This window comes from Streptomyces sp. NRRL F-5755 (assembly GCF_001279365.1).
Classification (GTDB): Bacteria; Actinomycetota; Actinomycetes; order Streptomycetales; family Streptomycetaceae; genus Streptomyces; species Streptomyces rimosus.
The window spans coordinates 1-57671 of the sequence record NZ_LGCW01000265.1; the positions used below are offsets into that span (position 1 = coordinate 1).

Annotated in this window: 44 protein-coding genes, 1 tRNA gene and 1 pseudogene (1 of these 46 running past the window's edge); 19 read left to right on the forward strand and 27 right to left on the reverse strand. The window is 71.7% G+C overall.

Annotation, left to right across the window (positions count from 1 at the left end; translation table 11 throughout):
• Positions 1–192: 192 nt before the first annotated feature.
• From fbaA to ADK86_RS23215, 7 genes are all read right to left on the reverse strand, one after another.
• Positions 193–1215, reverse strand: coding sequence for a class II fructose-bisphosphate aldolase (fbaA, locus tag ADK86_RS23185; protein WP_030590189.1), 1023 nt, complete (start codon positions 1213–1215; stop codon positions 193–195).
• 205 nt (positions 1216–1420) lie between these two features.
• Positions 1421–1963, reverse strand: a complete 543-nt coding sequence (pyrE, locus tag ADK86_RS23190; protein ID WP_053698323.1) for an orotate phosphoribosyltransferase — start codon at positions 1961–1963, stop codon at positions 1421–1423.
• 68 nt (positions 1964–2031) lie between these two features.
• Complete coding sequence (locus tag ADK86_RS23195) at positions 2032–2880, reverse strand: aldose epimerase (protein WP_053698324.1); 849 nt, start codon at positions 2878–2880, stop codon at positions 2032–2034.
• Between the two features lie 85 nt (positions 2881–2965).
• Positions 2966–3730 (reverse strand): SRPBCC domain-containing protein, encoded by a 765-nt coding sequence (locus ADK86_RS23200; RefSeq protein WP_053698325.1) that lies wholly within the window; start codon positions 3728–3730, stop codon positions 2966–2968.
• Positions 3731–3839: 109 nt separating this feature from the next.
• On the reverse strand, positions 3840–5600 hold the full coding sequence (locus ADK86_RS23205; protein ID WP_053698326.1) for a spermidine synthase: 1761 nt from the start codon (positions 5598–5600) through the stop codon (positions 3840–3842).
• Positions 5601–5742: 142 nt separating this feature from the next.
• Positions 5743–6261 carry a DUF2617 family protein gene (locus ADK86_RS23210; protein WP_053698327.1) on the reverse strand — a complete coding sequence of 173 codons (519 nt, stop codon included), beginning with the start codon at positions 6259–6261 and terminating at the stop codon, positions 5743–5745.
• Between the two features lie 301 nt (positions 6262–6562).
• On the reverse strand, positions 6563–6847 hold the full coding sequence (locus ADK86_RS23215) for a hypothetical protein (protein ID WP_053698328.1): 285 nt from the start codon (positions 6845–6847) through the stop codon (positions 6563–6565).
• Between the two features lie 250 nt (positions 6848–7097).
• Between ADK86_RS23215 and ADK86_RS23220 the strand changes: the two genes are divergently transcribed.
• The 3 genes from ADK86_RS23220 to ADK86_RS23230 all read left to right on the forward strand — a co-directional run bounded on the left by ADK86_RS23220 (position 7098) and on the right by ADK86_RS23230 (position 10028).
• Positions 7098–8276 carry a pyridoxal phosphate-dependent aminotransferase gene (locus tag ADK86_RS23220; protein ID WP_053698377.1) on the forward strand — a complete coding sequence of 393 codons (1179 nt, stop codon included), beginning with the start codon at positions 7098–7100 and terminating at the stop codon, positions 8274–8276.
• Positions 8277–8411: 135 nt separating this feature from the next.
• Positions 8412–9623, forward strand: coding sequence for a hypothetical protein (locus ADK86_RS23225; protein WP_199834455.1), 1212 nt, complete (start codon positions 8412–8414; stop codon positions 9621–9623).
• A gap of 129 nt (positions 9624–9752) precedes the next feature.
• On the forward strand, positions 9753–10028 hold the full coding sequence (locus tag ADK86_RS23230; protein ID WP_053698329.1) for a hypothetical protein: 276 nt from the start codon (positions 9753–9755) through the stop codon (positions 10026–10028).
• A gap of 72 nt (positions 10029–10100) precedes the next feature.
• On the opposite strand, the gene ADK86_RS23235 is transcribed toward ADK86_RS23230, so the two are convergent.
• Positions 10101–10637, reverse strand: a complete 537-nt coding sequence (locus ADK86_RS23235) for a YbjN domain-containing protein (RefSeq protein ID WP_003979928.1) — start codon at positions 10635–10637, stop codon at positions 10101–10103.
• A gap of 144 nt (positions 10638–10781) precedes the next feature.
• Positions 10782–13421 carry an ATP-dependent chaperone ClpB gene (gene clpB / locus ADK86_RS23240; protein WP_053698330.1) on the reverse strand — a complete coding sequence of 880 codons (2640 nt, stop codon included), beginning with the start codon at positions 13419–13421 and terminating at the stop codon, positions 10782–10784.
• Positions 13422–13858: 437 nt separating this feature from the next.
• On the opposite strand from clpB, the gene ADK86_RS23245 reads away from it, so the two are divergent.
• Positions 13859–14263: a pyridoxamine 5'-phosphate oxidase family protein gene (locus tag ADK86_RS23245; protein WP_053698331.1), complete on the forward strand. Its 405-nt coding sequence runs from the start codon at positions 13859–13861 to the stop codon at positions 14261–14263.
• 154 nt (positions 14264–14417) lie between these two features.
• Here ADK86_RS23245 and ADK86_RS45245 read toward each other — a convergent pair whose 3' ends face one another.
• A complete protein-coding gene (locus tag ADK86_RS45245; protein WP_267888806.1) occupies positions 14418–14549 on the reverse strand; it encodes a hypothetical protein in 132 nt (43 codons plus the stop codon).
• 98 nt (positions 14550–14647) lie between these two features.
• Here ADK86_RS45245 and ADK86_RS23250 point away from each other — a divergent pair, with 98 nt between their 5' ends.
• Positions 14648–15052 carry a hypothetical protein gene (locus ADK86_RS23250; RefSeq protein ID WP_030180652.1) on the forward strand — a complete coding sequence of 135 codons (405 nt, stop codon included), beginning with the start codon at positions 14648–14650 and terminating at the stop codon, positions 15050–15052.
• A gap of 80 nt (positions 15053–15132) precedes the next feature.
• On the opposite strand, the gene ADK86_RS23255 is transcribed toward ADK86_RS23250, so the two are convergent.
• From ADK86_RS23255 to ADK86_RS23270, 4 genes and pseudogenes are all read right to left on the reverse strand, one after another.
• A complete protein-coding gene (locus ADK86_RS23255; protein ID WP_030590153.1) occupies positions 15133–15588 on the reverse strand; it encodes a heat shock protein transcriptional repressor HspR in 456 nt (151 codons plus the stop codon).
• A 5-nt stretch (positions 15589–15593) separates the two neighbouring features.
• Positions 15594–16769, reverse strand: a complete 1176-nt coding sequence (gene dnaJ, locus ADK86_RS23260) for a molecular chaperone DnaJ (protein WP_053698332.1) — start codon at positions 16767–16769, stop codon at positions 15594–15596.
• Between the two features lie 42 nt (positions 16770–16811).
• On the reverse strand, positions 16812–17471 hold the full coding sequence (gene grpE, locus ADK86_RS23265) for a nucleotide exchange factor GrpE (protein ID WP_003979934.1): 660 nt from the start codon (positions 17469–17471) through the stop codon (positions 16812–16814).
• Between the two features lie 206 nt (positions 17472–17677).
• Positions 17678–19259: pseudogene (locus ADK86_RS23270) on the reverse strand (Hsp70 family protein); the annotation flags it as partial.
• Between the two features lie 352 nt (positions 19260–19611).
• Here ADK86_RS23270 and ADK86_RS23275 point away from each other — a divergent pair.
• From ADK86_RS23275 to ADK86_RS23290, 5 genes are all read left to right on the forward strand, one after another.
• A complete protein-coding gene (locus ADK86_RS23275) occupies positions 19612–21876 on the forward strand; it encodes a (Fe-S)-binding protein (protein ID WP_053698333.1) in 2265 nt (754 codons plus the stop codon).
• A gap of 375 nt (positions 21877–22251) precedes the next feature.
• A complete protein-coding gene (locus tag ADK86_RS23280; RefSeq protein ID WP_234345976.1) occupies positions 22252–23118 on the forward strand; it encodes a trypsin-like serine peptidase in 867 nt (288 codons plus the stop codon).
• Positions 23119–23194: 76 nt separating this feature from the next.
• Positions 23195–23332, forward strand: a complete 138-nt coding sequence (locus ADK86_RS42475; protein WP_199834456.1) for a hypothetical protein — start codon at positions 23195–23197, stop codon at positions 23330–23332.
• Between the two features lie 147 nt (positions 23333–23479).
• Entirely contained in the window at positions 23480–24481 is a 1002-nt protein-coding gene (locus tag ADK86_RS23285; RefSeq protein ID WP_234345977.1) for an AraC family transcriptional regulator, read from the forward strand.
• Between the two features lie 455 nt (positions 24482–24936).
• On the forward strand, positions 24937–25914 hold the full coding sequence (locus tag ADK86_RS23290; RefSeq protein WP_078952206.1) for a Yip1 family protein: 978 nt from the start codon (positions 24937–24939) through the stop codon (positions 25912–25914).
• Between the two features lie 100 nt (positions 25915–26014).
• Here the strand turns inward: ADK86_RS23290 and ADK86_RS23295 are convergent, their stop codons facing one another.
• From ADK86_RS23295 to ADK86_RS43880, 4 genes are all read right to left on the reverse strand, one after another.
• The gene (locus ADK86_RS23295) at positions 26015–27505 is read right to left on the reverse strand and encodes a ricin-type beta-trefoil lectin domain protein (RefSeq protein ID WP_053698379.1); all 1491 of its coding nucleotides are present in this window, start codon (positions 27503–27505) and stop codon (positions 26015–26017) included.
• Between the two features lie 207 nt (positions 27506–27712).
• Positions 27713–28210: a phosphoribosyltransferase gene (locus tag ADK86_RS23300; protein WP_030180867.1), complete on the reverse strand. Its 498-nt coding sequence runs from the start codon at positions 28208–28210 to the stop codon at positions 27713–27715.
• 16 nt (positions 28211–28226) lie between these two features.
• Positions 28227–28802, reverse strand: a complete 576-nt coding sequence (gene dcd / locus ADK86_RS23305; RefSeq protein ID WP_030590135.1) for a dCTP deaminase — start codon at positions 28800–28802, stop codon at positions 28227–28229.
• Between the two features lie 208 nt (positions 28803–29010).
• Positions 29011–29169, reverse strand: a complete 159-nt coding sequence (locus ADK86_RS43880; protein WP_003979945.1) for a hypothetical protein — start codon at positions 29167–29169, stop codon at positions 29011–29013.
• A 224-nt stretch (positions 29170–29393) separates the two neighbouring features.
• Between ADK86_RS43880 and ADK86_RS23310 the strand changes: the two genes are divergently transcribed.
• The 5 genes from ADK86_RS23310 to ADK86_RS23330 all read left to right on the forward strand — a co-directional run bounded on the left by ADK86_RS23310 (position 29394) and on the right by ADK86_RS23330 (position 32996).
• Positions 29394–29467 (forward strand) — tRNA-Gly (locus tag ADK86_RS23310).
• 234 nt (positions 29468–29701) lie between these two features.
• Entirely contained in the window at positions 29702–30430 is a 729-nt protein-coding gene (locus tag ADK86_RS23315) for a TetR/AcrR family transcriptional regulator (protein WP_078952207.1), read from the forward strand.
• A 40-nt stretch (positions 30431–30470) separates the two neighbouring features.
• The gene (locus ADK86_RS23320; RefSeq protein ID WP_053698337.1) at positions 30471–31625 is read left to right on the forward strand and encodes an MAB_1171c family putative transporter; all 1155 of its coding nucleotides are present in this window, start codon (positions 30471–30473) and stop codon (positions 31623–31625) included.
• Between the two features lie 347 nt (positions 31626–31972).
• Positions 31973–32413 (forward strand): helix-turn-helix domain-containing protein, encoded by a 441-nt coding sequence (locus ADK86_RS23325; RefSeq protein WP_003979959.1) that lies wholly within the window; start codon positions 31973–31975, stop codon positions 32411–32413.
• Positions 32414–32426: 13 nt separating this feature from the next.
• A complete protein-coding gene (locus tag ADK86_RS23330) occupies positions 32427–32996 on the forward strand; it encodes a toxin (RefSeq protein ID WP_053698338.1) in 570 nt (189 codons plus the stop codon).
• 10 nt (positions 32997–33006) lie between these two features.
• On the opposite strand, the gene ADK86_RS23335 is transcribed toward ADK86_RS23330, so the two are convergent.
• The 3 genes from ADK86_RS23335 to ADK86_RS23345 form a co-directional block, all read right to left on the reverse strand.
• Complete coding sequence (locus tag ADK86_RS23335) at positions 33007–36471, reverse strand: aminotransferase class I/II-fold pyridoxal phosphate-dependent enzyme (protein ID WP_053698339.1); 3465 nt, start codon at positions 36469–36471, stop codon at positions 33007–33009.
• Positions 36472–36479: 8 nt separating this feature from the next.
• On the reverse strand, positions 36480–37421 hold the full coding sequence (locus ADK86_RS23340; RefSeq protein ID WP_053698340.1) for an NAD-dependent epimerase/dehydratase family protein: 942 nt from the start codon (positions 37419–37421) through the stop codon (positions 36480–36482).
• Between the two features lie 146 nt (positions 37422–37567).
• Positions 37568–38047, reverse strand: a complete 480-nt coding sequence (locus tag ADK86_RS23345) for a MerR family transcriptional regulator (protein WP_053698341.1) — start codon at positions 38045–38047, stop codon at positions 37568–37570.
• A gap of 75 nt (positions 38048–38122) precedes the next feature.
• On the opposite strand from ADK86_RS23345, the gene ADK86_RS23350 reads away from it, so the two are divergent.
• Complete coding sequence (locus tag ADK86_RS23350; protein ID WP_078952208.1) at positions 38123–39367, forward strand: MFS transporter; 1245 nt, start codon at positions 38123–38125, stop codon at positions 39365–39367.
• 68 nt (positions 39368–39435) lie between these two features.
• Here ADK86_RS23350 and ADK86_RS23355 read toward each other — a convergent pair whose 3' ends face one another.
• Positions 39436–40392, reverse strand: coding sequence for a D-alanyl-D-alanine carboxypeptidase family protein (locus tag ADK86_RS23355; protein ID WP_053698343.1), 957 nt, complete (start codon positions 40390–40392; stop codon positions 39436–39438).
• Between the two features lie 226 nt (positions 40393–40618).
• Here ADK86_RS23355 and ADK86_RS23360 point away from each other — a divergent pair, with 226 nt between their 5' ends.
• The 3 genes from ADK86_RS23360 to ADK86_RS23370 all read left to right on the forward strand — a co-directional run bounded on the left by ADK86_RS23360 (position 40619) and on the right by ADK86_RS23370 (position 44298).
• Positions 40619–41926, forward strand: coding sequence for an ATP-binding protein (locus ADK86_RS23360; protein ID WP_053698344.1), 1308 nt, complete (start codon positions 40619–40621; stop codon positions 41924–41926).
• The gene (locus tag ADK86_RS23365; protein WP_053698345.1) at positions 41926–42990 is read left to right on the forward strand and encodes a tetratricopeptide repeat protein; all 1065 of its coding nucleotides are present in this window, start codon (positions 41926–41928) and stop codon (positions 42988–42990) included. Before ADK86_RS23360 ends, ADK86_RS23365 begins: the two co-directional genes overlap by 1 nt.
• Positions 42991–43551: 561 nt before the next feature.
• A complete protein-coding gene (locus tag ADK86_RS23370) occupies positions 43552–44298 on the forward strand; it encodes an AfsR/SARP family transcriptional regulator (protein WP_078952209.1) in 747 nt (248 codons plus the stop codon).
• A gap of 107 nt (positions 44299–44405) precedes the next feature.
• Here the strand turns inward: ADK86_RS23370 and ADK86_RS23375 are convergent, their stop codons facing one another.
• The 5 genes in view from ADK86_RS23375 to ADK86_RS23395 are tightly spaced (at most 43 nt apart) and all read right to left on the reverse strand, a layout consistent with a single transcriptional unit that may run on beyond the window.
• The gene (locus ADK86_RS23375) at positions 44406–45224 is read right to left on the reverse strand and encodes an ABC transporter permease (RefSeq protein ID WP_053698346.1); all 819 of its coding nucleotides are present in this window, start codon (positions 45222–45224) and stop codon (positions 44406–44408) included.
• Entirely contained in the window at positions 45217–46182 is a 966-nt protein-coding gene (locus ADK86_RS23380; protein WP_053698347.1) for an ATP-binding cassette domain-containing protein, read from the reverse strand. The genes ADK86_RS23375 and ADK86_RS23380 overlap by 8 nt, the downstream gene beginning before the upstream one ends.
• A gap of 5 nt (positions 46183–46187) precedes the next feature.
• On the reverse strand, positions 46188–46400 hold the full coding sequence (locus ADK86_RS23385) for an MbtH family protein (RefSeq protein ID WP_003979971.1): 213 nt from the start codon (positions 46398–46400) through the stop codon (positions 46188–46190).
• A 43-nt stretch (positions 46401–46443) separates the two neighbouring features.
• A complete protein-coding gene (locus ADK86_RS23390) occupies positions 46444–53616 on the reverse strand; it encodes an amino acid adenylation domain-containing protein (protein WP_063789068.1) in 7173 nt (2390 codons plus the stop codon).
• A gap of 29 nt (positions 53617–53645) precedes the next feature.
• On the reverse strand, positions 53646–57671 hold the 3' portion of the coding sequence (locus ADK86_RS23395; RefSeq protein ID WP_053698348.1) for a non-ribosomal peptide synthetase. Its footprint extends 3897 nt past the window's final position; only the last 4026 of its 7923 coding nucleotides appear in the window; its start codon lies off the right edge, out of view; it ends in the stop codon at positions 53646–53648.

The window sequence follows — 57671 nt, forward strand, 5'->3', positions numbered from 1 at the left end:
GCAGGCGACCGAAGCCCCGGTCGCGTCCATACATTTCGGCCGCTCCAGGCAACGAGGAGAGACCCCTGCGGGGCCCCGAGCCCCCACCCACCGAACCCCAGGCGCAAACCCGCACCCCCACCGGGGCCAACCGCGCCAAACGCACGGCGGCCCCGCGCTCACCTGAACGCGGGGCCACAACACACGCGGAAACTACTTGATCTTGGTGCCCGTCGAGCGCAGGTTCGCGCACGCTTCGGTGACGCGCTTCGCCATGCCGGCCTCGGCCAGCTTGCCCCAGCTGCGCGGGTCGTAGGTCTTCTTGTTGCCGACGTCGCCGTCGACCTTCAGCACGCCGTCGTAGTTGCGGAACATGTGGTCCGCGATCGGCCGCGTGAACGCGTACTGCGTGTCCGTGTCCAGGTTCATCTTCACGACGCCGTTCTCCAGCGCCGTCGCGATCTCCTCGGCCGTCGAGCCGGAACCGCCGTGGAAGACGAAGTCGAACGGCGCGGACTTGCCGTACTTCGAGCCGACGCCCTCCTGGAGGTCCTTCAGCAGCTCGGGGCGCAGCACGACGTTGCCCGGCTTGTAGACGCCGTGCACGTTGCCGAACGACGCGGCGAGCAGGTAGCGGCCCTTCTCGCCCAGGCCCAGCGCCTCAGCGGTCCGCACCGCGTCGTCGACGGTGGTGTACAGCTCGTCGTTGATCTCGTGGGTGACGCCGTCCTCCTCGCCACCGGTCGGGGTGATCTCGACCTCAAGGATGATCTTCGCGGCGGCGGCCTGGGCCAGCAGCTCCTGGGCGATGGACAGGTTGTCGGCCAGGGTCTCGGCGGAGCCGTCCCACATGTGGGACTGGAACAGCGGGTTCTGGCCCTTGGCCACCCGCTGCTCGGAGACGGCCAGCAGCGGACGGACGTAGCCGTCCAGCTTGTCCTTGGGGCAGTGGTCGGTGTGCAGCGCGACGTTGATGTCGTACTTCTCGGCGACGATGTGCGCGAACTCCGCCAGCGCGACCGCGCCGGTCACCATGTCCTTGTTGTGCTGGCCGCCCAGGAACTCCGCACCACCGGTGGAAATCTGGACGATGCCGTCGCTCTCGGCCTCGGCGAAACCACGCAGCGCTGCGTGCAGAGTCTGCGTCGAGGTCACATTGATGGCCGGGTAGGCGAACTTGCCTGCCTTCGCCCGGTCCAGCATCTCGTTGTAGACCTCGGGAGTTGCGATGGGCATCTGTCCGCTCCTTGTGATGTGCGGGTGTGCGTTCTTGGCCCTGACCAGGGGGCGACGACATCGCCGTAGCTCATCTTCCCAGACTTGGCGGTTTGCTCCACATCCCGTACACGCCAGCCGCACGCAAAGGGGTGGCCGGTTTCACGTGAAACCAACCACCCGTTTGCGATAAGCGCAGGTCAGCGCCGGACAGGCCGTACGGGGCTCAGGCGAGGCCGAGGTCCCCGAGCCGGTAGCCGGTGATGTACGACAGCCCCGCACCGGCGATGGCCGACTCCGCCCCGCGGTCCACGATCGTGGCGACCGCGACCACCTCCGCGCCCGCCTCGCGCGCCGCCTCGACGGCGGTCAGCGGCGAGCCGCCGGTGGTGGAGGTGTCCTCGACCACCAGGACCCGGCGGCCCTTGATGTCCGGGCCCTCGATGCGCCGCTGCATGCCGTGGGTCTTCTGCGCCTTGCGCACGACGAACGCGTCCAGCCGGCGGCCGCGCGCCGCGGCGGCGTGCAGCATCGAGGCCGCGACCGGGTCGGCGCCCAGCGTGAGGCCGCCGACCGCGTCGTAGTCCAGGTCGGCGGTGATGTCCAGCATCAGCTGCCCGACGAGGGGCGCGGCCGCGCCGTCGAGGGTGATCCGGCGCAGGTCGATGTAGTAGTCGGCCTCCTTGCCGGAGGAGAGCGTCACCTTGCCGTGCACCACGGCCTTGTCCTTGATCTGCTGCAGCAGATCGCCGCGTACGTCGTCAGTCATGTGCATGAGCTTAGAAGGTGGCCAGGGGCCCGGCCCGACGCCGGGGCCGGTGGCCGGGCCCCGGCCGGTCACGCCAGTGTGCGCCAGGTCCAGGTCGTGGAGATCTCCAGCGGATCGATGGGGGTGACCAGGCGCGGCATCGTGTTGAGCCCGTTCGGCGGGCCGGACTGCGGCTCCACGCAGACCGCCGCCTCCTGCTCGTCGTAGACCACCACCCATTCGGCGCGGCTGGTGACCTTCAGCTCCAGCCGGTCCGGCCAGGTGAGGGTCACGTCCACGCCGTCCGGCATGCCGAAGCAGTCGTCCCAGGGGCCGGGCCGGGGGTCGATCCGGCGCCCGGTGGGCAGGTGGTCCTCGCCGCGCTCCTCCTGCCAGGCGGCCGAGAAGTCGATCCGTACGTCCTCGCTCCGCTCCCCCTCCTCGCCGAGCCGGCGCAGGAACCAGGGGTGCCAGCCGGCCTGGGCCGGGAAGGAGTCGCCGCTCGCCTCGACGCCCATGGTCAGGGTGAGCGATCCGCCGTCCTCCGCCAGCTCGACCAGCTGGGTGACGCGCCCCGGGTACGGCCAGGGGGCGGCGTCCGGGTCGAGGAGCTCGTAGGTGAACGCGGCGCTGGTGGCGTCCGCGCGCGCCGTCTTCCAGGCGACGTTGCGGCCGGTGCCGTGGATCGCGTGCGGCGGCGAGTTCACCGGCATCTGGTGGAGCTCACCGCCGTTGCGGAACCGTCCGCCGTCGATCCGGCCGCACCACGGCACCATCGGGAAGGAGCCGTACTTGGCGCCCTGCCGCAGCACTTCCGTACCGCCGATGCGCAGGCTCGCGAGCCGGCAGCCGTTGGCCGGGTCGACGGTCACCTCGGTGTCGCCGGCGGCCAGCCGCACCTGCCCCGGCGCGGCGTTTCGCGTGTCGTTGTCACTCACGGTCCGACCCTAACGGGGAGGTCGTACGGGACGGCGGTGCGCCGGGCGCGGGTCGGAGGTTCGCGTCGGCTGCGCGGACCGGCGCTCAGCGCCGCCGCCGCAGCACCCTTCCCACCACGACCGCCGACGCCAGCGCCAGCGCCGCGGCCGGTGCCGCCCAGCGCAGGGTGGCGGAGGTGGTCGCCGACTGCGGCGCGGGGACCGGCGCGTACCGGCCGCGCGGCGGCGCGTGGTCGACCTCCTCGGCGCTGCGCCCGATCATCGTGCGGCGGGCGTGCGCGGCCTCGGCCGGCACGGCGTCGTCCTGGTCGTCGTCGGTGAGCGGGTCGAGCGACGGGGGCGGGATCTCGGCGTCGAAGACGCCCTGCGCGGCGGGCGGCGCTTCGGCGTCGGGCTCGTCGGCCGGGTGGTCCGTGAGGTCCGCCGCGAGGTTGGCGGCGAAGCGGTCCAGGACGCGGCGGCCGGCGGACTCGGCCGCCTGGTCGGTGGCCTCCGCGAGGCGGCCGGTGCTGGTGACCGTACCGGTGCAGCTCAGGACCGTGGCGCCGGTGTCGTCGGGCGCGGTGGCGAGCCGTATGGTCAGGGACAGCTCGGCGGAGCCGTCGCCGCGGGACTCGATGCCGCTCGCCTCGACGGTGACCGTGTCGGTGCCGCGGGCGGCGACGGTCAGGGTGCCGCGGTAGGTGATGGTGGAACTGCCGATGCGCAGGCGCAGCCGCCCGCCGGGGGTGCCGGGATCCGCGTCGGCGTCGAGTTGGCATCCGGGGATGCAGCGCGCCACGCGCTCCGGCTCGGTCAGTGCCTGCCGTACGGCCTCGACGGGAAACGGAACGTACACCTCGTGCTCCATGGCTATGGAGCCTACCCAGCCCTCCCGGCACACGTGCCCGGTCCGGCACCATTTTTCTCCCGCCCCTGTGCTGCCCTGCCTGCTCCGCCGCCCCCACCCCAGCCCCGCATCAGTCCAGATGCCGCGGATGCATCAACGTGGACGGCGGCAGACCGGCAATCCGGTCGCGGCCGGCGGCGCGACCGGCGGCCCGCAACCCGTCGCGGGTCAGCGAGTGCAGTGCGGGCGTGTCCGGGGCCAGGTCCAGGCGTGGTGTGCGGTGCGCGGCGAGGACGAAGCCCCAGCCGCAGGCGGCCCGGGTGGTGCCGGGTGGAGCTGGTGCGCAGGAGCGTTCCGCCGCGTCGTTACGCCCGGTGGGGCGTCCCGGGAGGCGGTACGGGGCGGTCCGCAGGCCCGCTGCCCGTACGGTCGCGTCCACCGTCCAGTACGAGCGTGGGCGGTTCAGGGGCTCCCCGGCGTGCACCACCAGCCGGCCGTCCCTGGCCAGCGCGCGGGCCGCCAGGCCGTAGAACTCCTGGGAGTAGAGCTTGGTGCTGGCCTGGCTGCCCGGGTCGGGCAGGTCGGCGACGATGACGTCGTACGGGCCGCCGTCGCGCGCCGCGCCGCCCCGCCGCAGCCACTCGAACACGTCGCCCGGGACGACCCGTACCCGCGGATCGTCCAGCGCGTGCCGGTTGAGCGCGGAGAGCCCCGGGTCCGTACGGGCCAGGCGGGTCATGCCGGGGTCCGGTTCGACGACCGTCACGGACACCACGCCGGCACAGCGCAGCACTTCGCGTGCGGCGAGCCCGTCACCGCCGCCCAGCACCAGCACCCGGCGGTGCGGGCCGCCGGACATGGCCGGGTGCACCAGCCCTTCGTGGTACGGGAATCCGTCGCCCGCGCTGGCCCGCAGCCGCCCGTCCAGGTAGAGCCCGAGCGGCCCTCCTTTGCCCGCCGTGCCGTCGGCCCCGGCTCCCTGCCGTTCCGGCTCGGCCGCGCCACGGCCCGAACTGCCCCGGTAGTCGGCCGCGTCGGTGCGCCCCGTGGCAGCCGGTCCCGTACCGCCCGTGATCACGACTTCCTGCACGCCGGTACGGACCGCGACCCGCGCCGCGGAGCCGTACACCGCGTCCCGCGCGGCCCGTTCGAACGGGGCGACCAGCAGCGTCCCGGCGGCGAGCAGCGCCAGTACCAGCACGTTGGCGAGGACCAGCCCCCAGCGGGCCCGTGTGGACAGGTCGCTGCGGAACAGCCACAGCACCAGCCCGCCTCCGGCCACCGCGTTGACCGAACCGGTGAGCAGGGCGCCGGAGACCTGGCCCAGCAGGGGCAGCAGCAGGAAGGGGAAGGCCAGGCCGCCGACGAGCGCGCCGACGTAGTCCGCTGCGAAGAGGTCGGCGACCGCGCCGCCCGCGTCCTGGCGGCGGACCCGCTGGATCAGCGTCATCAGCAGCGGCACCTCGGCGCCGATGAGCGCGCCGATGGCCAGGGAGAAGGCGACCAGGGCGGAGCGGGACTGGCCGAACCAGGCGTAGCAGGCGTAGAGCGCCATCGCGGAGAAGCCGCCGACCAGCGCGAGGCCCGCCTCCAGCGCGCCGAAGCCGACGGCGGCCCGGCAGCGCAGCCGCTTGGCGAGCAGGGATCCGATGCCCATCGCGAAGACCATGACGGACAGCACGACGGATGCCTGGGTGACCGAGTCCCCGGTCAGGTAGGAGGAGAGGGCGACCAGTTCGAGTTCGTAGACGATGCCGCAGGCGGCGCAGGCGAAGACGGTGGCCAGGACGAGCAGCCGGCCGATCCCGGCCGGTACGGGCAGTCGCGCCGGACCTGTGGCCTCCGGCGGGTCGGACGCACCGCGGCGGACGGGATCAGGCGGGTCGATCATGCCGTGAACGCTACGTGACACCTGGATGGCCCTATGTCACCCACACGAGCGTAGTGGGCCTTCTACACGGGCGACTTGGCGCACTCCGGACACCGGAACCGGCTCGCGCACCGGCCGGCGGCCCGGTCCGCGAGCCGGGCCGTCACAGCGCCGCCGTCATCCGCACACCCACCCGCGTACGCGTCGCGACCAGGCGGCCCTCCTGCGGATAGGCGTGCCACGTACGCCAGCGCACCTGCCCGTCCTCGCGCTGCGCCAGCATCGCGGTGAAGGCGTGCGGCGAGCCCGGGAACGTTCCGGCAAGGCCGTGTGGGTGTTCGGCGACGAGGGCGAGCAACTCCTGTGCGCGCCCGGCGAAGGAGCCGTGCGAGAGCGTCTCGACGTGCGCCGCGAACTCGTACTCCCAGTCGCCGATGCGTTTCGCCACACCCAGCGGAAGCGGGGTGCTGCTGCCGGGTATACAGGCCACCGTTTCGGAGCACGTGCCGCGCTCCTCCTCCAGCAGCACTTGGTGGGAGGCCCCGAGCAGCCTCAACTGTACGTGTGCCGCGGCGAGTTCCAGGTCGAGCACGGCAAGGGCCGGCAGCGGCTCCCTGCCCAGCGCCCAGGCCAGGTCACAGGCGCGGGTATCGGTGTAGGCCGTTTTGAGGATCGTGAGCATGGGTCGGCTCCGCAAGCACGCAGTGGATGGTGGGCCGGCCTGCCCCGGAGACGGGATCAGGTGGTGACTGTCTGCCGGCTCGTGCCCACGTGGGGGTCCGAGAACTGGGATTCTCTAGGGAGAGGGAATCATGAAAAGAGCGGGGCCCACAGCGTTTTTACCCATCTTCGTAGGGTTTCCATCCCTCAGAGGGCCACTCAGTTCAGTTGTTCAACAGCCCACCGCCCAGAGGGCGTTGACCTCACCCGGCGCATATGCGGACCTGCATGGGCCCCGTGCATGTGGACGGGGCAACAGCACGTCAGGAACTGCCGCAGCCCCCGCCGCCACCGCAGGACGAGGAGGAGTGTCCGCCGCCCCCGCCGGAGGAGTGGCCGCCGCTCCCGCAGGAGGAGAGCCCGCCGCAGGAGTGGCCGTGATGGTGGTGCCCGCCGCTCAGTCCCGGATCACCGGCCACCCACCAGCCGGTGCCGTCGTGCCGCCGCCTGCCGAGGCTGCGGCGCCCGCCGTCGCGGCTCTGCGCCGCCGTGGCCACCAGCGCCGCGACCACCCCACAGATCACCAGGAAGACCACGAAGCCCATCATCGCCCCACACTCCTTTCCGTCCCCCGAAGCGAGGCACCCGCCCCGCGCCGCCGGCTGCCCGGCCGGGCGCGGAGCCCTGTCGTACGTGTCCTGATCCCTCTCCGATCCGCGCTGATCCACTCCGGTGCGCCCGGTCCGTCTTCCGGACGCCTCGCACCGCGCCGTGTCCGTCGGCGGGGCTCATGCCCCGGCGCCGCCGCGCCCAAAGCACAGTTGAGGAAGTCCAGAGGTTCGGCGGAGGATGGCGGACATGTCACGACCGCTGCTCAACCGCCGCCTCGCGGAGTTCGGTACGACGATCTTCGCCGAGATGTCCGCGCTCGCCGTACGCACCGGATCGATCAATCTGGGACAGGGCTTTCCCGACACCGACGGGCCGCAGGAGGTCAGGGAGGCGGCGGTCCGCGCACTGCGCGACGGCCGCGGCAACCAGTACCCGCCCGGCCCCGGCGTCCCCGAACTGCGCGCCGCCGTCGCCGCCCACCAGCAGCGCTTCTACGGCCACCTCGGCGTCGCGTACGACCCCGACACCGAGGTGCTGGTCACCGCGGGCGCCACCGAGGCCATCGCCGCCTCGCTGCTCGCCCTCCTGGAGCCCGGCGACGAAGTGATCGCGCTGGAGCCGTACTACGACTCCTACGCGGCGTGCATCGCGATGGCGGGCGGCACCCGCGTCCCGGTGACGCTGCGCCCGTCCGCCGAGGACGGTACGTACGCCCTTGATCTCGACGAGCTGCGCGACGCCATCACCGACCGCACCCGCCTCATCCTCCTCAACACGCCCCACAACCCCACCGGCACCGTCCTCGACCGCGCCGAACTCACCGAGATCGCCCGCCTCGCCTGCGAGCGCGACCTCCTCGTGATCACCGACGAGGTCTACGAACACCTCGTCTACGAGGGCGAGCACATTCCGCTGGCGTCCCTGCCCGGCATGCGCGAGCGCACCGTCACCATCGGCTCGGCCGGCAAGACCTTCTCCTTCACCGGCTGGAAGGTCGGCTGGGTCACCGCGAGCCCGGAGCTGGTCGGCGCCGTCCGCTCGGCCAAGCAGTTCCTCACGTACGTCTCCGCGGGCCCGTTCCAGTACGCGGTCGCCGAGGCCCTGGCGCTGCCCGACAGCTACTACACCGGGCTGCGGGACGATCTGCGCGCCAAGCGTGACCTTCTGGCCGACGGCCTCGCCGCCGCCGGATTCCGCGTCTTCCGCCCGTCCGGCACGTACTTCGTCACCACCGACATCCGCCCCCTCGGCGAGGAGGACGGCTTCGCCTTCTGCCGCGCCCTCCCGGAGCGCGCCGGCGTCGTGGCCATCCCCAACGCCGTCTTCTACGACCACCAGGACCAGGGCGCCCCGTACGTCCGGTTCGCGTTCTGCAAGCAGGAGAAGGTCCTCCAGGAAGCGGTCGACCGCCTCCGCGCCCTCTGAGCGGAGTTCCGTACCGCGCGCCCCTGTATGCCACCCGGCCGGCCTACAGGGGTCGCGTGGCGGGCGGACGGCACCGAGAGTCGATGTGTCGGGCTGCGCCGGGCGCGTGGCCGCCGCGCGTACCGGAGGTGTTTCGTGTCCGCCGAGACCGTCGACACCGCGGCCGCCGCAGCGCCACGGCCCGGCTCCGTACGCGTCCATGTACGTGCCGCGCTGCGCCGTGCGGCCCCCGCCCTCGCCCTGTTCATGGCCATCCGCCTCGCGGGGGCCGTGTGCACGGCGCTGTGGGCCTGGCACACCGGTCGCCACCCGCGCAATGTGCTCGGCGCCACGTGGGACTCCAACTGGTATCTGAGCGTGGCCCGGTACGGCTACGGCTCCCCGACACCGCATCACATGTGGCCTACGGACCCTCTCGCCGACCTGGCATTCTTCCCCCTGTACCCGGGGCTGATACGCGGCGTCTCCACCGCCCTGCCCATCGGCGCGCTCAGCGCCGGGCTGCTGCTCGCGTGGGCGGCCGCCGCCGTGGCCGCCTGGGGGATCTTCGCGGTCGGCGCGCATCTCCACGGGCGGCGCGCCGGCACGTTCCTGGTGGCGCTGTGGGCGCTGCTGCCGCACGCCGTCATCGAGTCGCTGAGCTATACGGAATCGCTGCTCACCGCGCTGGCCGCCTGGGCCCTGTACGCGCTGCTCACCGATCGCCCGCTGTGGGCCGGGGCGCTGGCTGCCCTGGCCGGTCTGGCACGGCCGAACGGCCTCGCGGTCGCCGCCGCGGTCCTGGCGGTGACGGCCGTACGGACCTGGCGGCGCGCCCGGCACGGTCCCGCACCGCGGCAGCGGCGCCCCCTCTGGCACTACTGGACGGCGGCTCTGATCGCCCCCGCGGGCTGGCTCGGATACGTCCTGTGGGTGGGGGCGCGCACGGGCCTGGGGCCGCGCGGCTACTTCCAGGTGCAGGAGCTCTGGGGGTCCCGTTTCGACTTCGGCCGGGACACCCTGCGGTCCGTGAAGCGGCTGTTCCTGCATGACGCGCCGCTGGTGCAGTACATGGCGGCGGCCGTGCTCGCCGTGGCGCTGCTGCTGCTCGTACTCCTGGTGCTGGACCGGCCACCGCTGCCGCTGCTCGTCTGCACCGCCGTACTGATGGCCATGGCCCTCGGCGGCACCGGCTACTTCCCGTCCAAACCGCGCTTCCTCCTGCCGGCCTTCCCGCTGCTCATCCCGGCGGCCGTCGCACTGGCCCGCGCCCACCCGCGCGCCGTCGTCCTGACGACGGGCGCGCTGTCCGTGCTCTCCTTCGGCTACGGGCTGTACCTGCTGACCATGGCACCCGAGCCGCTGTGAGCTCCGGCCGCGGGCAGTGCCCGGTCACCGGAATGGCCGCTGCCAGGAGGGCAACCGGGCTCCGCGGTGCGTTCATGAGTGGGGGAACCGCAACCCATCTGCTCGGGGAGCCGTCCGAAAGGAACCGCGATGCTCAAGCGTCTCGCTGCCGCACTCAGCTGTACCGCCCTCGCCCTCGGTGGCGCTGTGGCCATTGCCCCGACTGCCCAGGCCACTCCGCAGTCCTGCTACTACTACGTGCTGGAGCAGTACCCCGGCGCAGATGAAGAGGTGGCCGAACGGGCCTGCCGCATCGGGGGCAGGGGCGGGACGGAGAACTTCCGCGCCTGCTACTTCGAGCTGCGGAGGGACCACGTGCCCGCCGTAGTGGCCGGCGAAGCCTGCCGACGAGCGGCCAGGGGCTGACGGCAAGCACGTCGAAGGGCCCCGGAGCGGATCGCTCCGGGGCCCTTCGGCGTCTGCGGCCGGGCGGAAGGCTTACGCCTCCTCGTCACCCGGCTTCGCGTCGCCGTCACCCTCGATGTCGGCCTCCAGGCCGAGCTGCTCGACGATCCACTTGTCGAACTCGATCGACGCGCGGACCCAGCTGACCGTGCTCGACACAAAGTGTTCGAGCGCGACGCCGGTACCGATCAGCATCGACGCCTCGCCGATCAGGCGGACCGTGCCGTCGTCGTGGGTGTGGGTGTACGCCTTGGGCCACAGCGTCCGGCGGTTCCAGTCGTCGATCGCCTCCAGCAGCTTCGCCTTGTCGTCGATGCCGTGCGGGCGGTCGTAGAACGTACGGACGGAGAAGATCTGCTGCTCCTCCTCGCCGCGGAACATGAAGTACGTGCGGAACTGCTCCCACGGGGCGGCGAGGTCACCCTCGTCGTCGACTACGTACTTCAGCTCCATCTGGTCGAGGAGCTGCTTGACCAGGTCCTGGTCGGGCAGGACGGGACCATCAGGCCCCGACGGCTGCGGTTCGGGCTGGCCCCCGAAATTCGGGATCGAGGACGGGTCGATGCTCACCGTGGAATTCCCTTCGTATGGTCCTCGCCATCCTCCCCCATCCCGGCCCCGTCCTGGCAAGCCCGCCGCCGTCTCTCCGCTGTGGGCCGAAACCGGCCCGGCGGACGGGACGGCGGCGGACCGCCGCGACCGCTCCGGTGCGCCTTACCGTACGGGACCGACGGTCAGCGCCCGGCCGTCCTCGGCGACATCCACCCGTACGGTGTCGCCGTCCAGCACCTCGCCCGCCAGGATCGCCTTGGCGAGCTGGTCGCCGATGGCCGTCTGGACCAGGCGGCGCAGCGGGCGCGCGCCGTAGGAGAGGTCCGGTGCGGCCTGCGGCTGGTCCACGACCGGCTCCTGGCCGAGCCAGGCCAGCCAGGTCAGGGCGCGGTCGGTGACGTCCAGCGTCAGCCTGCGGTCGGCGAGCCGGCGCTGGAGGTGGGCGATCTGGATGCCCGCGATCCGCTGGAGCTGGTCGGTGCCGAGCGGGTGGAAGACCACCAGGTCGTCCAGCCGGTTCAGGAACTCCGGCCGGAAGGAGGCCCGGACCGTCTCCAGCACCTTCTCCTTCTTCTGGTCCTCCTTGAGCAGCGGGTCCATCAGGAAGGTGGAGCCCAGGTTGGAGGTCAGGATCAGGATCGTGTTGCGGAAGTCCACCGTGCGGCCCTGGCCGTCGGTGAGCCGCCCGTCGTCCAGCACCTGGAGCAGCACGTCGAAGACCTCGTGGTGCGCCTTCTCCACCTCGTCCAGCAGGACGACGCTGTACGGACGGCGGCGCACCGCCTCGGTGAGCTGGCCGCCCTCCTCGTAGCCGACGTAGCCGGGCGGGGCGCCGACCAGGCGGGCGACGCTGTGCTTCTCGCCGTACTCGCTCATGTCGATGCGGACCATCGCCCGCTCGTCGTCGAAGAGGAAGTCGGCGAGCGCCTTGGCCAGCTCGGTCTTGCCGACACCGGTCGGGCCGAGGAAGAGGAACGAGCCGGTGGGACGGTCCGGGTCGGCGATGCCGGCGCGGGTACGGCGTACCGCGTCGGACACCGCCCGTACGGCCTCGGCCTGGCCGATCAGGCGCTTGCCCAGCTCGTCCTCCATGCGCAGCAGCTTCTGCGTCTCGCCCTCCAGCAGGCGCCCGGCCGGAATGCCGGTCCAGGAGCCGACCACGTCCGCGATGTCGTCCGGGCCGACCTCCTCCTTGACCATCGAGGACTTGCCGTCGGCGGACGCCTCCTGCTCGGCCTCGGCCGCCGCGGCCTCCTCCAGCTCCCGCTCCAGGCCCGGGATCTCCCCGTACAGCAGCTTGGAAGCGGTGTCGAAGTCGCCGTCGCGCTGGGCGCGCTCGGCCTGGCCGCGCAGCTCGTCCAGCTTCTCCTTCAGCTCGCCGAGGCGGTTGAGGCCCTGCTTCTCCTTCTCCCAGCGGGCGGTCAGGCCGCGCAGCTCCTCCTCCTTGTCGGCGAGGTCCTTGCGCAGCTTCTCCAGGCGCTGCACGGAGCCGGCGTCGGTCTCGTTCTTGAGCGCCAGCTCCTCCATGCGCAGCCGGTCGACGGCGCGCTGCAGCTCGTCGATCTCCACCGGCGAGGAGTCGATCTCCATACGGAGGCGGGAGGCCGCCTCGTCCACGAGGTCGATGGCCTTGTCCGGCAGGAAGCGGGAGGTGATGTAGCGGTCGGAGAGGGTCGCGGCGGCGACCAGCGCGGAGTCCGCGATCTGCACCTTGTGGTGCGCCTCGTAGCGGCCCTTGAGGCCGCGCAGGATCGCGACGGTGTCCTCGACGGTCGGCTCGGCGACCAGCACCTGCTGGAAGCGCCGCTCCAGCGCCGGGTCCTTCTCGATGCGCTCGCGGTACTCGTCCAGGGTCGTGGCGCCGACCATCCGCAGCTCGCCGCGGGCCAGCATCGGCTTGAGCATGTTGCCCGCGTCCATCGCGGAATCGCCGCCCGCGCCGGTGCCGACGACCGTGTGCAGCTCGTCGATGAACGTGATGATCTGGCCGTCGCTGGACTTGATCTCCGCGAGGACGGTCTTCAGCCGCTCCTCGAACTCGCCGCGGTACTTCGCGCCCGCCACCATCGCGCCCAGGTCCAGCGCCACCAGCCGCTTGTCGCGCAGCGACTCGGGCACGTCGCCCTTCACTATCCGCTGCGCCAGCCCCTCGACCACGGCGGTCTTGCCGACGCCGGGCTCGCCGATGAGCACCGGGTTGTTCTTCGTACGACGGGAGAGCACCTGCACGACACGGCGGATCTCCTGGTCACGGCCGATGACCGGGTCGAGCTTGCCCTCGCGGGCCGCCGCCGTGAAGTCCGTACCGAACTTCTCCAGCGCCTTGTACGTGCCCTCCGGGTCCGGGTTGGTCACCCGCCGGCCGCCCCGGCTGTCCTCGAAGGCGCTCAGCAGCTTCTTGGCCGTGGCGCCCTGCTCCGCCAGCAGCTCGCCGGTGCGGCCGCCCTTCGCGGCGATGCCGATGAGCAGGTGCTCGGTGGAGATGAAGTCGTCGCCCAGTTCCTTGGCGCGCTGCGCGGCGTCGGCGATGACGGCCAGCGTGTCGCGGTCCGGCTGCGGCGGGGCGACCGTGGAACCCTGCACGCTGGGCAGGGCGGCCAGCTGGCGTTCGGCGCCGGAGCGCAGCGCGACGGCGTCCGCCTCGACGGCCGCCAGCAGGTCGGTGATGTTCTCGTTGTCCGCGCCGGCGAGGAGGGCGAGCAGCAGGTGCGCGGGGGTCATGTCCGCGTGTCCCGCCGTCACCGCCCGCTCGTTGGCGGCGCTCAGCGCCTCGCGGCTCTTGTTGGTCAGCTCGGCGTCCACTCGGCCGCTCCTCCTTGTGCTCGGGTGCGTGGTCGGCGCCGCATGCGCGGCGAAACCTGCTCAGCTCAACGTCCGATAAGTTGAGTCTATTCCACTCAAGGCTGTTCCGGACAGCATACGGCGCCTTCCGGCCCTTCTACGGGTGCACCCGGGACGCCGGGCCATGCTTTTCCCGCCCCCGCCGGTTTTCCCGTACGCGATCACCGGGGACCGCCGGGCGGGCACCGCCGCCCACCGCACCAAGCCGTCCGACCTGCCTCCGTCGCACCGGTCCCGGACGGCCGGAACCGGCGCGGAACCGGTCGCGGTCTCCCGCGTTCTCCCGGGACAAACAGCGCTTTCACGGCATCTCCCCAGCGCCCCCATGCTGTCTTCACAGTTCCTTCTCAGCACCTCCTCACGGCGCCCCCACAGGTTCCCCAATTACTCTTCCGCTCATGGCCCACGACCTGGACGACCTCAGCCCCGAGTACCTCGCCTTCTGGAGCGAGCACCTCATGTGCACGCTGACCACCCTGCGCCCCGACGGCACACCCCATGTCGTCCCGGTCGGCGTCACCTTCGACGCCAATCAGCGCATCGCCCGCGTGATCACCCGAAAGGACAGCGCCAAGGTCGGCCATATCCTCGCCGGGGGCCCGGACGGCGCCCGGGTCGCGGTGTGCCAGGTGGCCCGCAAGCGGTGGGCCACCCTGGAGGGCGTGGCCCGCATCCGTACGGACGCCGACGTGGTGGCCGACGCGGTACGGCGCTACGCCGAGCGGTACGGCCGCACCCCCAAGCCCAAGCCGGACCGGGTGATGATCGAGATCACCGTGACCAAGGCGCTGGGGCGCGCGTAGGACACCGTCCGGCCAGGTCCGTACCTGGCCGGATCCGGATGGTGCGCTTCCGCCGCCGTACGCGGCCCTGCTATGCCCGAAGCGGGACAACCGCTCCCGGCGCATCCACCGCGCGGAGCGGAAAACGGCTGCTGGAGAGCGCATGGCGTCTGCATCACGCACCGGACCCGCCCCTGCCCGTACGGGCGTCCGATCCCTCCGTGCCCGCCGCCCCGCCCGCGCCGAGCTGTGCCCCCGCTGCGGCGGCCAGCTCGCCGTGAACCAGGACGGCTGGGCGATCTGCCACGCCTGCGGATACGCCTCGCCGCCCGGCACCGCCCCTCCACCCCGGTCGTCGCGCGGCGGTATCGTCACCTCCACACTCGCCACGCCCCGGGGGGCACGATGAATTCGGTCCGAGTGACGGCGATCGCCTGCCTCATGCCGCTGTCAGGGCTGGACGACGACCCGTTCCTGGTGGACGACCGCAGCCAGCACGCCATGTGCGCGCGCTGGGCCGAGGCCCGCGACTACGACCTGACCTGCCGGCTGAGCGTCCACCAGCTCCGCGCCGACCACGCCACACTGTGGCAGGACGTGGAAGCCGGGCTGGTCGACGTCTTCGTCGTCCCCAACCGCCGCGCCCTGGAGAACGCCATCGCCTCGGCCGACGAGTTCACCGCCCGCTGCACCGCCGCCGGCGTCCGCCTGGAGACCGCCGACTACGACGAGCCGGTCTACACCAGCGCGATGAAGTCCCACGTACACCGCCGTCTGTCCATGCCGACGGCCGGGTACAACGGCTGCTGAACCCGCCGGGTACCGCCGCAAAAGGCAGCGGGGCCGGGGTGCGCTGTGCACCCCGGCCCCGCTCCACGGACGATGACGGCCTAGTCGGCGGACCGCTTCTTCGGACGCCACACGACCAGCGCGCCGGTCTGCTGCACGTCCTGATAGGGCACCAGGTCCCGGCGGTACGAGGCGTGCACGGCCGCCTCCCGCTGCTGCATGGCGGCAGCCGCGCCCTCGACCGCGTGCTGGAGCTCGGCGACCCGCTGGCGCAGGGCCGTGACCTGGTTCTCCAGTTCGATGATGCGCTTGATGCCGGCGAGGTTGATGCCCTCGTCCTGCGACAACCGCTGCACCTCACGGAGCAGTTCGATGTCCCGGGCCGAATAGCGCCGGCCGCGCCCGGCCGTACGGTCGGGCGAGACCAGACCCAGCCGGTCGTACTGCCGCAGGGTCTGCGGATGCAGGCCCGAGAGCTGAGCCGCGACGGAGATGACGTACACCGGCGACTCTTCGGTCAGTTCATACGGGTTCCGACGCCCGCCCCGGCCATCCATCCGACTCATGCTCCCTTCGCGGCCTGGAACAGCTCCGCCCGCGGGTCCTCGCCCGCGGTCGCCTCACGGTAGGACTCCAGCGACTCCCGTGCCTTGTCGCCGAGGTCCTTGGGCACGCTCACCTCGACGGTGACCAACAGGTCGCCGCGGGTGCCGTCCTTGCGCGACGCGCCCTTGCCGCGCACGCGCATCGTACGTCCGTTGGGAGTCCCGGCCGGCAGTTTGAGCGTCACCGGCGGGCCGCCCAGGGTCGGCACCCGCACCTCGCCGCCCAGCGCCGCCTCCGGGAAGGTGACCGGAACGGTGACGGTCAGGTTGTCACCCTTGCGGCCGAAGACCGGGTGGGCGTCGACGTGGACGACGACGTACAGATCGCCGTTCGGGCCGCCGCGCTCGCCCGGGGCGCCCTTGCCGCGCAGCCGGATGCGCTGCCCGTCGGAGACGCCCGCCGGGATGCGCACCTGCATCGTGCGCGAACTGGTCGCCCGCCCGCTGCCCTTGCAGACATCGCAGGGCGTCTCGGCTATCAGGCCGCGGCCCTTGCAGTCCACGCACGGGTCGGTGAGCGAGAAGCCGCCACCGCCGCCGCGGCTGACCTGCCCGGTGCCGACGCAGGTCGGGCACACCCGCGGCGTGCCGTTCTTGTCGCCGGTGCCCGAACACGCCTTGCAGGGGGCCTGGCTGGACATCCGCAGCGGGACCGTGGCCCCGTCCACCGCCTCGGTGAAGCTGAGCGTCACCTCGGACTCGATGTCCTGGCCGCGGCGCGGCTGCGTACGCGTGCCGCCGCCGCGGTTGAACAGGCCGCCGAAGACATCGCCGAGACCGCCGCCGAAGCCGCCGCCCGCCGAGCCGCCCTGGGCGCCGCCTCCGAAGAGGTCGCCCAGGTCGAAGTTGAACGATCCGCCACCGGCGCCGCCGGGGCCCGCGCGGAAGCCGCCGTTGCCGAACAGCGCCCGCGCCTCGTCGTACTCCTTGCGGCGCTTGGGGTCACCGAGGATGTCGTTGGCCTCGGAGATCTCCTTGAAGCGCTCCTCGGCCTTGGCGTCCCCCTTGTTGGCGTCCGGGTGGAACTCCCGGGCCAGCTTGCGGTACGCCTTCTTGATCTCCGCCTCGGTGGCGTCCTTCGGGACGCCGAGGACCTTGTAGTAGTCCTTCTCCACGAAGTCCTTGGTGTTCATCCCCGACGTCCCTCCTCCCGTACTGCTTCTTCCGCCGCCGCGTCAGCCCTCGTCCGGGCCACCGCTCTCCTCGTCCGAAGCCTTGGCGTCGTCCTCCGAGGCGGCCTTGCCGGACTGCGCGCCCGGCTGCGGCTCGGCCACCGCGACCCGTGCGGGACGGATCGTTCGTTCACCGATGCGATACCCCGGCTGGAGGATGGCGACGCACGTGGTCTCCGTGACATCCGGCGCATAGGAATGCATCAGCGCCTCGTGGATCGTCGGGTCGAAGGGCTCGCCCTCCTTGCCGAACTGCTGGAGGCCCAGCTTCGCGACCACGGTCTCCAGCGACTCGGCCACCGACTTGAAGCCGCCGACCAGCTCGCCGTGCTCCCGGGCCCGGCCGACGTCGTCGAGCACCGGCAGCAGCTCGGTGAGCAGGTTCGCCGCGGCGATCTCCTTCACCGACACCCGGTCCCGCTCCACCCGGCGACGGTAGTTCTGGTACTCCGCCTGGAGCCGCTGGAGGTCCGCGGTGCGCTCGTTGAGCGCGGTGCGCACCTGGTCCAGCTGCGCCGTGAGAGCTACGTCCTGGTTCGCATCCCCGGCCGGGGCCGAGCCCGCCGTGTCGGCGGACTCGGCCTGCGCCGCGTCATCAGGGGTCTTTGCGGCATCGGCGGGGACGTCGGGCTTCTCCTCGAAGCCCGGAGTCTCCTCCGTCACGCGGCACCACCCTTGGCATCCTTCGGCTTCTCGTCGTCGACGATCTCGGCGTCGACCACGTCGTCCTCGGCCTTGGCCTGCTGGCCGCCCGCGGCACCCGCGGCACCGGCGGCGCCCTCGGCACCACCCGCGGCCTGCGCGTCGGCGTACATGGCCTGGCCCAGCTTCTGGCTGACCGCGGCGACCTTCTCGGTCGCGGTGCGGATCTCGGCCGTGTCCTCGCCCTTGAGCTTCTCCTTCAGCTCGGCGACGGCGGCCTCGACCTCGGTCTTCACCTCGGCGGGGACCTTCTCCTCGTTGTCCTTGAGGAACTTCTCCGTCTGGTAGACGAGCTGCTCGCCCTGGTTGCGGGACTCGGCGGCCTCGCGGCGGCGGTGGTCCTCGTCCGCGTACTGCTCGGCCTCCTGGCGCATCCGGTCGACCTCGTCCTTCGGCAGCGAGGAGCCGCCGGTGACGGTCATCTTCTGCTCCTTGCCGGTGCCGAGGTCCTTCGCCGCGACGTGCATGATGCCGTTCGCGTCGATGTCGAAGGTGACCTCGATCTGCGGCACGCCGCGCGGGGCCGGGGGCAGACCGGTCAGCTCGAACATGCCGAGCTTCTTGTTGTACGCCGCGATCTCGCGCTCGCCCTGGTAGACCTGGATCTGCACGGAGGGCTGGTTGTCCTCGGCGGTGGTGAAGATCTCCGAGCGCTTGGTCGGGATCGTCGTGTTCCGCTCGATGAGCTTGGTCATGATGCCGCCCTTGGTCTCGATACCGAGGGACAGCGGGGTGACGTCCAACGCCCTTGTTGGCGTCCTTGCCACCGGTCAGCTCCTTGACCAGCTCGGCGACGGCCGGCATCCGGGTCGAGCCGCCGACCAGGACCACGTGGTCGATCTCGGACAGCTCGATGCCGGCGTCCTTGATCACGTTGTGGAACGGGGTCTTGCAGCGCTCCAGGAGGTCCGAGGTCAGCTGCTGGAACTGCGCCCGGGTGAGCTTCTCGTCCAGGTGCAGCGGGCCCTCGGCGGAGGCGGTGATGTAGGGCAGGTTGATCGTCGTCTCGGTGGAGGACGACAGCTCGATCTTCGCCTTCTCCGCGGCCTCGCGCAGCCGCTGGAGCGCCATCTTGTCCTTGGACAGGTCGACGCCGTGGCCGTTCTGGAACTGCTTGACCAGGTAGTCGACGACGCGCTGGTCCCAGTCGTCACCACCGAGGTGGTTGTCACCGTTGGTGGCCTTGACCTCGACGACACCGTCGCCGATCTCCAGCAGCGAGACGTCGAAGGTACCGCCACCGAGGTCGAAGACCAGGATGGTCTGGTCGTCCTTCTCCAGGCCGTAGGCCAGGGCCGCGGCGGTGGGCTCGTTGACGATGCGCAGGACGTTCAGGCCCGCGATCTCACCGGCCTCCTTGGTGGCCTGGCGCTCGGAGTCGTTGAAGTACGCCGGAACGGTGATGACCGCGTCGGTGACCTTCTCGCCCAGGTAAGCCTCGGCGTCCCGCTTGAGCTTCTGCAGGATGAAGGCGCTCATCTGCTGCGGGTTGAAGTCCTTGCCGTCCAGGTTCACCTTCCAGTCGGTGCCCATGTGGCGCTTGACCGACCGGATGGTCCTGTCGACGTTGGTGACCGCCTGGCGCTTGGCCACCTCGCCGACCAGGACCTCGCCGTTCTTGGCGAAGGCGACGACGGACGGCGTGGTCCTGGCGCCCTCGGCGTTGGTGATGACGGTGGGCTCACCGCCTTCGAGAACACTGACGACGGAGTTCGTCGTGCCCAGGTCGATGCCGACCGCACGTGCCATTTCGATTCCTCCATGACTTGAGTGGAACAGGCTCAAGGGTGCAGGACGCCCGGCGCGCTGTCAATTGACCTGAGCCAGCCTCACTCAACTTTTATGTCGGATGCCTCGTCACGCCCGCTCTGGGGGACGCCCCGGCGCCTACGAAGGGTTGCCTGCGCGACACAGATCACCGGCCGGGCGGCTTCATGGGGCTCGGGATACTGGGTAACCTCAGCGCAGACCCGAAAAGTTACTGCTTAGTAATCGCTGTAGATCTTGTCCCCGCGGACTCCGTGTACCCCTCGTACGTACGCGCAGCCCCACCAGAAGTATTCCCCGTAACCCCCGCACTCGCAGGCCCGAGGAGCCACCCATGCAACTCGCCGCGATCATCGTGTCGCTGGTCCTAATCGCGGTCGGCGTCGCACTGTTCGGCCGTGCCATCCTGCAGATCGTCCGGCAGCTGCGGCTCGGCCAGCCCGTACCGGCCGGCACCCGGACCGACGACCCCGCGCAACGCACGGTCACGGTGGTCAAGGAATTCCTCGGCCACACCCGTATGAACAAGTGGGGCATCGTCGGCGCGGCGCACTGGTTCGTGGCGGTGGGCTTCTTCTCGCTGCTGCTGACGATCGTCAACGCCATCGGCCAGCTCTTCAAGGCCGACTGGCTGCTGCCCGTCATCGGCGAGTGGGCGCCGTACAACGTCTTCGTCGAGTTCATCGGCACGATGACGGTGCTCGGCATCCTCCTCCTGATCGTCGTCCGGCAGCTGAGCAGGCCCGGCAAGCCGGGCCGCAAGTCCCGCTTCGCCGGCTCCAACTTCGGCCAGGCGTACTTCGTCGAGGCGGTCATCCTGATCGTCGGCATCTGCATCTTCATGCTGCACGCGCTGGAGGGCGCCCAGCACCACGTGGACGGCTACGAGGCGTCGTTCTTCATCTCGTACCCGGTGGTCTCGTGGCTGGAGGGCATGGACGCCGCGACGCTCCAGAACCTCACCTACTTCTTCGCCGGTCTGAAGATCGCGACGTCCTTCATCTGGATGATCACGGTCGCGCTGAAGACCGACATGGGCGTGGCCTGGCACCGCTTCCTGGCCTTCCCGAACATCTGGTTCAAGCGCGAGGCCAGTGGTGACGTGGCGCTCGGCGCCCTCCAGCCGATGACCAGCGCCGGCAAGCCGATCGACTTCGAGGACCCCGGCGAGGACGACCAGTTCGGCGTCTCCCAGATCGAGCACTTCTCCTGGAAGGGCCTGCTCGACTTCTCCACCTGCACCGAGTGCGGCCGCTGCCAGTCGCAGTGCCCCGCCTGGAACACCGGCAAGCCGCTGTCGCCGAAGCTGCTGATCATGGCGCTGCGCGACCACGCGCACGCCAAGGCCCCGTACCTGCTCGCCGGCGGCGGCAAGGACGAGGAGGGCGCCGAGAAGGCGACCGAGGCGCAGCTCAAGGACGTGCCCGCGGCGGCGCTGGCGGAGGCCGAGCGCCCGCTGATCGGCACCCTGGAGGAGAACGGCGTCATCGACCCGGACGTGCTGTGGTCCTGCACCACCTGCGGCGCGTGCGTGGAGCAGTGCCCGGTCGACATCGAGCACGTCGACCACATCGTCGACATGCGGCGCTACCAGGTCATGATCGAGTCCAGCTTCCCCAGCGAGGCCGGCACGATGCTGAAGAACCTGGAGAAGAAGGGCAACCCCTGGGGCCTGGCCAAGAAGCAGCGCCTGGCGTGGACCAAGGAGGTCGACTTCGAGGTCCCGGTCGTCGGCAAGGACATCGAGGACCTCACCGAGGTCGACTACCTGTACTGGGTCGGCTGCGCGGGCGCCCTGGAGGACCGCGCCAAGAAGACCACCAAGGCGTTCGCCGAGCTGCTGCACATCGCGGGCGTGAAGTTCGCGATCATGGGCGGCGACGAGGCGTGCACCGGTGACTCGGCCCGCCGCCTGGGCAACGAGTTCCTCTTCCAGCAGCTCGGCCAGCAGAACGTCGAGATGCTGAACATGGCGTTCGGCGAGGATGCGGACGAGGGCGTGACCGTCCCGAAGGCCAAGAAGAAGATCGTCGCGACCTGCCCGCACTGCTTCAACACGATCGCGAACGAGTACCCGCAGCTCGGCGGCGAGTACGAGGTCATCCACCACACCCAGCTGCTCCAGCACCTGATCGACGAGGGCAGGCTGATCCCCGTCACCCCGGTCGAGGGCCTGATCACGTACCACGACCCCTGCTACCTGGGCCGCCACAACAAGGTCTACACGCCGCCGCGCGAGATCATCGCCAAGGTGCCGGGCCTGCGCAACGAGGAGATGCACCGCCACAAGGAGCGCGGCTTCTGCTGCGGCGCGGGCGGCGCGCGCATGTGGATGGAGGAGCGGATCGGCAAGCGCATCAACAACGAGCGCGTCGACGAGGCCCTGTCCCTGAACCCGGACATCGTCTCCACCGCCTGCCCGTTCTGCCTGGTCATGCTGACCGACTCGGTCAACGGCAAGAAGAACGACGGCAAGGCCAAGGAATCCGTCCAGGTCGTGGATGTGGCCCAGCTGCTGCTGGACTCCGTCAAGACCCCGGTCGACCCGGCCGGCGAGGAGGCCCCGACGGACGCCCCGGAGCCGGAGCCGGTGAAGTAGCCGGTCCCGACCGTCCCGCCGGTTCTCGTTTCATACTCGGCCGCTCCCGCTTTGGTGGGGGCGGCCGGGTGCTTTGGGGGAGGAGGCGGCCGGGGCGTTGGGGCGGTACGGGCGCGTCGGTACGTGGGCGAAGCGTCGGGCCGCTTCCGTATCGACGTAACGCTGCCGGGCCGACGGTACACCTACGTAGCGACGTGCCGAGGTCGTCGCGACGTACCGACCCGCGTCGACGAGACGGCCTCGACCCGACGGTACGGTCCCGTTCCGACGTACCGGCCCGACCCGACGTACCGAACCCGTAGCGACGTCCCGAACCCGTCCCGACGTGAGCCCGTGGAGCGGCGTACGGGCGCGGCGCGACGTACCGTCCCGTACATGAGAACCGCTCGGGCCCCTCTCGCCACAGCTGCCACCACCGTCACTGCCGCCGCTGCCGCGCTGGCCGCGATCGTCGGGCTCACCGGGTGTGGCGGGGCCTCGCAGGCGGCGGATCCCGCGCAGCCGGCCGCCCGGCACTTCGAGGGGCTGCCCTTCGTCGGCGTCCTGTTCGCCGACGGGGAGCACCACTGCACCGCGAGCGTCGTCGACAGTCCGAAGGGCAACGTGCTGGTCACTGCCGCGCACTGCGTCCACTTCCAGGACGACGACGAGAACGACGAGGGCGAGGACGACGGCAAGGACTCGGCCGACGGGGAGAAGCCCGGGCCGATCACCGGTGACCTGCAGTTCGCGCCGCGCTTCTCCGGGGCCGGGGAAGGCACGTTCCCGTACGGGAAGTGGAAGGTCAGCGGCATCCACGTGCCCAAGGCGTGGCGGGACGAGGACAGCGACCGGGGCGACTACGCCTTCCTGACCGTCGAGCCGGACGCCCGGGGCCGCTCCGTTCAGGAGGTCGTCGGCGCCGCCACCCCCGACTTCTCGTCCGGTCCCCGCCGCCATGTCACCGTCGTCGGCTACCCCAACGAGGCGTACAACCCGGACAACGACCCGATCACCTGCACCACGGACACCGAGCGCGACGAGGACCAGCCGTACATGATGCAGATGCGGTGCGGCGGCTTCTACGACGGCACCAGCGGCGGCCCCTGGCTCGCCGACCACCACGGCGCCGGCCGCCCCGGGCGCCTGATCGGCGTGCTGAGCGGCGGCGACACGGACGCCGAGTCGACGGCCGTGCTCTTCGACGGGCAGGCGCGGGAGCTGTACGAGCGGGTGGCGGGCGGCGCGGCGAAGTCGTCCTGATCGCCATGGTCCCGTACCGCCCGGCACAGCGCGGCCCGGCTCCCCCGACTACGACGGCGACCACCACGCCGACCTGGTGCTCCTCACCCGCCGCCGAACCGGCACCGACGACCTCATAACCGTCCACCCCGGAACCCCCACCGGCCCGTCCTCGCCCCCGGCCACCACCTTCTCGACCACGGCCTTCTCGACCACGGCCTTCAGCGACGGCTGATGGAAAGCGCCGTGCAGTCACCCCCGCCACCCCACTGCCCCCTGCACCTATTCTTTCCCGAGTGCGCAGTTGAGGCGGACAGTGCCGGACGGACGGTTCTGTCTGCCCGGGGGAACCTGTTAGCCCGGGGGAAAGGTCGTGCTGAACATGTCTGCTGAGCCGGGGGCGGAGACCCCGTCGGCGCCCCCGGTGCTGTCCCTGCGGACGGCTGACCTCGACGAGGCCCGGTGGATGCTCGGCCAAGCCTTCTACGTCACCCACATCGACCGGCTCCATCCGAGCGACGACGTGGGCGCGCACCTCGACGTGGTGCGGCTGGGCGCGGTCACCGTCGGTGAGGTGGGGTTCGGCACCGATCTGCGGCTGCGGTCCGGGGAGCTGGGCTCGTACCACGTCGACGTACCGCTGAGCGGCAGCATCCAGTGGCGGCAGGGTACGGGCGCGGTGGAGACCGCCACTCCGGAGCGGGCCGGGGTGTTCCAGCCGGACGGCGCGACCACCATCGACCGGTGGCACGCCGGCTGCCGGCTGCTGGCGCTGAAGATCCGTACGGCGGACCTGGAGCGGCACCTTGAGCACATGCTCGGCAGGTCCGTCGGCGCGCCGGTGCGCTTCGCCGCCGGTTTCGACGTGTCCCGGGGGCCGGGGCTCAGCTGGGCACGGCTGGTACGGGCCGCCGTACGGGATGTCCAGGACGCGGGCGGCCTGCTGCACCAGCCGCTGGTGGCGGCCCCGCTGCAAGAAGCGCTGCTGGGCGGGCTGTTGCTGGCCGCAGACCACCCGTACCGCGAGGAGCTGAGCCGCCCGCCCGCCCCCTCGTACCGCCCGGCGCCCGTCAAGCGCGCGCTGGACGCCATCCAGAGCTGCCCTGAGCACCCCTTCGACACCGCCGAACTCGCCGCCGTAGCACGGGTCAGCGTGCGCTGGCTCCAAGAGGGCTTCCGCCGGCACGTCGGCATGTCACCGATGGCGTACCTGCGCGACGTACGGCTGAACCGCGTACGGGACGAGCTGCGGCGGGCGGGGCCGGGCGAGCTGAGCGTCGGCGAAGTGGCGTACCGGTGGGGCTTCGTGCACCTCGGGCGCTTCGCACGCAGCTACCGGGAGCGGTTCGGGGAGACGCCTTCCCAGACACTGCAGGCGCCCTGACACGGCGGCGGCCCCTCCACAGGCTCCCGCCCCCGCCCATGAACACGCAGCGTGATCCGGATACCGGCTGCGCAGAATGGATCATGCTGCCGTTCCGGTGCCGCTACGGTCTGGGTGCCAGGGCCCGGTCGGCATCGCCGATGCGTACGTCCGTCTGTGAGTGCCGACGGCGGCATTCACCGGTGGGCCGGCCCCTGGGTACCGGCCGGTATCCCCCCGTAACCGCTGCCGGACCCTCCCGCCCGTGAGGCGTCGGACGACGATGATCCGATGCCTCATGGGCCGGCGGAGCAGGGGACGGCCCTGACAGTGAGGCGTTTCCCGCATCCCCTCGGGGAAGCGCGCCCCACCCCCTAGGGGATGTCACAGGTCGGCAGCAAAGCGGGCCGCTGCCCCCGGGCCCGGCCCCCGGGCTTGCGGGACCAGGTACGTTCGATGACGTGGCTGGATTCAGGATGGGTCGCGGACGGGATGCCCGGTCCGCGCAACAGGGGCAGCAGCAGGGGCAGCAGGCTCCGTACGGTCAGCAGGGACAGCCGTACGGGCAGCAGCCCCCGTCTCCGCACGGGCAGCAGTGGCAGCAACCGCACCAACCGCCGCAGCCCCCGCAGCCGTACGGCGGCCCGCATGCAGGCCCGTACGGCGGCGACCGGCACGGCGAGCCCGAGTACTTCGGTGACGGCGGCTACCAGCCGCAGCAGCAGTCCTACGCGCCGTACGCCAACGACAACACCCCGGGACACACCCAGCAGTTCAGCGTCGGCGAGGCTCCGGACGCGTACGGCCCGCAGGCCGGCGGCCCGGCGAACGGCGGTTACGGCGGCCAGTACGACGACGGTTACGCCGACGGCGGCACCTACCGCGCGGGCCAGGCCACGGCCCCGCCGGCCGGCCCCCGGCTGCCCTGGAAGCAGCTGCTGACCGGCCTGGTCACCCGCCCGGGGCCGACCTTCTGGCAGATGCGCGACCACCCGGTCTGGGGCCCGGCCCTGATCGTCACGCTCGTCTACGGCCTGCTCGCGGTCTTCGGCTTCGACAAGGCCCGCGAGGACGTGCTGAACGCCACGCTCTCCAACAGCATCCCGTGGGTGCTCATCACCGCCGTGATGTTCGTCGTCGGCAGCCTGATCCTCGGCGCGGTCACCCACACCCTCGCCCGCCAGCTCGGCGGCGACGGCGCCTGGCAGCCGACCGTCGGCCTCTCCATGCTGATCATGTCGGTCACGGACGCGCCGCGCCTGCTCTTCGCGATGTTCCTGGGCGGCGACAGCACGCTGGTGCAGGTGGTCGGCTGGGCGACCTGGCTGGCCGCGGGCGCGCTCTTCACCTCGATGGTGAGCAAGTCGCACGACCTGCCGTGGCCCAAGGCGCTGGGCGCCTCGGCGATCCAGCTGGTCGCGCTGCTGGCGCTGGTCAAACTGGGCACGCTCTAGCCGTACGTCGGCCCGTCCGGCCCCATGGAAGGCCCCGCTCCGGCCGGAGCGGGGCCTTCCTCGTATCAGCGGGATATGGATGACGGGTTACGGATGACGGTCACACGAACCGCTGCGCCGCCGACCCGTCGCACTTCTGCAGCCGTACCGCGTCCTTGGCCGAGCCCAGCGTCAGGCACAGCCCCGGCGCGGCGGCCGGCCGGACCGAACCGCTCGCGGCGTCCTTCACGAACTGCTGGTTGGCCGCGCCCGAGCAGTTCCAGAGCACCAGCCCGGCCCCGGCCTCGTACTTCGCGCCGGGCACGTCCAGGCACCGGTCCTGTGTCAGCCCGACGTGCACGGAGCGGCGCTCCGCGTCGTACCACCAGTCCTGGTTGCGCTGCCCGTTGCAGTCCCAGCCGATGACCGCCGTACCGTTACTGCTGCTCGCGCCCTTGGCGTCCACACAGCTGCCGGTGCCCGCGTTCCGCACCGGCCGGTACACGTCGTCCCAGGCCAGCGGGTACAGCTTCGGCTGCCCGGTGCTCGCCGGGTCGGTGCAGGACGCCTCGCGCCGGTCGGACGCGTACAGCTGCGTCAGGCAGGAGGCGAAGGCGCCGTGGCCGCGCGCGTTCGGGTGGAAGGACTGCCGTACGGAATTGGAGTCCGGCGGGAACGGGTTGGTGAGGTCCACATACAGGCCGCGGGCCCAGGTGTCCTCCATGCACACCTCGTGGCCGTGGAAGAGCCGCGAGTTGTCGAGGTAGGTCGCGCCGGTGTCCGCGGCGACCTTCCGCATCCCCTTCTCGAACGTCGGAACGGCAACGTTCCGTCCCCACGCGGAGTCGGAGGTGTAACCCGTGCACCCGCCCGGCAGCTTGCCCGGGAAGTTCGGGTTGTCCTCGATGTCCGGCCCGATGGGGCTCGGGTAGCCCATCACGACCAGCTTGTAGTCGCCGTCCGCGTACCCCGCGTCGCGCATCACGGTCCGCAGATCGCGCACGCTCCGCTCGACCTTGGGCACCAGCGCGTCGACACGGCCCTGCCAGCCCGGCGCGTACTTCGGTTCGCAGGTGCCCTGCAAGGTGAACCAGCGGGTGACGCAGTCCGTCATCACCGGCCCGAACTGCAGGTCGTCGTTGGCGCCCGCCACCAGCAGCACCATCTTCAGCCGGGTGTTGCGGGCCTTGATCGCCAGGTTGTCGCTCTGCACCAGCTCGTCGGCGTACTGCTTGGTCCCGCCGATGTTGATGTTGGCGGTGGCCGCGCCGGAGCATGCGACGTTGTACGTCACCTCCGCCGGTATCCCGGTGCGGTGGATGGCGGCCTCGGGCGAACGGTGGCACCAGTTGTCGGGCCCGTTCGTCCCCGGCTCGTACGTACCGACGCCCTCCCCCGCTATCTCACTGTCGCCCAGCGAGATCAACGAGGTCTTCCGCTGCCCGACCGGCCGCTCGGCCGCGTCCCCGTACAGCTTGACGGCCTCGGCCGCCCGGATCTTCTCCAGCTCGGGCGGCAGCGGTTTGGCGGCCGCCGGGCCGGCCTGGGCGGCCACCGCCGTACCGGCGCCCACCCCCGCGACCATGCCCGCTCCGCCGAACCCCACCGCCATCGCCGCCGCGGCGGCCACCAGCCGCCCTGCTCTCGCACGCACCTTGGGCCTCCCCTCCGGTCTGCTGTTCCCGCCGGTTTCTACTCGGAGGTAGTCACCGGTGGAACACCCGGAACGGGATTGGCCCGAATTCACCTTCCGCCCCGTAAACACGAAGGACCCACCGAGAACTCGGTGGGTCCGACGGGACCGGGAAGGCAGGAGCCCTCAGGCGTCCAGGATCTGCCCCTCGCGCCGCACCACCGGCGGCTCGACGCTCCACGGGAAGTTGATCCACTCGTCCGTGCGCTTCCACACGTACTCGCACTTCACCAGCGAGTGCGACTTCTCATAGATCACCGCGCTGCGGACCTCGGCCACCGTCCCCAGGCAGAAGTCGTGCACCAGCTTCAGCGTCTTGCCGGTGTCCGCCACATCGTCCGCGATCAGCACCTTCTTGTCCGAGAAGTCGATCGCGTTCGGCACCGGCGCCAGCATGACCGGCATCTCCAGGGTCGTACCGACGCCCGTGTAGAACTCCACGTTCACCAGGTGGATGTTCTTGCAGTCCAGCGCGTACGCCAGACCGCCCGCCACGAAGACGCCGCCGCGCGCGATCGACAGCACGATGTCGGGCTCGTACCCGTCGTCGGCGATCGTCTGCGCCAGCTCGCGAATCGCGCCACCGAAGCGCTCGTACGTCAGGTTCTCCCGCACACCACTCACTGGATCTCTCGCACCCTCAGACCTGTGTCCGATGAAAATTCTTGTACGACCGCGAGGGCGTCGGCCCCCGCTGGCCCTGATACCGCGAGCCGTACTTCTCGGAGCCGTACGGATGCTCGGCGGCCGACGACAGCCGGAACATGCACAGCTGCCCGATCTTCATACCGGGCCACAGCTTTATCGGCAGCGTCGCGACATTGCTCAGCTCCAGCGTGACATGCCCGCTGAAACCGGGGTCGATGAACCCGGCGGTCGAGTGCGTCAGCAGCCCCAGCCGCCCCAGCGAACTCTTCCCCTCCAGCCGCGACGCGATGTCGTCGGGCAGCGTGATGACCTCGTACGTCGAGGCGAGCACGAACTCACCGGGGTGCAGGATGAACGCCTCGTCCCCCTCCGGCACCACCTCGCGCGTCAGGTCCTGCTGCTCCACCGCGGGGTCGATGTGCGGGTACCGGTGATTCTCGAACACCCGGAAGTACCGGTCGAGGCGCACATCGATACTCGACGGCTGCACCATCGACTCGTCGTAGGGATCGATGCGGACCCGGCCCGCGTCGATCTCGGTCCGGATGTCCTTGTCTGAGAGAAGCACGCATCGAGGATACGCGCCCGGATCGGCCCGCTCCGCACACCACCGCCGCCTCGGCGGGCAGGGATACGGCGAGGGCCCGGCCCCGCCTCCGGGACCGGGCCCTCGCCCGGAACTCACACAGCCGGCCGACCGGCTGCCGTCCGCTCCACCTCTCCACCACCCGGCCCGTCCGGCCCGTCCTCAGCGACTCACCGGCGGCTACCGCGCCTCAGCGCTTCTCGCCCCCCACCGGCACCGAATGCCGCAGCCGCGCACAGCGCGGACACCGCAGCAGCCGGCCGGGGCCGAGCCGGTCCGTGGTCTGCATGGGAAACGAAGCGGTGCTGAACACGTGCCCTTCGGCACAACGTACGACGGTGCGCTCCATCAAGTCCTTCTCCCAAACGCGTGGACAACAAAAGCCACATTAGGGGATGAACTGGGCGCCACCACACACGGCACTCCGCGCCCCCACCGTACGCCCCAACTCCCCCACCCCACACCGCAACCCACCCCGCACACACGACCGGGCCCCACGGTCAACTGCACCGGGGGCCTGCAATGGGGTAGAGTGTGCGAAGCTGCACCGCCCTCACAAGGAGCGGCGTATATGCGGGTGTAGTTTAATGGTAGAACATGAGCTTCCCAAGCTCAGAGCGCGGGTTCGATTCCCGTCACCCGCTCCACAGCCCAGCCCCAGGTCAATGACCTGGGGCTTTTCTGTCGCCCAGGCCGCGCCGGACATTTCGTGCCCCTTGTGTGCCCGATCGGGATGGGGCGCCCCATGTACCGGTGCGCCGGTCGTAGTTGGCCGCTGCTCCGGTTCCTGTTGTTCGGGGCGTGGCCGGATCTCAGTGTTGGCCGGAGGCTGCGGGGCGACCGGGCCGATCATCGTTGTGGCCGGCAGGTACGGTTCGGCCATGGATGTTTCCGTAACGAGCGCGGGCGATGCGAACACCGGGCTGCCGGAGGCCGTCAAGGCCGCCGCGCGCCGACTGCTGGCGGAACTGGGCGCCGGTGGGCTGTCCCTGGATGCCGTGGCCGCCGACTGTGGTCTTGCCGTCACGGACGTGGCAGCCGTCTTCCCGCACCGGGACGACCTGCTGACCGCGTTGGTCATCGACGCCTACAACGCCTCCGGCGCAGCGATGGAGCAGGCCGACCAGGCCGCCCGGGACGCGCAGGCGTCGGCGGGCGCGCGGCTGCTCGCGGTGACGCGTGCGCTGCGGGCCTGGTCCTTCGCCAACCCGGCCGAATTCACTCTGATCTACGGTTCGCCGGTGCCGGGGTACCACGCCCCGCAGGAGACGGTACCGCCCGCCTCGCGCACTCCCGAGGTGCTGGGCGGCATCATCCGGTCGGCCCTGGAGGCCGGTGAGCTCACCCCGCCCCGGCGGCCACTGCCCGAGCCGTCGGTGCTCCTGCCGACGGCGGTGGAGGTCTTCGGCGGGACGCCCGAGGCACCGTTCTCGGACATCATCGAACGCGGCATCGTGCTGTGGAGCAATCTGATCGGGCTCCTGGTGTTCCAGGTCTTCAGCCGTACCCACGACAGCGTCCGGGACCAGTCGGCGTTCTTCGACCGCGCCATCGCCGTGGCGGCCGAGGGGATCGGGCTCGTGGTTCCCTTGGGTGAAAACACCGACTAGACCGTTCGCCGGGTGCCCGGCACCGGCGGGGAATCAGGCCGTGAACACCACCAGAACCGTCTGTTTCGTCATCGCGGCGCTCTCGTCGTACGCCGCGCTCGTCTACCGGCTGAGCCAAGTGCGGCGCAGCCGGCAGGACAGTGCCTACCGCACCCTGGTGATCACTCTGCTGCTGCAGTGCCTCACCTTCACGATGGGCGCCGTCGCCATGGGGAGCGAACGTTTCCTGGGCGTCGGCAACCTCGCCATCCTCGTGATGCACGTATCGGCGGTCGCCTTCTGTGTCAGCGCGCAGATCATCCTGTTGCGCTGGGCGACCGCCGCCGAGGAGGCGGCACGCAGGGCCCGCTACTGGGCGATCACCGGTATCGCCCTCAACGCGCTGCTGATCGCCCTCTTCCTGATCGCCGACGGCCCCGGCCGGCCGGCTTCCGACTTCAACAGCGGCAGCGGCCAGCCGCTGATCCTCACCTACCTCCTGGTCTTCATCGTGTCCCAGGCGGTTCCGTGCGTCACCATCTTCCGTCAGTGCGGCCCCTACGCCCGGATGACCGAGAAGGCCGAGCTGCGGCACGCCCTGCAGCTGCTCTCCGTCGCCGCGGTGGTTCTCTTCCTCTACTGCCTGGCCAGGACGGTCAACATCATCACCGCCGCGTGCGGGATCGACATCGGCGTCTGGCAGCTCGCCGCCAACGTCTTCAGCGCGGCGGGCATCGCCACCCTCTCGCTCAGCCTGACGATCTCCTCCTGGGGGACGTCGGCCGGCAAACTGCTGTGGTGGGTGCGCAGTTACCGTTCGTACCGGGCCCTCTACCCGCTCTGGCGGGATCTTTACGAATCGTCGCCGGACATCGTCCTGGAGCCGCCGGGAGCCTCGGTCTCCGATCTCAACTACCGTTTGCACCGCCGTGTCGTCGAGATACGCGACGGGTGGCGGGACCTGCGGCCCTATACCGACCGCGCGGCCAACGGGTCCGCCGGTGCGGACGGTGGAGCAAGCGACGAGTCCCGGCAGGCGTGGGCCGAAGCGGCCCAGATCAGGCAGGCCCTGCACGCCAAGCGCACCGGCACCATCCCCGATGACAACAAGGACGCCGGCGACTTCGAGGACCGTGATACGGACAATTTCATGGCCGAGATCGACTGGCTCACGAAGGTCGCGTCCGCCTACCGTAAACTCGGCAAAGCGGGGTGACGTCACCCCCGTTGAGAGCTCCCGCCCGGTCTGTCCCCCGTCAGACCGGGCGGGCTTTTTCGCGCTCCCCCTTTTGCCCCCGTTGTTCCCCCGTTGTTCCCCCGTATCTTCCTGCCGAGCCGGAACGAGATGTCCCGCCCGGCCTCGACCGGCTCTTCCCCCGAGAGCCGGTCCAGGCCGACGTGGCCGGCAACCAACTCGGCTACCCCCGTGAGCGAAGTTAGCTGGCAGCTATCGGCGAGATCCACGGTGGCGGAGTCCCGGCCGATTGTCAACTGACGGCTAATCTGGGAAGCTGGTGAATAGCCAAGGGCTAATTCCGAGGAGGTGGGGGAGGGAGATTCACGATGTCCGAGACCGACGACCGGCCCAAACTGGCAGTGCGTCTGGACAACCTCTTCAAGACGGTCCGCCCCAAGGGCAAGCACTGGACCAATGCCGAGGTGGCCGAAGAACTGAAACAGGCCAACCCCGACCTCCGGGTCGGCGGCGTGTACTTGTCGCAACTGCGGACGGGCAAGCGGTCCAACCCCTCCCCGGACCTCCTGGCCGCGCTGGCGCGCTTCTTCGGCGTCTCGGTCTCCTACTTCTTCGACGACGAGGTCGCCGAGTCGGTGCTCAGCCAGGTCGCCGCCATCGAGGCGCTGCGGCAGGCGGGCGTCCGCTCGGTGGCCATGCGGGCGGCCGGGATGAAGAAGGAGAACCTCCAGGCCATCACCGCCATCATGGATCAGTACCGGCAGATGCAGGGCCTGCCGCCGGTCGACGACTCCCCGGAGGCCGAGTGAGGGACGCCGAGGAGTGAGGGAAGCCAGGAAGGGGCGGGCGGCCGGCCAGGACCGCCGCAGTCAGCTCAAGCGGCTCCGGAAGATCGGCGCGCAGCGGATCGCCGAACTCGATCTCCCGGAGGTGTCCGACGTCGCCGAACTCTGCCGCCACCTCAGCGAGATCCGCGACCGCCCGATCACCCTGGTCCCGATGCAGATGCCCGCGTCCCACCCGTGCGGCATGTGGGTCGCCGCCCGCGACGAGGACCTGATCTTCTACGACGCCAACACGACCAGCGCGCATCAGGAGCACATTGTCTTGCACGAGCTGGGTCACATCATCTGCTGCCATCGCGGGGCGGGCTGGCTGGACGAGGCGAGCGCCCGCCTCCTCTTCCCGGATCTCGACCCCGATCTCGTGCGTGACATGCTCCTGCGCGCGACCTACGACGACGTCCAGGAGCAGGAGGCGGAGATCATCGCCTATCTGCTCGCCCAGCAGATAGGCGGCGGTGAGGAGCGGCACGGCGCGCCCGCGGCCGGGGCCGCCGCGGACACCGGCAAGGAAGCCATGCTCAGCCGGATCGAACGCACCCTGATCTGACGTGCGGTACTCAGCCCACCCGGCCCCCGGCGGCGGCCACCTCCTCGGTCAGGACCGACACGGCACGTCGGATGTCGTCCGCACGGTGATCGCTGGTGAGGAAGAACCGCAGCCTGGAGAGTCCTTCCTCCACAGCGGGGTGGAAGATCGGATCGGCGATCAGTCCCCGGTCGAACAGCCGGTCCGCGACGCGCAGGGTGCGTGCCGAGTCGCCGAGGAGTATCGGCACGATCGGGGTGTGGGCGCTGGCGCCGGTCGCCAGACCGGCCGCGGTGGCCAGGCCCCGGAACAGCTCCGCGTTCCGCTGGAGCGTGCGCACCCGGTGCCCTTCCGCGGCGATCAGCTCGGTGGCGGCCAGTGCCGCGGCCGCGTTGGCCGGGGTCATACCGACGCTGTAGACAAAGCCCGGCAGCGTGTGCCGGAGCCACCGCACCGTCCGGGCCGAACCGCCGAGATATCCGCCACAGCTGGCGAAGGCCTTGGAGAGGGTGCCCATCCACAGGTCCACGTCGCGGCGGTCGACGCCGTAGAACTCCCCGACTCCGCGGCCGCGTTCGCCCACCGTGCCGATGCTGTGCGCCTCGTCCACCATCAGCAGGGCGCCGTACCGCTTCTTCAGCTCGACCACGGCCGGCAGGTCGACCAGGTCGCCGTCCATGCTGTAGGCGCCCTCGACGGCGATCAGCACCCGCCGGAACCGGGACCGGTTGCGGCGCAGCATGTGTTCCAGCTGACCGATGTCGCCGTGGGCGAACGGGCGCCGTGCCGCACCGGACAGGGCCACGCCCTGGAGGATGCTGTCGTGGGCCAGCGCGTCGTGCACCACGAGGTCACCGGCGCCGACCAGATGGCCTATCGCGGTGACGTTGGTGGCGTGGCCGCTGACCAGCGTCAGGCAGTCCGCGACGCCGAGGAAGTCGGCGAGCGCCCGTTCCAGCCGTACGGTCAGGTCCCGTTCGCCGGAGAGCACCCGGCTGGCGGAGACCGAGGTCCCGTACCGGTCTATTGCCTCGTGTACCGCCTCGTTGACCGCCCGATGGCCGGAAAGCCCCAGGTAGTTGTAGCTGCCGAAGGACAGGTACGGCCGGTCGCCGACCACCGTGGTGTCGCGGACGGTGCCCTGGTGGACCCGGAAGTACGGGAAGTCCACACCGGTGTCGGCAATCGAGGTCAGGACCTGCTCGAACTCCCGTACTTCGGGGAAGTCGTCGACGCATGCGGTGGCGGCGTCCCCGTCGGCCCGGGTCTGCCGGGGCAGCGGCGCTCCGGCGGCCGGCTCTTCCGTGAGGCGCTGGGCGACGAGCGCGATCAGCCGCTCGATGGTGAGGTCGGCGGCGAATATCTCCTCGGTGCGGAAGCCCGGTATCCGCTTGCCGATGTTGACCTCCAGCTCCTGCAGCATCAGGGAGTCGAAGCCGAGGTCGGTCACCAGCGCCATCCGCTCGCTCAGGTCGCCGAGCGGGAAGACGCCGGTCCGCGACACCTCTTCGAGCACGAGGGAGCCTGCGGAAGCGGTGCCGGTCCGTGCCGCCATCTGGGGCGCCGGACCGGGTCGGTCCGGCAGGACGAACCGGTCGGTGGGAGTGTCCCCGGCGTCGCGAGCGGACTCGTCCACCACCCAGTGGCGGCGCGGGGCGAGCGGGCTCGGCGGCAGGGTGCACGGGGGCCTGCGTTCCCCGCCCGGACGGAGCTGCGCGCCGCTGACCACGCGCTCGGCGAGCCCGGCCAGCGCGGCGGTGCGGGCCTCGGCGGACAGCGTGCCCGGTGCGGGAACGGTGACCTCCGGCTGCTCATCGGCCGGCCGGGACACCGTGCCGGCCTCCTGGCCCGGCCCGAGAGCGCCGGTACGGCCCGACGCCACGGCGTCGGCCGCCGCGGTCAGCTTGGTGACGGCGTCGGCGGCGTCCTCGGCCACCAGGGCGAGGCGTTCCGGGAAGGGGGCCCGGCCGGCCAGGGTGTCCGCCACCCCGGCCAGCGGTGGCTGCTCGTCGGCGAGGGTGTGCGCCAGTTCCCGGGCATAACGGGCCAGCCCGGCCCGGTCGCGGGCGCTGAGGACGAGGAGGTGCGGCCCGTCGTCCGGCAGCGGGCGGACCGGCGGCGCGGGGCACTCCTCCACCACCAGATGGACCCCGGTGCCGCCGAAGCCGAAGGCGCTCACGCCCGCCCGGCGCGGCACTCCGGGTGCCGGCCATCGGGTCGGTGCCGTCGCAACGGTCAGCCGCGCGGCGTCGAGCCCGGAGCGGTCGGCCAGGTCGAACGCCGGCTGCGGCGGGACCACTCCCCGGTGCACGGCCAGGACGGTCTTGATCAGCCCGGCCAGCCCCGCGGCGTTGAGCGAGTGCCCGACCACCGCCTTCACCGCGCCGAGGAAGGCGGGGGCGCTCCGCGCACCGCGCAGTTCGCGCAGCACACCGACCTCGACCGGATCACCGACCGTGGTCCCGGTGCCGTGCGCCTCCAGGTAACCCACCGAGTCCGGGGACACGCCCGCATCGCGGTAGGCCCGGCGCAGCGTACGGAGCTGCCCGGCCGCCTGGGGATGCAGACCGCCCTGCACGGTCCCGTCGTTGGCCGTACCCACCCCGCGGATCACCGCGTAGACACGATCGCCGGCCGCCAGCGCGTCGGCCAGCGGCCGCAGCACCAGGACCCCGGCGCCCTCCCCCAGGACAAACCCGTCGGCCTCCGCGCCGAACGGCAGGCACCGGCCGCTGCGCGAAATGGCGCCGATCCGGCACAGGCCCACCAGCAGGTCGGGGGTGAGCATCAGCTGGGCGCCGCCGGCGAGGGCGATCCGGCAGCGGCCCGCGCGCAGCGCGAACACGGCGTTGGCCACGGCCATCAGTCCGCCGGAACACGCCGAGTCCAGCGCGTAGCTCTCGCCGTGCAGATCGAAGACCGAACTGATCGTGTTCGGGCCCATGTTGAGCAGGAGACCGGCCACGGACGTGCCGTGCAGCCCGTCGACCGCGCGGACCATCTCCGGCCACCGCGGATCGGCCGCCCGCGCGCCGAACTCCCCGCCGGCCAGCTGCCGCATCCGGACCTGCAGGAGGGACATCTCGCGGTAGCCGCTCTCGGTGAGCGATGTGATCACCGAGGTCTCTTCACGGTCGAATCCCGCGGACTCCCACCCGGCGTCCTGGATCGCCTCCCGGGCGAGGTCGATCAGCAGCCGGGCCTGTGGATCCAGCGATCTGGCCCGCCGCGGCGGGATGCCGTAATGCGCCGCGTCGAAGCGGTCCACGTCCGGCAGCAGCGCCATGGTGTCCGTATAGGCCGCCGAGGTGTCGCGGAGGCTGTCGCTGAGGAAGGCGGCGGTGCGCCACCGCGAGTCCGGGACGGTGGAGAACTGCGCCTGCGGGTCGGTGAGGAGCCGCCAGTACTGGTTGATGTTCCGCGCCCCCGGGAACCGGCAGGCCATCCCCACGATCGCGATGTCCGCGGGCCGTGCTCCCGGGGGGTCGTTCGGCATCACAGGTCTCATCCGGTGCCGGCCAGGCGGTCGCGCCACCAGTCCACCGTCACCTTGACCTGCTCGTCCAGGGGGGTGGCCCGTACCTCGAAGGCGGCCTCGTAGGCGCTCGCATCGACGACGAAGGGACGGTCGAACTGGTACCGGATCTCCTTCATCTCGCGCATCAGCGGCGAGACCAGCGAGGCGACACCGAGCACGGCCGGCGAGAGCCGGCGCACCGCCACCGGCCCCGATCCGGACTCGGCGGCAAGGCGGTCGACCATCTCCCGGACGGACCGCGCCGACTCGTTCGGCACGTGCCAGGCTCGTCCCCAGGCCCGTTCCGCACCCGCGGCCTCGGCCAGGGCCCGGGCCACGTCGGGGAGGTAGCTCCAGCTGTGCGGGACGTCCGGGTCCCCGAACGCGGAGACCGGCTTGCCGCGCAGCAGCCGCGGCATGACCCGCCCGGCCAGGTGCCCGCCGTCGGTCACACCGGGCCCGAAGAAGTCCGAGGCCCGCACCTCGACGGCCTTGATCCGGCCCTGCTCGTGCAGGTCCCGCACCTGCTGCCAGACAGCGGCGCGGACCCGTCCCTTGGGGCCGGTCGCGGCGAGCGGCAGCTCCTCGGTCATGGGGCCGTCCACCGGGCCGTAGCCGTACAGGTTGCCCAGCATGACCAGAACGGCCCCGGTCGCCTCGGCCGCCGCGCAGAGCGACGAGGCCAGCCGCGGCCACGCGTCGGCCCAGCGGTGGTAAGGCATCCCGGCACAGTTGACGATCGCAGCGGCGCCCTGCGCGGCCTCGCTCAGCCGCTCACGGTCCGCCGCGTCGAACGCAAGGTGCTCGATACCGGGCTCGGCGCTGCGGCCCGAAGTGGTGACGACCCGTACCGAATGCCCCTTTTCGACCAGCAATCGAGCAGTGGCCGCCCCGGCGGGCCCGAATCCTATGACGACGTAAAGGCTCACCCGCGCACATTAGCGCGGGGCCGCGCCACCTTTGCGCCGGGTACCTCGGGGTGCCTCACGCGGCACGAGCCGCCGGCCGAGTGGGACCTGCCGCACCGCTGCGTACGGCGTGAAGCGGTCCGGGGAAATCTTCGGGCGGGCGGTGCTCACCGAGTCGGCGCGGGGGCGGTTCCGGGTTCGGGGTGGTGGGCTCGATGAGCGGGTGGCGTATGCGAGGGCGGTGGCGGAGTACTGGGAGCGGTGAGCTGTTCACTGTTGCGCCGCGGCGCGCTGCCGCGGACCCGGGCCACGTACGCCCGCATGGCGTCGCGGTTTCGGGTCAGGTGGTCGATTCGGCGTGACATGCGGTCGCACTCGCGCTCCAGCAGGGCGAGTGTTTCCGGGGTCGGGTCCGGGATGTCGATGCGGCCGGGTGGGCCGAGGCAGGGCAGGATCTGCCGGATCGTCTGGGTCGGCAGGCCGGCGTCCAGCAGTCCGCGTACCTGCTGGACGCGGTCCACGCAGAGTTCGTCGTAGTCGCGGTAGCCGTTGGCGCACCGCTGGGAGGCGATCAGTCCCTGCTCCTCGTAGTAGCGGAGCATCCGCCGCGACGTACCGGTGCGTTCCGAGAGTTCTCCGATGCGCATGACCGCCTCCCCGGAGGTCCGCTCGCAGCTGCCGACTTGACCTTCACATGTATGTGAGGGTTTGAGCATGCTGCCATGTCTCTTACGGAATTGAACAGGGCGGGTCTGCCTGACGGTGGCGCGGACGCATCGCAGTCCCGGAAGCTTCCCCTGGCGGCGCTGCTGGCGCTGGCGACCGCCGTATTCATCACGAGTCTCACCGAGACGCTGCCGGCCGGGCTGTTGCCCGCGATGAGCGGTGACCTGGGTGTCGGTGAGTCGGCCGCCGGTCAGACGGTGACCGTGTACGCGCTCGGCACCGTCCTTACGGCCATACCGCTGTCCGCCGCCACCGCGCGCCGGCGTCGCCGCAGGCTGCTGCTCACCACGGTGCTCGGCTTCGCCGTCGCCAACACGGTGACCGCGCTCTCCCCGTACTACCCGCTGACCATGGTGGCCCGCTTCGCGGCGGGCGTCGCCGCCGGGCTGGCCTGGGCGCTGCTCGCCGGTTACGCGCGGCGGATGGTCCCGGCCCACCTGGAGGGCAGGGCCATCGCGGTGGCCATGGCCGGGATTCCCGTCGCGCTGTCCCTCGGCGTACCGGCCGGAACGTTCGCCGGCAAGGTCGTCGGCTGGCAGGTGGCCTTTCTCGTCATGACGGGGCTGACCGTCGTCCTGGTCGGGTGGATCATGGCCGCTGTTCCCGACTATCCCGGGCAGCCGGCGGAGAAAGGTGCGGAGGGCACGAAGGGTGCCTCCTCCATGCTGGCAGCTCTCAAAGCCCCCGGCGTCGCCCCGGTCCTCCTGGTCACCCTCGTGTTCGTCCTCGCCCACACCATCCTCTACACCTACATCGCCACGTTCCTCGACGGGCTGGGGATGGGCGGGCAGACCGATGTCGTCCTGCTGGTGTTCGGTGGAGCCTCGCTGCTGAGCATCTGGGTTGTCGGGGTTCTGATCAACCGCGGGCTGCGCGCCCTGATGGTGGCCGGGACGCTGCTTGTCGCGGTGGCGGGCGCCGTCCTCGCCCTGCTCTCCGGCGCGCCCGGATTGGTGTACGCCGCGGTGGTGCTGTGGGGTCTCGGCTGGGGCGGGGCGCCGACGCTGTTGCAGACGGCGGCGGGGGATGCCGGTGGCGAACAGGCCGATGCGGCACAGGCGATGCTGGTCACGCTGTGGAACGTGGCCATGGCGGGTGGCGGTGTGGCCGGTGGTGTGCTGCTGGACGCGCTCGGCACGGTGGCGTTGCCGTGGAGTGTGACGGGGCTGATGGCGCCGGTGGTGGTCGTGGTCCTCGTGGCGCGTACGCATGGGTTTCCGGCCCGGCGCGACGGGAGTTGAGCGGCGCGCGTCCGTACACGTACTTGAGGGGTGTGGTCGGCGCGCGGACCACACCCCTCGGCCGTGGATCAGTCCCGCTGGCTGTTCACCGGCAGCGCGCGGAGCTTCATCGTCCTGGCGGTGGTGGTGCCGAAGCCGTGGTCCAGGAGCTTCGCGGCGTCGGCGTAGCGGTCCTTGCTGTTGAGGACGGTGCCGATGAGGGTCTTGTCGCCGCGGGTGGCGGCGAAGACGAGGCAGTCGCCGGCCGGGGTGGTGGTGCCGGTCTTGATGCCGATGACGCCGTTGTACGAGCCGAGCAGCTGGTTGGTGTTGTTCCAGGTGTAGTAGCGGGTGCGGCCGTTGGCGGCCGGGGCCTCGCCCTTGTACTGCTTGGTCTTGACGATCGTGCGGAAGGTGTCGTTCCGCATGGCGTGCCGGGCCAGCTTCGCGAGTTCGGCCGGGGTGCTGGTGTCGGTGCCGCCGCCGTCGAAGGAGTCGAACGTGGTGTGGGTGAGGTGGAGTTCGGCGGCCTTGGCGTTCAGCTGGGAGACGAAGGACGCGGTGCGTTCGGCTTCGGTGGCGCCGGTGCCGAAGGTGTCGGCGAGGGCGTAGGCGGCGTCGGCGCCGGAGGGCAGCAGGGTGGCGTAGAGCAGCTGGCGGACGGTGAGCTTGTCGCCGGTCTGGAGGTCGGCGGTGCTGGAGCTGTGCCGGGTGACGTAGTCGCGGTACGCCTGCTTCACGGGGACCTGCTTCTCCAGGTCGACGCCCCGGGTCTCCAGGACCACGGAAGCGGCCATGATCTTGGCGGTGCTGGCTATGGGGCGGGCCGTGTCCGCTTCCTTGCCGAAGAGGGCCTTGCCGGTCGCGCCGTCCACGAGGACGGCGCCCTTGGCGGCGACGGCCGGCGCGGTGCGGGCGGGCTGGGCGGGCGAGGCGGTGTGGGGGGCCGGAGCCGCCTGGGCCGCCTGGGCGGTCAGCGGGGAGAGGGCCAGCAGAGCGCCGCCGGCGAGGGCCGCCGCGCGGGAAGTCAGGACTCTGGCAGTCACGTTGTGCCACTCCGTATCTGTGGTGGTGGTGCCGGGCTGTGCCCCTGTGGGGGGTGCGGGCGAAGGATGCCCACTACATGGAACTGCACCGGTGATCGTTTGCGGAAGACTTTTCAGGAGGATGTGTCGCGATTGCTGCTGCGCGAACAGGAACGGCTGCCCGGCCTGCACGCCCGCCGGAAGCCCCTGCGCAGGCCCTGCCCAGCCCCTGCATAGGGTGATGGGCATGTCAGAGGAATCGGCGCTGGTTCGGAGTTTGCGTGGGGCCGTCGCGGCGGCGCCGGAGGATGTGCCGCTGCGGCTGCACCTCGCGGAGCTGCTGCTGGAGGCGGGGCAAAATGATGCGGCCATCACCGAGGTGGCCGTCGCGTTGCAGCACGCGCCCGGGGACGAGAAGGCCCGGGAGCTGATGGGCCGCGCCATGGGGGCACCTGCCCCGGCACCCGCGCCGGTACAGCAGGCACCCGCTCCCGCTCAGCAGACGCCGACGGTGAACCCGGCCGCACCCGCGCAGGAGAAGCCTGCCGACGCCCGGCCGGGCGGCTTCGACTGGCAGGCCGCCGAAGGCGAGATACGGGACGTGGTACCGCCCCGCTTCGTCGAGAGCCCCCTGCGCGCGGACGGAAACGACGACCCCGGCGACGCCGACGCCTGGGAGGTGGACGCGCCCGGCACCGTGCGGCTGGCGGATGTCGGCGGGATGCAGGACGTCAAGGACCGGCTGGAGGCCGCCTTCCTCGCACCGATGCGCAATCCCGAGCTGCGCAAGCTGTACGGCAAGAGCCTGCGCGGCGGGCTGCTGCTGTACGGGCCGCCGGGCTGCGGCAAGACGTTCATCGCCCGCGCGGTGGCCGGTGAGCTGGGTGCCAGTTTCCTGTCCGTATCGGTCAACGACGTGCTCGACATGTGGATCGGCAACTCCGAGCGCAACATGCACGAGATCTTCGCGACGGCCCGCCGCCAGGCGCCCTGTGTGGTCTTCCTCGACGAGCTGGACGCGCTCGGCGGCAAGCGCAGCCGTACGCAGCACAGCGGCATGCGCAACACGGTCAACCAGCTGCTGACCGAGCTGGACGGCATCGACGCGCAGGCCAACGAGGGCGTCTTCGTGCTGGCGGCCACCAACCTGCCCTGGGACGTGGATCTCGCCCTGCGCCGCCCCGGCCGCCTGGACCGCACCCTGCTCGTGCTGCCTCCGGACGCGCCCGCGCGCGAGGCGATCCTGCGCTACCACCTGAAGGACCGGCCCATCGAGAACGTCGACCTGGCCAAGCTGGCCAAGGTGACCGACGGCCTCTCGGGCGCCGACCTGGCGCACGTCTGCGAGAGCGCCGCCGAGACCGCGCTGCTGGACTCGGCGCGCACCGGCACCGTCCGCATGATCGGCATGAAGGACCTGCTGGGCGCGGCGAAGGCGGTGGTGCCCTCGACCGAGGCGTGGTTCTCGTCCGCGCGGAACGTGGCGATGTTCGCCAACGAGGGCGGTACGTACGACGATCTGCTCGCGTACCTGAAGAAGCGGCGGAAGCTGTGATGGAACAGCATCCGATGGTGGCCCGCGCCGAGGTGCTCGTCGACCTCGGCCGGTACGACGAGGCCAAGTCCGTACTCGCCGCGCGGCTCCAGGAGGACCCGCAGGACCTGTGGGCGCTGCTGGAGCTCGCCCGCTGTCATCTGGCGGGCAAGGAGACGGACCAGGCCGTGGAGGTGACCGGGCAGGCCCTGGCGCTGGCGCCGCAGGACTACGCCACCCTCCACATGCGGGCGCGGGCCCTGCGGCAGGCGAGCCGGATGGAGGAGACGGGCGCCGTGCTGCGGGAGGCGATACGCGTCGATCCGCTGCGCTGGACCGCCTACGGGACGCTCGCCGAGATCCAGCCCTGGCTGTCCGACGGCGACCGGCAGGAGGGGCTGCGTCTCGGTCGGGAGGCCGTACGGCTCGCCCCCGAGGAGCCGCGGGCGTACGAGTCGCTCTACAAGGCCGCGCTTATCGCGAGCGACCAGGAATGCGCGCGGCAGACACTCGTCACGCTGCGCCGGCTGGACCCGACGAACTCGCTGGCCGTGGTGATGCAGACGGACAGCGCCGCCAACGCGCCGGGGGTGAAGGCCGCGCAGGCGGCCGACCTGTACGCCGACGCGCTCGGCACGCTGCCCGACTCGGACTGGCTGCGCAGCGGCCTGGACGGGGCGACCTACCGGCTGCTGCGCGGCACCCGCTGGCTGGCGCTGCTGTGCGTGGCGGCGGCGGGCGTCATGCTCGACATCTTCCCCGAGGAGGGGAAGGTGCCGCGGGAGCTGCCGGTGTCGCTCGGACAGCGGCTGTGGATGCTGGTGCCGATGACGGCACTGTGGGGCTTCGGGGCGCTGCTGCGCTACCGGCGCCTGCGTACGGGGGTGCAGCTGAACGTACGGTCCCTGATCCGCCGGGGCCGCTGGGCGCGCATCGTGCTCGCCCAGGTGGTCTGGGCGATGCTGTGCGCGCTGCTGATCTCCCAGGTGCCGTGGTCGGAGCGTACGGTGCCGCAGGTGCTGTTCTGGGCGGGAATCGTGCCGACGCTGGCGACGGTGCTGTTCGACCGGAAGAAACGCAAGTAGCGTCTCCGCCCGGAGTTTATTCCCGGGCCCGGTGAAGATTTCAGCAACGCTCGTTGACGCTTGAATTGCTCCGGCGCGTCAAGAATTCCTTGCGGAAAAAATATACGCGGAATGCCGTGCGGAACCAGCGGCTCCGCGCTGTTGCCGGACTTGCCGCCAAAGATCCCGGAGTGCCGGTGCCCCAGGCCGGTCCCGCGCCGCCCCACGGGCGCCGCGGGCCGGCGCGCGCAGCGGTGACTTGGCAAAGATGCCTTTAAATCTCAAGGCCCACCCTGGCCTTTGGCGGATTTATGCCCCTTTCTCGACGCTTGACAGGCATCATCGAAGGAGCAAAGATCTCAATGGTCTAGGTATAGACCACCAAGAGAGCGACACAAAGCGTCAAAGACATGCTGCGTACGTAGCGTTGGCATTCGCGAGGGCAGCCGGGTCCGGGGGGCAGGACGCTGCCATTGAGCTTCCGCTCCCTGCCGGACCTGGAAGACAGTCGCCGGCAGATGCGGGCTCTACGAGCACCAGCGGGGATGGGACACACCGGTGCTGATCAATGTTCTTGGCCCTATGGGCGTCGAACACGGGGGAAAGACCTACCGGATTCGTGCGAAGAAGGTACGCACTCTGTTAACCGTCCTGGCGTTGCACGCCGGGCGGACGGTTTCCTGGGACACGCTGGTGACGGAGCTGTGGCCCGACAAGGACCTGGCGAACAGCAGGAACGCCCTGCACGCCAACACCGTACGGCTGCGCAAGCTGTTGGAGAGCTGGGAGCTGGACGAGCACCCCAACGACGTGGTGGTGACGGCCAACAACAGCTATCTGCTCGCCCTGCCGCCGGAGTCGACCGACGCCGCGCGGTTCCTCAGACTCGCCTCGCAGGGCTCGGAGTTGTTGCGCGAGGACCCCGCGCGGGCCGGTGAGGTGCTCAACGAAGCCCTGCGGCTGTGGCGCGGTCCCGCCCTGCTGGACGCGGGCGAGGGCCTGCTCTGCCGGTCCACGGCCGCCCAGCTCGAAGAGCGGCTGATGACGCTGCGCGAGGACCTGGTGATGGTCAAGCTGCACACCGGGGGCGAGCGGGAGGTCATCGCCGATCTCCAGGAGCTGGTGGTGGCGCATCCCGGACGGGAGCGTTTCAGCGAGCAGTTGATGATCGCGCTCTATCGCTGCGGCAGACAGAGCGAGGCGCTGGACGTCTACCAGCGCACGAGAGCCTGGCTGGTGAACGAGCTCGGGCTCGATGTCGGGCGCTCGCTGCGGGAGTTGTACCAGTCCGTACTGGCCCAGGACCCGGTGCTGGACGCACGGGCCTGACCGGACCGAACGCTGCCCGCGTTGTTCGCTGAGATGGACGGGGTGCCGCGCCGGGTCTCATACGAGTCCCCGCGGCGCCCCGTCCGCTTCCGTCGGGGCGCTCCCGCTCACGCCTTCCGGTACGCGCGCAGGCTCAGCGGTACGCACACGGCCAGCAGCACGGCCAGCGTGCCCGCCGTCACCAGTACCGGGTGGTCGGCCGGGAAGCCCGTACCGGTCACCACCGGATTGCCCCACAGGGTGCGGCAGGACGTGACCACCGCGCTGACCGGGTTCCACTCGGCCAGCGGCCGGATCCACGAGGGCAGCCCCTGGACGGAGAAGAAGGCGTTCGACAGGAACGAGAACGCCACCAGCACGATCGCGCCCACCGAGTCGATGGTCTCCGGCGACCGCAGCAGCAGCCCGATCAGGACGCCCACCCAGAGCATGGCGTAGACGAACGCGAGGATCACCGCGAAGCCGCCCAGCACCGACAGCGGCCCCGTGTGCGGGCGCCAGCCGACGGCCAGGCCCACCAGCATCACGATCATCAGGCCGAGCGCCGAGACGATCAGGTCGGAGAGCGTCTGGCCGACCAGGACGGCCGTACGGGAGACCGGCAGCGACCGGAAGCGGTCCACCAGGCCGCCGCGCATGTCCATCGCCACGCCGATGGCGGTCGGCCCGATGCTCGCCAGCCCGACCTGCACGGCCACGCCGGCCATCAGGTACTCCTGGTAATTGCCGCTGCCGGGCACCGAGATGGAGTTGCGGAAGAGATAGCCCACCGCGATCAGCAGGATCAGCGGGTTCATCACGATGCCGAGGAACTTCCCCGGTGCCCGCCGCAGATGCAGCAGGTGCCGCCCGGCCAGGGCGGCGGTGTCGGCCAGGCCCGCGAACGGGCCGCCCGGCGGCACCGTCGCGACGCGGAGTTCACTCATGGAGGCTCGTCTCCGGCTCGTTGCGCTCGGTCAGTTGGAAGAACACGTCGTCGAGGGTGGGGCGCCGTACCTCGAAGTCGGTGACCTCGACGCCCGCGGCGCGCAGCGCGTCCGCGAGGGCGGCCACGCTCTCCAGTCCGGCGTCGAGCTGTACGGTCAGCCGCTGCGCCGCGGTGTCCACCACCGGCTCGGCGCCGGTCAGCGGGGCGACGGCGGACAGCGCGGTGGCCAGCTGGCCGGGGCGGGCGACCGCGACCTGGAGGTGGTCGGTGCCGACGGCGCGCTTGAGTTCGGCCGGGGTGCCGGCGGCGATCACCCGGCCGGTGTCGATCACCACGATCTGATCGGCCAACTGGTCGGCCTCCTCCAGGTACTGCGTGGTGAGCAGGACGGTGATGCCCTCGTCGACGAGTTCGCGCACCACCTTCCACAGCACGGTGCGGCTGGTCGGGTCCAGGCCGGTGGTCGGCTCGTCCAGGAACAGCACCGGCGGCCGGGCGATGATGCAGGTGGCCAGGTCGAGCCGGCGCCGCATACCGCCGGAGTAGGTACCCACCGGGCGGTCGGCGGCGTCCTCCAGCTCGAACCGGGCCAGCAGTTCGGCGGCCCGCTGCCGGGCGCCGCGCCGGCCCTGCCGCAGCAGCCGGCCGAGCAGGACCAGGTTCTCGCGGCCGGTGAGCAGTTCGTCCACCGCCGCGTACTGCCCGGCCAGGCCGATCCGGCGGCGCACCTCCTTGCTCTGGCGCACCACGTCGTACCCGGCGACGGTCGCGTGCCCGGCGTCCGGCGTCAGCAGCGTGGACAGCACCCGTACGGTCGTCGTCTTGCCCGCCCCGTTGGGGCCGAGCACACCGAGCACGGAGCCTGCGGCCACCGACAGGTCGACGCCGCGCAGCGCGTGGTGGCTCTTGTAGCGCTTCTGCAGCCCTTCCGCGTAGACCGCGGTGTCCGCCCCCATCGCGGTCAGCTGCCGGCGTGGGCGGTGACGAGGCTCTTGGGCCGCATGTCGGTCCAGTCGCGCTCGACGGCGGCCAGGGCCTCGGCGCGGGGGCGCGCTTCGAGGGTGATCGTCCAGCCTGCCGGTACGTCGGCGAAGACGGGCCAGATGCTGTGCTGGCCCTCACCGTTGACCAGGACGTGGAAGGTGCCGTCTTCGTTGTCGAAGGGGTTCGCCATGGGGATCTCTCCTCGCAATCGTGAGTGGTACGTGGGGGGCGGATCAGGGGTGCAGCAGGGCGAGTTCGTTCGCCACGTCGCGTCCGATGGCGGCCTGCGGCCCGGAATGCATCATGAATTCGTGGCCGCACGGGACCGGGTGGACGGCCGTGCCGCCGTCGGTGTGCGCGGCCCACCGGCCGGGCCGGGCGGCGCGCTCCTCCGGGGTCAGGCCGAGTTCCGCGACGAACAGGTGCACCGGGGTCCGTACGCGGCCGGGCGTGTGCTCCTGGACGAGGCGGACGTGGTTGCGCATGACGTCCACGAGCCGCGGGATGTCCAGGTCGCCCAGCGGACTGTCGGCACGGCGCAGGGCGTCGCGGACCGTCTCGGACGTCGGGCCGCCGTCGTCGTGCCCGTCTCCGGGATTCTCCAGTCCGCAGTATTCGAGGACGGCGGTCAGCAGCTCCGCGTCCGTGGGGACGGGCTCGCCGGGCTCGGCCGGATAGCTGTCCAGATTGGCGAGCAGGGCCACCTCCTCGCCCACCGCCTCCAGCTGTGCGGCCATCTCGTGCGCGACGATGCCGCCGTACGACCAGCCGAGCAGGTGGTACGGGCCGTTCGGCTGGATCTCGCGGACCCGCTCGACGTATTCGGCCGCGACCTCCGCGATGCTCCCCGGCAGCGGCCCGGTGCCGGTCAGGCCGGACGCCTGGAGGCCGTACACCGGGTGGCGCTCGCCGATGTGCCCGGCGAGGCCGAGGTAGGGCAGGGCGAAGCCCATGCCGCCGTGCACGCAGAACAGCGGCGGCAGATCGCCGGTGGTGCGCAGGGGCAGCACCGGGCCGTACGGGTCGAGCGGCGCGTCGGCGGACGGGTCGTCCAGCCGCTGCCGTACGCGGTCCAGGAACGTGGTCCCGGCGGCGCGCTCGGCCCGCTCCAGGGCCGCCGCCAGCGCCTCGACTGTCTTGTGCCGGAACACATCGGGCAGCGCCAGGTCGAGCCCGGCCTTGCGGGCGCGGCCGACGACCTGCACGGAGCGGATGCTGTCGCCGCCCAGCTCGAAGAAGTCCGCCTCGGCGCCGACCTCGGGCAGGTTCAGGACCTCGGCGAAGACCTGGCACAGCAGCGCTTCCCGCTCGGTGCGCGGGGCGCGGCCGTGCGCGGCGGCCTCGGGGGCGTCGAGGGCGGGCAGGCCCTTGCGGTCGACCTTGCCGTTCGGGGTGAGCGGCAGGGCGTCCAGCGTCACGAAGGCGCCGGGGACCATGTAGTCGGGCAACAGCACGGACAGGTGCTCGCGCAGCGCGGCGGCGGGCACCGGCGCGTCCTCCGGCACGACGTACGCCGCCAGCCGCCGGTCGCCGGGCCGGTCCTCCCGTACGGCGGCAACCGCCTGGGCGATACCGGGGTGGGCGGCCAGCGCGCTCTCGATCTCGCCGAGTTCGATGCGGAAGCCGCGCAGCTTGACCTGGTGGTCGACGCGACCGGCGTATTCGAGGGTGCCGTCCGCCGTCCAGCGTGCCAGGTCGCCGGTGCGGTACATCCGCGCGCCCGCCGGGCCGAACGGGTCGGCCACGAAGCGCTCGGCGGTCAGGCCGGGGCGCCCCAGGTAGCCGCGCGCCAGCTGGGCGCCCGCGAGGTACAGCTCGCCCGTCACGCCGGGCGCCACCGGGTTCAGACGGCCGTCCAGGACGTAGGCGCGGGTGTTGGCCAGCGGCCGGCCGATGGGCGGCTTGCCCTCGCCGGTCAGCGGGTCGCTGGAGGTGGCGCAGACGGTGGACTCGGTGGGCCCGTAGCAGTTGTGGAGGGCGCACCCGGCCGACCAGCGGGCGGCGACCTCGGGCGGCAGCGCCTCGCCCGCCGTGATCAGGGTCAGGTCGCCGGGCAGGGTGATGTCCTCGGGGAAGGCGGCCAGCACGACCGGCGGCAGTACCGCGAGGTTGACCCCGTACCGGGTGATCAGGTCGGCGAGGGGTTCGCCGGGGCCTCGGCTCTCGGGGGTGGCGAGCACCAGCGTGCCGCCGGACAGCAGGGCCATGGACAGTTCGGCGGTGGCCGCGTCGAAGCTCGGCGAGGCGAACTGGAGCACGCGGGAGCGCGCGCCGAGCCCGAAGCGCCGGATGTGGTCGGCGGCGAGCGCGGCCACGCCCGCGTGCTCGATCATGACGCCCTTGGGGCGCCCGGTCGAGCCGGAGGTGTAGATCACGTAGGCGGCGTCGCGGCAGGTCAGCGGGCGGGTGCGGTCGGCGTCGGTGAGGTCGGTGGCCGGCAGCGCGTCGTCGCCGACTCCCCCATCCAGCTCGATCGCCTCCGTACCACCGTCCCGCAGCGCCCCCGCCGCCCCGGGCGCCGCCAGCACACACACCGGCGCGGCATCCCCGACCATGTACGCGATCCGGTCGGCCGGATAGTCCGGGTCCAGCGGCAGGTAGGCCGCGCCGGACTTCAGTACGGCCAGGATGGACACGGTCATCTCGACCGACCGGGGCAGCAGCAGGCCGACGAGCGTGCCGGGTCCGGCGCCGCGCCCGGCCAGCACCCGGGCCAGCCGGTTGGCGCGGGCGTTCAGCTCCCCGTATGTCAGCGACACCTCGCCGAAGACGACGGCCTCGTGGTCCGGCTGCCGGGCGGCGTGTTCCTCGAAGAGCTGCGCGACGGTCCGCGCGGGCACCTCGGTGGTGGCGCTGTTCCACTCGCCGACGATGCGCCGGCGTTCCGCGTCGCCCAGCACGTCGATGCTGCTCAGCGGCGCCTTCGGGGCGGCGGCCACGGACGTCAGGACGCGGGTGAACCGCTCGGCGAGCTGCCGTACCGTCTCCGGACGGAAGAGCTGGGTGCTGTACTCGACGACCAGGTCGATGCCGCCGAACTCGTCCGCGTCCTGACCCCCCGTAGCGCGCTCGGTGAGCTGGAACGCGAGGTCGAACTTGGCCGTGGCACTGCCGACCGGGTGGACGGCAGCCGTCACCCCCGGCAGCGCGGCCTTGGCCTCCGCGGTGTTCTGGAACGCCAGCATCACCTGGAACAGCGGCTGCCGGGCCAGCGACCTGACCGGGTTGCAGACCTCCACCAGGCGCTCGAACGGCAGCTCCTGGTTCTCGTAGGCGGCCAGGTCCGTCTCCCGTACGCGGCGCAGCAGTTCGGTGAAGGCCGGGTCGCCCGAGGTGTCCGTCCGCAGCACGAGGGTGTTGGTGAAGAAGCCCACCAGGTCGTCCATCGCCTCGTCGGTACGGCCCGCGATCGGGCTGCCGAGCGGGATGTCCTCCCCGGCGCCCATACGGGTCAGCAGTGCGGCCAGCGCGGCCTGGACGACCATGAACAGGCTCACGCCGTGCGCGCGGGCCAGTCCGGCCAGGGCGCGGTGCAGGTCGGGGCCGATGACCGCGGTGTGCTCGGCGCCCTCGTGCCCGGCGACGGCCGGGCGGGCGAAGTCCGCGGGCAGCTCGATCTCTTCGGGCAGCCCGGCCAGCGCTTCCTTCCAGTACGCGAGCTGGCGGGCGGCGAGGCTGTCGGGGTCGTCCTCGTCGCCCAGCACCTCGCGCTGCCACAGCGCGTAGTCGGCGTACTGGACGGGCAGTTCGGCCCACTCCGGGGCCGCGCCGCCGCGCCGTGCCGCGTAAGCGCGCGCGAGGTCGTCGGCCAGCGGGGTCAGCGACCAGCCGTCGCCCGCGATGTGGTGCAGGACGAGCAGCAGTACGTGCTCGGTGGCGGACAGCCGGAACAGGTCGGCGCGCAGCGGGATCTCGCGGGCCAGGTCGAAGCCGCGGGCGGCTTCCGAGGCCAGCAGGCCGCCCAGCCGCTCCTCGTCGGCGATGTGCTCGCGCAGCCCGAACCCGGCCTCGTCCAGCGGCAGTACGTGCTGACGCGGCGTCCCGTCCCGGTCGGGGAAGACCGTGCGCAGGCTTTCGTGGCGGTCCACGAGGTCGCTCAGCGCGCCGCCGAGCGCGTCGCGGTCGAGGTCGCCGGTCAGGCGCAGGGCGAGCGAGATGTTGTACGTACCGTGTGCGCCGTCCAGCCGGTTGAGGAACCACAGGCGAAGTTGGGCGTAGGACAGCGGTACGTCCTCCGGCCGGTCACCCGGGCGCAGGGCGGGGCGCGTGGCACCGGCACCGGCGCGCGGCAGCCGCTCGGCGAGGCCCGCGGGCGTGGGCGCCTCGAACAGCGCGCGGACCGGGACCTCGGCCCCCAGGACCGTACGGATGCGGCTCACCACCCGCGCCGCCAGCAGCGAGTGCCCGCCGTGCGTGAAGAAGTCCTCCTCGGGCCCGAACCGCGGCAGGCCCAGCACCTCGGCGAACACCTGGCACAGCAGGTCTTCCTGCGGGCTGCGTACGGCCCGCCCGGTGGCCCGGGACCGCAGTTCGGGGTCGGGCAGCACCTTGCGGTCGACCTTGCCGTTCGGGGTGAGCGGCAGGGCGTCCAGGGTGACGAAGGCGGCGGGCACCATGTACTCCGGCACCCGCTCGGCCAGGTACGCGCGCAGCGCGCCGGGCTCCGGTACGGCGGCGCCCTCGGCCGGGACCAGGTAGCCGGCCAGCAGCGGTTCGCCCGGCCGTGCCTCGCGGACGGCGACGACGGCCTGGCCGATCTCCGGGTGGCCGGACAGCGCGTTCTCGATCTCGCCCAGCTCGATGCGGAAGCCGCGGATCTTGACCTGGTGGTCGGCGCGGCCGACGTACTCCACCTGCCCGTCGGCGCCGAGGCGCACCAGGTCGCCGGTGCGGTACATCCGCCCGCCCGCCGGGTCCGCCGGGTCGGCCACGAACCGCTCGGCGGTCAGGCCGGGGCGGCCCAGGTAGCCGCGGGCGAGCCCGGCGCCCGCGATGTACAGCTCGCCGATCACGCCGGGCGCGACCGGCCGCAGCCAGTCGTCCAGGATGTGCAGCCGCGTGTTGGCGACCGGGAAGCCGATGGCGGGCGCGCCGGCGCGTACCCCGTCCAGCGGCGGGGCGCCGGTGGACCAGATGGTGGTCTCGGTGGGCCCGTAGAGGTTGGTGATGCTCGCGGTGGCCTTGCGGAGCGTCTCGCCCAGCGGCTCGCTCAGCGCCTCGCCGCCGACGAAGCCCCTGACCCCGCCGAGCACGTCGGGCGCCACGGTGACCAGGGCCTGCCACAGGCTGGGGGTGGCCTGGAGGACGGTGGCGCCGGTCGCGGTGACCGCGCGGCCGAGGGCGGCCGGGTCCCGTACGGTCTCCCGGTCGGCGAGGGCCAGCCGGGCGCCGCTGACCAGCGGCCCGAACAGCTCGGTGTTGGCGATGTCGAAGCCGAACGTGGTGACGCTCAGCAGGGTTTCGCCGCGCTCCAGTGCGTAGCGGTGCCGGATGTCCTCGATGACGTTGGCGAAGCCGCCGCGGGTGACCACGACGCCCTTGGGGCGGCCGGTGGAGCCGGAGGTGAACAGGACGTACGCGGCGTCGTCGGCGCCGATCGGGCGGGCCCGGTCGGCGTCGGTGAGGTCGGTGTCGGGGAAGCCCGCGACCAGTTCCGCGGTGTCCGGGAGGTCCATGACCCAGCGGGTCTGCCCGGCGTCCGGCAGTTTGCCGTCGGTGGCCGTCGTGGTGAGCGCGAGGACCGGCCGGGTGTCCTCCAGGACGACGGTGTTGCGCTCGGCCGGGTGGTCCGGGTCGACGGGCAGGTAGGCGGCGCCGGACTTCAGTACGGCGAGGGCCGCGACGACCAGGCCGGTGGAGCGGGGCAGCGCGATGGCGACCGTACGGCCGGGACCGGCGCCGTGCGCGACGAGGGCGTGCGCGAGGCGGTTGGCCCGCGCGTTCAGCTCGCGGTAGGTGAGGGTGTCGTCCCCGCACACCACGGCCGTGTCGTCGGGCATTTCACGGACGCGCTCCTCGACGGCCCCGGTCACCGGACGGGCCAGTGCCGCGGTGGCCACGGCGTCCCCGGCCTCCTGGAGCAGCCGCGCCTCCGCCGGCTCCAGCACGGAGATCCGGGCGAGCGGCTGCTCGGGGTCGGCGGCGATGGCCTCCAGTACGCGCAGCAGGCGCCGCCCGAACCGCTCGGCGTCGGCGGGCCCGTACAGATCGGGCGCGTAGTCGAAGCGCAGCCCGAGGCGGGTGCCGGGGCCGGGCAGCACGGCGAGGGCGAGCGGGTAGTGGGTGACGGAGCGGATCGCCGCGTCGGCGACCCGCAGGCCCGGCAGCGACGCCGCGAGCTGGTCCTCGTCCATCGGGTAGCTCTGGAACAGCATCACCGTGTCGAAGAGTTCGCCGATGCCGGCCTGCCGCTGGATGTCGGCGAGGCCGATGTGCTCGTACGGCATCAGCCCGGACTGCCGCTCCTGTACGTCCGCGAGCAGCGCCGCCACCGACTGGCCGGGGCGGGCCGTCACCCGTACGGGAATGGTGTTGGCGAACAGGCCGACCATCGCCTCGACGCCGGGCAGTTCGGCCGGGCGCCCTGCGGTGACCGTGCCGAAGACCACGTCCTCGCGGCCGGTCAGCGCGCCCAGCACGAGCGACCAGGCGGCCTGGAAGACGGTGTTGAGCGTGACGCCGAGGGCGCGCGCCCGCGCCGCCAGGTCGGCGGCCAGCCGCTCGGGCACGTCCATGGTGAGCGAGTCCGGCAGCACGGGAGTACGGCCGTCCACGGGCGCCAGGCGGGTCGGCTCGGCCAGCCCGGCGAGCGCGTCCCGCCACGCGGCGTGCGCGGCGTCCTCGTCCTGCGCCCCCAGCCAGGCCAGGTAGTTCCGGTAGGGGGCGGCCTGCGGCAGCCCGGCACCGTCCTCCCGGCCGCCGTGCGCGTACAGCGTGAACAGGTCCTGGATGAGCATCGGCAGCGACCAGCCGTCGGCCAGGCTGTGGTGCAGCGTCCAGATGAACGTGTGCCGCGTCGCCGACTGGCGGACCAGCACGAACCGCATCAGTGGCGGCCGGGCCAGGTCGAAGCGGCGGCCCCGCTCCTCGTCGGCCGCGGCGCGCAGCCGCCCGGCGTCCGCGTCCGGCAGGTCCATCTCCCGCCACGGCAGCTCGACCTCGTGCGGCACGAGCTGTACGGGGTCGCCGGTCGCCCGGCGGCGGAAGCAGGCCCGCAGATTGGGGTGGCGCCCCAGCAGGGCCGCGCAGGCGGCGCGCAGCGCGCCCGTGTCGAGCGGGCCGTCGAGCTCGACGGACAGTTGCAGGGAGTACGCGTCCGCGCTGCGCGGGTCGTACTCGGACAGGAACAGCAGTCCCTTCTGCAGCGGCGCCAGCGGCAGTACGTCACTGATACCCGAACGCTTCACGGCGCCCTTCCTTTCGTCGTTCGCCGAGCTCACTGAAAGTCCCCGAATTCCATGTCGAACTCGTCGAGTTCGTCGTCCGACAGCGCGACCAGCGGCTGGTCGGCGGCCACCGGCTCGTACGCGGCCGGCGCCTCCCCCGCCGCTTGGGCGGCGGTGGCGAGCGCGGCGGGCGTCTTGTGCAGGAACACGTCCCGCGGCGTGATCACCAGCCCGGCCTTGCGGGCCCGGCCGACCAGCTGGATGGAGCTGATGCTGTCCCCGCCGAGCGTGAAGAAGTCGGCGTCGGCGGCGACGGACGGCAGGTCCAGTACGTCGGCGAAGGCGGCGCAGAAGGTCTCCTCCTGCGGGGTGCGCGGGGCACGCCCCTCGCCCGTCAGCGCGGTGGCTTCGGGGGCGGTGAGGGCCTTGCGGTCGACCTTGCCGTTCGGGGTGAGCGGCAGGGCGTCCAGCGTCACGTACTCGCCCGGGACCATGTACTCCGGCAGGACGAGCAGCAGATCGGTCCGTACGCGGGCGGGGTCGGCCGGTCCGACGAGGTAGCCGACCAGGCGCTTGCGGCCGGAGGCGGCGTCGGTGTGGACCTGGGCCGCAGCGTCGGTGACGCCTTCGACCGCCCGCAACGCCGCCTCGATCTCGCCCAGCTCGATCCGGCGACCGCGGATCTTGACCTGGTGATCGCGGCGCTCCAGGAACTCCAGCTGACCGTCGGGACGGTAGACCACGCGGTCACCGGTCCGGTACATCCGCTCGCCCGCAGGTCCGAACGGGTCGGCCATGAAGGTCGAAGCCGTACGCGCCGGGTCGGCGAGGTAGCCGCGCCCAACTCCGGTCCCTGCGACGTACAGTTCGCCGGTCACGCCGACGGGTACGGGCCGCAGCGCGTCGTCCAGCACGTACAGCCGGGTGTTGCGCACCACGCGGCCGATCGGCACGCGCGAGCCCGCCAGGTCGGTGTCCACGGTCAGCACGGCGTGCGTCACGTCGTCGGAGCACTCGGTCGGGCCGTACGCGTTGACCAGCGGAATGCCCGGGTAGCGCGCGAACCAGCGGCGGCATACGTCCGCCGGCAGGGCCTCGCCGGTGACCACGAGATAGCGCAGCTTGGGCAGCGACGGGAAACCGCCTGCCGTCTCCCAGGCATCGAGCGCGGCTCGCAGCAGCGATGGGACGACTTCGAGGACGGAGACGCCTTCGGAGACCGTCACGTCGAACAGGGCGTCGGGGTCGGCGGCCGTCACCCGGTCCACGACCCGCGTCGTCCCGCCGGACACGAGCGCGGCGAGCATCTGCCACACCGAAATGTCGAACGTCACCGGCGCGTTGTGCACCAGCACGTCACCCTCGGCCATCGCCAGGTCCTCGACCTTGGCCAGGAGATGGTTGACCATGCCGCGCCGGTGCACCATCGCACCCTTCGGACGGCCCGTGGACCCCGACGTGTAGATCACATACGCGAGATCGTCCTCACCACCGGCGAGCGGCCGCAGACCCTCCGCCCGCGCCCCCGCACCTGGGAACGGATCGTCCAGGCACAGCACGCTCAGCTCACCGTCGTACGCCTCGGCGATCTCCCGTGCCCGGGCCAGCTCGCCCGGCCCGGCCAACAGGAAGCGGGCGCCGCTGTCCGCGAGCAGCCCCGTCTGCCGGGCGATCGGCGCATCCACGTCGAGGGGAAGCCAGGCGGCTCCTGCGCTCAACACGCCGAGTACGCCGCCGACATAGCGGGCCCCGGGCTCGCCGAGTACGGCAACCAGTGAGCCGAGGCCGGCACCGGCCTCCGTCAGCCGACCGGCCACCCCATCGGCCCAGACCGCCAGCGCCCCGTACGAAACCTGCACCTCACCATCGGCCACCGCGATCGCGTCCGGCCGTACCGCGGCGTGCTGCCGCACCCGCTCCACCACTCCGGCGAAGCCGCCACCGCGCTCCGTCGCGTTCCACTCCACCAGCAGCCGCCGCGACTCCGCCTCGTCCACGAGGCCGAGGGCGGCCAGCGGCCGGTCCGCGGTGGCCGGGACGGCGGCGAGGAGGTGCAGCAGCCGGCCGGCGAGGCGTTCGACGCCGTCCTGGGTGAACAGGTCCGGCGCGTAGTCGAAGCGCAGGTCCAGCCGGTGGCCGGGGCCGGGCAGGACCGCCAGGCTCAGCGGGTAGTGCCGACCGTCGCGGGCCTCGGCCTCCAGGAGGCGCAGACCGGTGGCGGAGGCGCGCACGCTCTCCTCGTCCAGCGGGAAGTTCTCGAAGAGCAGGACGGTGTCGAAGAGGTCGCCGATCCCGGCCCGGTTCTGGATCTCGGCGAGGCCGACGTGCTCGTACGGCATCAGGGCCGACTGCCGTTCCTGGATGCCCGCCAGCAGGCCGGCGATGGTCTCCTCGGGCCGGGGCCGCACCCGGACCGGCACCGTGTTGAGGAACAGGCCGATCATGCTCTCGACGCCGGGGACCTCGGCCGGGCGGCCGGAGGTGACGGCGCCGAACACGATGTCGTCGCGGCCGGTGAGGCTGCCCAGCAGCACGGCCCAGCAACCCTGGAAGACAGTGTTCAGGGTCAGGCCGCGGTCGCGCGCCCAGGCGGCGAGGCCGGTGGCCAGCGGCTCGGGCACCGGCAGGGTGACCGTGTCCGCGTGGACGGCCGCGCGCCCGGCGCCCTCCGGGGCGGCCAGCGTCGGTTCCTCGACGCCGTGCAGGGCCTCCTTCCAGGCCGCGAGCGCCGCCTCGGTGTCCTGCTCGGCCAGCCAGGCCAGATAGTCGCGGTAGGGCGCGGGCTCGGGCGGCGCGGGGGTGCCGGCGTCCGCCGCGTACAGCGTGAACAGCTCCTGGACCAGCAGCGGCATCGACCAGCCGTCCACCAGGCTGTGGTGGACCGTCCAGAGGAAGCGGTGCCGGTCCGGGCCGGTGCGGGCCAGGACGAAGCGCATCAGGGGCGCCTGCGCCGGGTCGGAGAGGTCGAAGCGGCGGGCGCGTTCGCCGTCGGCGAGCCGGGCGACGGCGGCGGCACCGTCGGGTTCGTCGCTCAGGTCCGTCTCCCGCCACGGCACCTCCACCGCGTTCGGCACGAGCTGGACGGGCGCGCCGGACTCGCGGTGGCGGAAGGTGGCCCGGAGGTTGGGGTGCCGGTGCAGCAGCTGCGCGCAGGCGGCGCGCAGCCGGGCGGCGTCCACGTCGCCGCCGAGTTCCAGGCCGAGCTGGAGGACGTACGGGTCCACGCCGTCGCCGTCCCGCTCGTACTCGGACAGGAACAGCAGGCCCTTCTGGAGCGGCGCCAGCGGCAGCACATCCGCCAGGCCGGTCCCGCTCAACTCGGCCTCGTATCCGTCGAGTTCGGCCTGCGTCACCGACACCAGGGGCAGGTCGGACGGCACCCGGCCGCCCGCGCCGGGCCGGGCCGCGTGGGTCACCAGCAGTTCCAGCGCGCGGAACCAGGTACGGGCGATGTCCCGCGCGTCCTCGTCCGGCAGGATCTCCCCCGCCCACAGCCAGTCCGCGACCAGGTGCGGGCCGTCGGGCCGGTCCTCGGTGACCGGGGTGACCTCCAGGACGTGCTGGAGCGGCATCCCGGGAGCGGCGGCGGTGCCGACCGCGGCGCCCTCGCCCGACAGCGACCAGTCGGCCGCTCCGGCGGCGCCGAACCGGCCCATGTAGTTGAAGCCGATGCGCGGGCGCGGGTGGCGGGCCAGCAGGGCGCTGGTCTGCGGGTTGAGGTAGCGCAGCAGGCCGTAGCCGAGGCCGTGGTCGGGCAGGGCCCGCAGCTGCTCCTTGATCCGCTTGAACGCGGTGCCGACGGCGTCGCCGCCCGCCCACACTTCGTCCCAGTCCAGCTCGCCGGGCGCGAGGCGGACGGGGAAGGCGCTGGTGAACCAGCCGACCGTACGGGAGAGGTCGGTGTTGTCCACGACCTGCTCGCGGCCGTGGCCTTCGAGTTCGATCAGTGTGTCCGTGCTGCCGTCCCCGGTGGCGTTCTTACGACGGCGCCAGTCGGCCACCGCCAGCGCGAGCCCGGTCAGCAGCACGTCGTTGATCTCGGCGTGGAACGCCGGGGCCACCTCGGTCAGCAGGGC

Coding starts and splice junctions, on each gene's coding strand:
- fbaA (WP_030590189.1), bottom strand. CDS start 1,215: ATGCCCATCGCAACTCCCGAGGTCTACAACGAGATGCTGGACCGGGCG.
- pyrE (WP_053698323.1), bottom strand. CDS start 1,963: ATGACTGACGACGTACGCGGCGATCTGCTGCAGCAGATCAAGGACAAG.
- ADK86_RS23200 (WP_053698325.1), bottom strand. CDS start 3,730: ATGGAGCACGAGGTGTACGTTCCGTTTCCCGTCGAGGCCGTACGGCAG.
- ADK86_RS23205 (WP_053698326.1), bottom strand. CDS start 5,600: ATGATCGACCCGCCTGATCCCGTCCGCCGCGGTGCGTCCGACCCGCCG.
- ADK86_RS23210 (WP_053698327.1), bottom strand. CDS start 6,261: ATGCTCACGATCCTCAAAACGGCCTACACCGATACCCGCGCCTGTGAC.
- ADK86_RS23215 (WP_053698328.1), bottom strand. CDS start 6,847: ATGATGGGCTTCGTGGTCTTCCTGGTGATCTGTGGGGTGGTCGCGGCG.
- ADK86_RS23220 (WP_053698377.1), top strand. CDS start 7,098: ATGTCACGACCGCTGCTCAACCGCCGCCTCGCGGAGTTCGGTACGACG.
- ADK86_RS23230 (WP_053698329.1), top strand. CDS start 9,753: ATGCTCAAGCGTCTCGCTGCCGCACTCAGCTGTACCGCCCTCGCCCTC.
- ADK86_RS23245 (WP_053698331.1), top strand. CDS start 13,859: ATGGCCCACGACCTGGACGACCTCAGCCCCGAGTACCTCGCCTTCTGG.
- ADK86_RS23250 (WP_030180652.1), top strand. CDS start 14,648: ATGAATTCGGTCCGAGTGACGGCGATCGCCTGCCTCATGCCGCTGTCA.
- ADK86_RS23255 (WP_030590153.1), bottom strand. CDS start 15,588: ATGGATGGCCGGGGCGGGCGTCGGAACCCGTATGAACTGACCGAAGAG.
- dnaJ (WP_053698332.1), bottom strand. CDS start 16,769: ATGAACACCAAGGACTTCGTGGAGAAGGACTACTACAAGGTCCTCGGC.
- ADK86_RS23275 (WP_053698333.1), top strand. CDS start 19,612: ATGCAACTCGCCGCGATCATCGTGTCGCTGGTCCTAATCGCGGTCGGC.
- ADK86_RS23280 (WP_234345976.1), top strand. CDS start 22,252: ATGAGAACCGCTCGGGCCCCTCTCGCCACAGCTGCCACCACCGTCACT.
- ADK86_RS23285 (WP_234345977.1), top strand. CDS start 23,480: ATGTCTGCTGAGCCGGGGGCGGAGACCCCGTCGGCGCCCCCGGTGCTG.
- ADK86_RS23290 (WP_078952206.1), top strand. CDS start 24,937: ATGGGTCGCGGACGGGATGCCCGGTCCGCGCAACAGGGGCAGCAGCAG.
- ADK86_RS23295 (WP_053698379.1), bottom strand. CDS start 27,505: ATGGCGGTGGGGTTCGGCGGAGCGGGCATGGTCGCGGGGGTGGGCGCC.
- ADK86_RS43880 (WP_003979945.1), bottom strand. CDS start 29,169: ATGGAGCGCACCGTCGTACGTTGTGCCGAAGGGCACGTGTTCAGCACC.
- ADK86_RS23315 (WP_078952207.1), top strand. CDS start 29,702: ATGGATGTTTCCGTAACGAGCGCGGGCGATGCGAACACCGGGCTGCCG.
- ADK86_RS23325 (WP_003979959.1), top strand. CDS start 31,973: ATGTCCGAGACCGACGACCGGCCCAAACTGGCAGTGCGTCTGGACAAC.
- ADK86_RS23335 (WP_053698339.1), bottom strand. CDS start 36,471: ATGCCGAACGACCCCCCGGGAGCACGGCCCGCGGACATCGCGATCGTG.
- ADK86_RS23345 (WP_053698341.1), bottom strand. CDS start 38,047: ATGCGCATCGGAGAACTCTCGGAACGCACCGGTACGTCGCGGCGGATG.
- ADK86_RS23350 (WP_078952208.1), top strand. CDS start 38,123: ATGTCTCTTACGGAATTGAACAGGGCGGGTCTGCCTGACGGTGGCGCG.
- ADK86_RS23360 (WP_053698344.1), top strand. CDS start 40,619: ATGTCAGAGGAATCGGCGCTGGTTCGGAGTTTGCGTGGGGCCGTCGCG.
- ADK86_RS23365 (WP_053698345.1), top strand. CDS start 41,926: ATGGAACAGCATCCGATGGTGGCCCGCGCCGAGGTGCTCGTCGACCTC.
- ADK86_RS23370 (WP_078952209.1), top strand. CDS start 43,552: ATGGGCGTCGAACACGGGGGAAAGACCTACCGGATTCGTGCGAAGAAG.
- ADK86_RS23375 (WP_053698346.1), bottom strand. CDS start 45,224: ATGAGTGAACTCCGCGTCGCGACGGTGCCGCCGGGCGGCCCGTTCGCG.
- ADK86_RS23380 (WP_053698347.1), bottom strand. CDS start 46,182: ATGGGGGCGGACACCGCGGTCTACGCGGAAGGGCTGCAGAAGCGCTAC.
- ADK86_RS23385 (WP_003979971.1), bottom strand. CDS start 46,400: ATGGCGAACCCCTTCGACAACGAAGACGGCACCTTCCACGTCCTGGTC.